Raw genomic sequence first — 40,812 nt, 5'->3', positions numbered from 1 at the left:
TGGAAGCAGATGAAATATTATTGGCGAGATTTTCAAGTCATGGCAGCTGACAAAATAGAGCAATGGGTTGAGAAAGTATCAAACCTATTCGGAAAAGAATACATGTTTACTTTTTAATGGAGACTTATTTAAACCAAATAAAACCTGTAACTTGCCTAATCTATCCCAGTACCACCAACTTTGAATAGGTTCCAATAAAACTGAAGCTTGCTCATAATCAAATACTGGTCCATTAACATATAAAGTTTTATCTTTCTCATTACCAATTAATGTTGCCAGTATTAATGGATCCCAAAAAGCTAGTATCATTTCAAGCCCACCTTCAAATTTAACCTCCAGGAAACTACGTAAATGATCATATAACTCCTCAAAAGAAAGTTTACTAATTATAATTGTCATTTTAGGAGTACCTGAAATATTTTTTGAAATCCAACTCCACTCTATACTTTCAAAGTCTTTTGGTAATGTAATTAAATGAGGAGAGATTTCTCGCGCTTTATCACCACTTGCTTCCTTTAATAAACATTTCATTCTTAAATTATTTAATTTAGTTAAAAACTTCTTGTCTTGTGCTGCATCTGCAAGTGCATATATATTTAACCCTATATCTTCTAAAGGATATTTTTCAAATGTCTTAAATAAAATATTAATTTGATTATCTATCATTTACAACCCGTCCCCTTTATTTACAAATGCACCTCTTTGAGAGGATCTACGAGCAAGACATTCCCAACAAATATTATTTGGAAAAATTGGCAATTTAGGAGTTACAGATACACCCGTTGTGAAAATATGTTGACTTGCTTTTGATGTAAATGTTTGAGGAGTAATAATAGTGACTCCATTACCATCAATTTTAATAGCACTGTTTTTTGCCTTCAAAACTATTTCATTTGGGCTGTTTATTTCCACTTTCCCTTCAGAAGATGTAATGGTTAAGTCCAACCTTGAGGATAAATCCATCGTATTATCTTGGACTTGTACATCCATCTTTCCTTTGGCTGTATAAACTTTTAAATCATCTTCACCAACAAAAAAACTAGCTTTCTTTTTAGCATTTAAAATAAGATTTTCACTACTACTTAAGTTTATTGATTTTCCGCTACCGATTGTTAAACTATCTAATGCATTTAGATGAATATTTTTCCCTGCAAGCATTCCTATACTTTCAGGTGAAGCTATCAACATAAAAGCTTCTTTCATTGCATTTAATTCAAGCCATTGCTCTTCAATTTTTTTTATATAAATTTCAATATTTTGAAGCATATCAGCAGGCTCAGCCTTTTGCTTTTCAGCATACTCAGAAAGTATTTGCATCTCTGATAAACTTTCAGAAAGTTGATCAATTGCATCTTTAATTTCTAATTGATTTTTTTCAGCTTTGGGTTGTTCATATGTAGATATATATAGCCCTTTACTGCGTATTGCACCAGCTAAATCACTCCTTAATTCAAACCCAGCGCCTCTACCTTCACTTGTATCGTTTTCTTTTGAGTGACTAAGGTTTCCTAAATTTAACTGGCTATTTCCATGACTACTCTGTAATTGGGTACTGATCTGCCCCGTCGTGTCATCAAAGCGTAGTTGGTTAAAGCCTGCTCCCGCAACTTCCTGCGAACGGATACCACTGAGCTTTTTGGTTTCAGGAAGCTGACCTTTGAGATCAAACATGGTCTGAGAGCGCTCAGCCTCATGTATTCGTCCTACTACAAAGGGTCGATCCACATCGCCCTCAAAAAAGTCGATGACCACGATCTCGCCAATACGAGGATGAAAACGTGCGCCATAACCTTCACCTGCCCATGGGGTCAGTACATCAACCCAAGCCGAGTCACTGTCATTATCATTACTCCCTGCTCCGCCATCATGACTGTGGTCATCGCTACGGGTAAACGTAAAACGAACTTTGATACGCCCCCAAGCATCGACATAAATACTTTCACCTTCTGGACCGACCACTTTAGCCCGCTGTGGAAACGCAGGTGGCCGGTGTAATAAAGGATCATATTCAGGCACCACGGAAATTTGCCGACGGACCACATACAACTCATTGGCCTGCCGTTCATCCCCTAAAGATAGCCAACGGCTCGCCGCAAGTAACTTTTCTAATTGAACCAAAATATCTTTGGGTAAATTATTCTGGTTATAAAATGCTTTGCCCAATATGAGAAATTCACGATCTGTCGTTTGATGTTGATCGATTTCAGGATGATTTTCTAATTCAAACCAATACCCAACTTGTGCATCCCTTACGCTACTGCTGGCGGTAAAATATTTGGCTTGTAATTCCTGATATTGATTGAGTTGCCGATTCAACTGATCCAATTGCTGTGTATTTGAAGTGGTCGCCTGATCTGCACCTTTAAGGTCAGTTGTCCAAGCCGAACTTACGGTCCACGCCTGCTCTAAACTTAAGGTTTCATTATGCTGTTGCTCACTCTGTGCATGGGCACTTAAGAGCGGATTACTTTGGTCTTGTGCCAATTGTTGAGCTTGCCAACGCTGCGTTTGAATCGTGGTCGATTGTAAAAAGCGTTCTGCCACAAAACTGGTAATCGTGTCCAAACGTTCCGTGGCATGACTCCGATGAAAGCGAATTTTTTTCCGCTCTAAAGCACTATAAGCCTGATTCGTATCAATTAAACGCAGCCTCTGTGCTTGCATCGGTGCAGCCGAAAATGCGACAAATAACTCCGCTTCATCAATTAACCAATTGATCCCTTCACTGCGCCACAGTCGAGTCAGAAATTCGTAGTCACTCTCATTGGCTTGCATAGTAAATGGTCGAACATCATAGTTTCGAGTCAATCCATCCATGTTGAGGCTCAAGCTCGCGGCAAATAATGTGCTTTTTTTCTGCCATTCACTAAAAATAATCTCGGTCATCTCCCGTACCGATTTATTCATAAAGACACGGCTGTTACGACGCTTATGCCAGAGCGCTGTGGCATCCTCAATCACCAGTTTATAAACGGTCAGTGCACCATCACTTTGACCTTGGCTAGCCCCCGTAATTACACCAGTCAGGCGACTGAGTTGTCCCAAATCTGTCACTTGATCGACAGCCACTCGGCCACCGATAAACTGCTTTAAAGCCAGATGAGCATTGGTCGAGAGACAAATAATTTCCGCACGAAAGCCTTGATTGATACGGTGTTGACCCTCAATCCGTTGAATAAAAACTTCTGTGTTTAATGATTCATTTGAAAAATGAATATGTAGCGCACGTTTCTGTACGCTAAAGCCAAAGTTTTCCACCATGGCGTGAATATTTTTAAGCATTGTTATAAGGAAAATATTTTTTATAAACTTCGTATTTTAGAAAATGATTATTTTTTCGTCCACCTTGTTTTGTAAGTAAATTGTTGAATTCTTCTTTTTGGCTTTTGCATCACTTTAGGATTCAAGAGAATAGGAACGTCAATACTGGATCAATTTTGCTGATCTAACTTTTCGCAGCCGCTGAGATGCTGCTACACTCAAAATGCAACCTATTAAAAATTTTAAGCTCCATGATCACAATTGAATCCAAACTGCCTGCACAAGGTGTGACTATTTTTAGCGTCATGAGCGCAATGGCGCAGCGTCTAAATGCACTGAATTTATCTCAAGGTTTTCCTGATTTTCCTGCACCTCCAGCGCTGTTAAATGCGCTAAGTGATGCGACGCAACAGGGTTTTAACCAATATGCACCCGGCGATGGACTGATGCATTTACGTGAGCAATTGGTCCAACTGTTTGCCCATCGAGACCAATTAAATATTGACCCTCACACCGAAGTGACCATTACCCCGGGTGCAACCATTGGTATTTTTAGTGCCATTCAAGCCGTGGTTCATGCGGGTGACGAAGTGATTATTTTTGATCCGAGCTATGACAGTTATGCGCCCAGTGTAAAATTGGTTGGGGCTCATCCCATTCACATTGCCTTAGAGACGCCCCATTTTACTGTGGATTGGAATCGTGTTGCCGCTGCGATTAACCATAAAACCCGGATGATTATTGTCAATACACCGCATAATCCAACAGGTGCTATTTGGGATCGTGAGGACTGGCTCAACTTGATCGAACTGATTCGAGATAAAAATATTATTGTGCTGTCGGATGAGGTCTATGAGCATTTAATTTTTGATGGTCGTCAGCATCTATCTGCTTTGTCATTTCCTGAGCTGCGTGAACGTAGTTTTGTCGTGGGTTCATTTGGTAAAACTTTTCATGTCACAGGGTGGAAAACTGGTTATTGCATTGCAGCGCCAGCCTTGATGCAAGTGTTTCGCCAAATCTATCAATTTGCAAATTTCTGCGGTGTTACGCCCGTACAAATGGCATTGGCTAACTTTATGGCAGAACATCCTGAGCACATTGCTGAATTGGCCGATTTTTACCAAGCCAAGCGTGACCGTTTCAATGCGGGCTTAAGCCACTCTAAATTTGAGTTGATTCCGTCCGCAGGTACCTATTTCCAAAACCTTGATTACAGTGCCATACGCCCAGATTTAAGCGATGTGGAAATGTGTCAGTTGTTGGCAGAGCAACATAAAATCGTGGCGATTCCTGTCTCAGTGTTCTATCAAAAACCGCCGGAAAATTTACGATTATTACGCTTCTGTTTTGCCAAACAAGATGCCACCTTAGATCAAGCTGCAGAGATTCTCTCCGCGGTTTAAAGCCGTATCTGCCCAAACGTTTTTTTAAAACAGACATGTAGAAATAATGAAGCCTTGGTTACTCAAAAACTAAGGCTTTTTTGAATGCCAACATGATAGTGTTATCAGTAACTTAAAATCATAAAAAGCCGCGTCTAGGACCTGAGCATGTCAAAACAACAGTCCCTCGTTACTCAGCAAAATTTATGGAAAACGTTTTTAGTTTTTCTGGTGCCTTTGATCGCCACCAATATTTTGCAGAATTTATCTGGGACCATTAACACCGTTTTTGTCGGTCAGATGCTTGGGGTGCATGCCATTGCAGCCGTTGCGGTATTTTTCCCGATCTTGTTCTGTTTAATGGCTTTTGTGATTGGACTCTCGGCAGGTGCAACCGTGTTGGTGGGGCAAGCTTGGGGCGCGCAGAATCTTGAAAAAGTTCGTACTGTGGTGGGTTCCACCCTTTTTATGACCTTGATTGGTGGCAGCATTATTGCCTTTTTAGGGGTTATATTTGCCAAGCCCATTTTATTGGCCTTAGGCACAGCCCCTGACGTGATGCATTTATCTTTGCCTTATGTGCAATGGATGCTTGCGGGTAGTCCACTACTCTTTATTTATATTATTTACACCTCGATTTTGCGTGGGGTCGGTGACAGTACAACACCGCTGATTGCGTCAGGTATGACCATTGGTTCAGGGCTGATCATTACACCCGTGCTGATTGCCGGAAAATTTGGATTTCCAAGTTTAGGTATTATTGCCCCTGCCATTGCCAGTCATATCGGCTTTTTAATTGCCTTGGTATTTTTATATTTCTATTTAAAAAAGAAAGATCACCCGCTCAAACTCGACTTCGAGTTGATTCGTCATATTCGCCATCAACATGATCTCAGCAAAATTATCTTAAAACTAGGCATTCCTACGGGTATACAGATGGTCACGACCTCTGTGGCCGGTCTCGTGATTGTCGGTTTAGTTAACCGCCATGGTGCTGATGCCACTGCTGCATATGGCGCGGTCAATCAGGTTTTGAACTATATCCAATTCCCGGCCTTGTCCATCGCGATTGCAGCTTCTATTTTTGCCGCGCAAGCCATCGGTTCGGGTCAATCTGAACTAATTAATCGCGTGAAACGTACGGCCATCGGGATGAATTTCATTATTACTGGCATCTTGGTGGCATTGGGCTATTTATTCTCTAAATATTTAATGGCGCTATTTATTACAGACCCTGAAGTTGTGGTTCTCGGTCAAGAATTACTGTTCATTGTGCTTTGGTCGATTTTATTTTTTGGTGCCAGTGCTATTTTTGCTTCCATTATGCGGGCTAGCGGAACGGTGACCGTGCCGATGATTATTAATATTATGGCCATTATTTGCATTGAAGTGCCGTGTGCCTACCTATTCAGTGAATGGTGGGGCTTAAAAGGTATTTGGTATGCCTATGCCTTGGCCTTTGTTAGCTTATGTATTTTACAAGGACTGTATTACCAACTGGTATGGAGACGAAAAGCCATCAAAGTATTGCTATAAAGTTTGCTAATAGCGTTCAATGCCAATACACGCTTTAAGTTTACATATGGAAAATCTTGTACAGATCCATGCATAAAGTTTGTCGTTAAACTGCTGTTTATTTTTCAACATTTGGTTTTATATCCTGTTGATTTATCTACACCTTGAACCAAAAAAAATTAAAACCCTCTTATTTTCAAACAATTATGGTTTGGCATAGATTTTGTTCTTATTCCTTTTATCTTTTAAGAATAATTGGGATGAGAAATTTTTTATGTCTAAACGTCAAATAAAGCTTGGGGCTTTTATTCCAACCACCTCACAGCATGTCGCAGGTTGGCGTCATCCTGAATCTCGCCCACAAGATCATCTCAATATTGATTATGCAATTGAACTGGCAAAAACCGCAGAACGTGGTTTATTCGATGCTTACTTTCTTGCCGATGGTCTGTCTGTCCGTTGGAGTTCTGCTGTCGAAGGTGAGAAAGGTTTGGGCGATAAAGGCGTTGGCTTTGAACCTGTTACATTGTTTGCTGCACTGTCGGCTGTGACGCAAAATATAGGCTTTATTGCCACAGCATCCACGACTTATGAAGACCCTTACATTTTGGCGCGTAAATTTGCTTCTTTAGATCATATTTCTAAAGGTCGTGCTGCGTGGAATGTAGTAACGACAGCCTCTGCCGATGCCGCAAAAAACTTTAACATTCAGCAGCACCCTGAACCCAAAGAGCGTTACGAACGTGCCGATGAATTTATTGAGGTGACTCAAAAACTATGGGACTCATGGGAGGATGATACCTTCCATTACAACAAAGAAACTGGGCAATTTTTTGATGCCCGAAAACAACATCAGCCCAATCATCAGGGCCAATACTATCAGGTACTGGGTGCTCTCAACGTCTCTCGCCCACCGCAAGGCTATCCGGTGATTGTTCAAGCTGGGCAATCTGAAGATGGTCGTGAACTAGCCGGTAAATATGCCGAAGTGATTTTTACAGCACAGCAGAACTTAGCAGATGCGCAAGCCTTTTATCGTGATGTCAAAAACCGCTTAGTGAAATATGGCCGCCATGCGGATGACTTGAAAATTATGCCGGGGGTTTCGATTTTTGTTGCCAAGACAGAGCAAGAAGCCCAAGAAAAATATGACTTTTTAAATAACTTAATTCACCCAGAAGTGGGTTTAAGTTTATTGTCTGCTTTGGCAGGCGGCATTAATCTGGCCAAATTTGATCTAGATGCCCCTTTCCCGAAAATAGAAGATGCAGACATTAATTTCTCCAGTCGTCAGCAAATGATGATTGATATTGCCCGTAAGCACAATTTTAGTATTCGTCAGCTCTATCAATATATCGCTTCAGCCCGTGGACATTGGACCTTGATTGGCACGCCTGAACAAGTCGTAGATCAACTGCAAGAATGGTTTGAGAATGACGCTGCCGATGGTTTTAATGTCCTACCGCCAACAACACCTGCGGGGTTAAATGATTTTGTCGATCTCATCGTTCCTGAACTGCAACGTCGCGGTCTATTCCGAACGGCTTATGAAGGCAAGACCTTACGAGAAAACTTAGGTTTAAAACGACCTGAAAACCAATATGTTTTAGAAAAAAGACATACCTCCCAAGCCTCATAAACCAACGTTTAATAAAACTCAAAAACAAATGCCCCAACTGGGGCATTTTTATGGACTGATATTAATCCAACTTAAGCGATGATCATACTGACCTATATTTGATAAGCCTAAAAAAAGCCCTGAATTCAGGGCTTTTACATTGTCTAGGTGATGGTCAATTCAGACTTACCATGCAAATTTATAATCGGCAAATCGGTGAGATAAAGGTTCAAGCAACTGATCTTTTACTGGATCACTAAAGTCAGTCAAAATGTCATTTTTAATATTGATCAGACGGACATCTTCGCGTTTACGCGGATGGGCTAAATGAATATCTACAATACGTTTAATTCGTCCCGGATGTGGCTGCATGACCACTACCCGATCACCCAAAAATACCGCTTCTTCGACATCATGGGTGACAATAATCATGGTGATTTTTTCACTTTGCCAAATTCGCTGCAATTCATCCTGTAGATTTTGACGGGTCAATGCATCGAGTGCGCCAAAGGGTTCATCGAGTAATAAAATCTGTGGTCGATTCACCAAACTCCGGGCAATCGCCACACGTTGATTCATCCCACCAGACAACTGCGAAGGATAAGCATCTTTAAATTGGGTTAATTTGACCAACTCTAAATGTTCATCAATCAATACATCTTCTTCTGCACGGCTAAACTGACTTTTATGCAATGCAATCCGTACATTTTCTCTTACCGTCAACCATGGAAACAGGCGATGATCTTGAAACACGATACCACGTTCCAAACTCGTGCCCTGTATAGGCTGACCATCAACCAAAATCTGGCCCTGAAACTGACGCTCTAGACCAACCAACAACCGTAATAATGTGGATTTTCCGCAGCCACTACTTCCCACAATACTGATGAACTCACCCGGCTGAATATTCAGGTTAATGTCCTCAAGTACGGTTAAGTCTTCTTGCTTTTGTGTGGGATAATGTTTCGTTAGCTGCTGAATAGAAACCGAACCAGCTTGTTCTACGCTCATATCATTATTCTCTATTTGTGCTGACAAACTTTGCTGGACTAAACCTTAGAGTTTAGCCAGTGACACTTCCGTCGATTTAATTAACACCACTACCTCTGAACCTACTTTTAAGTCTAAATCCTTCACCGAACGCGTCGTGATCACGGACGTAAAAAAGCCCGCTTTGGTTTCCACATCAATTTCTGAAACCACAGGACCCTCTACGATTTCATTAATCACGCCTTTGAATTGGTTTCGCACATTTACTGAAGTAATCGCCATTTTAATTATGCCTTTTGTTATTAAGAGAGCTTTACTATAAAACAGTTCAATCACTTGCTATATCTTGATTTATCCTTTAGTTATCCCGATTTTATTTATCTTAAAATCAGATAAATAATCCACGCATGAATTTATCGGTGAAACTGATATTTAAATATCGAATTATTATTTATCTTTTATTTTTAAATCTTTCATCATGATCTGTATTTTCAACAACTATAAGAAACGATATGTCTATTTTGACCCACCCTGCAGTGCCCTCTGCACTGAAACATAAACGGGCAACAGCGACCGTCTTTGCAGACCCGTTATCGCAAGCGTTGTTGTCTCGAATTGAACAAATTGCACCAAGTGAGGCAAATGCACTCATCATTGGTGATACAGGCACAGGTAAAGAATTGGTTGCACGCCAAATCCACCAATTAAGCCATCGTGCCAAAGGTCCATTTATCGCAGTGAACTGTGGTGCCTTTACCGAGTCATTAGTCGAAAGCGAACTATTTGGACATGAAAAAGGAGCCTTTACAGGGGCAATTAATAGCCGTGTCGGTTGGTTTGAAGCAGCCCATAATGGCACCTTATTTTTAGATGAAATTGGTGATCTGTCCTTACAAATGCAAGTCAAATTACTCCGTGTTTTACAAGAAAGAGAGATCGTTCGAGTCGGCTCACTCAAATCCATTCCAATTAATGTCCGAATCATAGCCGCAACCAATGTCGATTTAGAGCATGCCGTACAGGACGGGCGTTTCAGGGAAGATTTATTCTACCGCTTACATGTGGCGTTGCTACGCATTCCACGTCTCTCAGAGCGTCGTGGTGACATTTTGCCTTTGGTTAAACACTTCATTCAGGTCTATCAAACCAACCCACATGACACACCATTACGCCTCAGCCCATTGGCGCTCAAGAAACTCCATTTACATAGCTGGCCGGGAAATATTCGCGAATTAGAAAATACCATTCAACATGCGATTTTAGTCAGTGAAAAAGGTGTGATTGAACCAGAAGATATTAGTTTTTCGAGTATTCAAAGTGCATCGTCGTTTTCGCGTGCAGAACCTTTTAACTTACAAAATGCCACCTCTGCTGTAGCCAACATCAAAGATATTCAAGATGCTGGACAGTTACTTGAGCAGACCTTTTTACAAATTTTTCAAGCCGCAAATCAACTTAAGCATGACAATATTAATGAGCTGATTGAAGAAAAATTTATCCGAAGTGCGTATCAGCACTGTCAATACAATCAAGTGCATACGGCTCGTTTGCTTGGAGTGACACGCAACGTCATTCGCACTCGCCTAATTAAATATGGCTTATTATAAATAAGTCATATTTTTATTTTCTCCACATTAAAATAATAATCCATACAAAACTGATAAATAAATAGTCATCTACATTATTCTTTATTCATTGCATTATTTAAAATATAAAAAATCAGTAATAAAAAACCTCGGTATATCCCGAGGTTTTTTATTTATTTTTCTATTGCATTTAGATTATTCCACAGGGTTGCGTTTCCACGCTGTGAAGTATTTTTCTAGTCCAATCAAGAAATAGTTGAAGGATAAACCCACGAGGGTAATGACTAAAATACCCACAAACATTTGTGGAATTTCAAAGCTAAATTGCGAATAAATAATCAGATATCCCAGACCTGCTTTGGCACCAAACATTTCTACTGCCACTAAGGCCAAAATCGAAATCGCCCCTGCCAGACGGATACCGACAAAAATCGTGGGTACGGATGCAGGCAGAATCACTTTTCGGAACAATTGATAGGGTTTTAGGCCCATGGTTCGTGCCGATTTAATCAGTAAAGGATCGACTGTTTGTACGCCTGTAATGGTGTTCAATAAAATCGGCCATGTGCATGCATACACTAACAGACTGATTTTTGAGGTTTCACCAATGCCTAAAAATAAGATGAACAGCGGCATTAATGCTAGTGCTGTGGTATTTCGAAACAGTTCTAACAATGGATTTAAGGTTTCAGCCACGAGCTTGTACCAACCGATGATGAGACCCAAAGGAATAGCGATCGCTAGGGCCAAAATGAAACCAATAATTGAACGCTTTATACTGGCCAAGAAATGGATGCCTAATTGACCGCTTTGATATAGCTGCCATGTGGTTTCCAATACTACAGATAACGGCGGTAAAAAAGCCGGATTGACCACACCACTCCGCGGCAGAATCTCCCACAGCAAGAAAAAAGCTACAATGGCAATGGTGCGTTTAAAGACCGTGTTTAACCAAGTGAATTGTAGTCTGGGTTTAATGTCGTTATACGATTGCGTATAACTGATGGCTTGTTTAGTCGATGACATAAATAAATCCTCTGAATATTTTAGTTATGTGCAAGCTGTTTATGTTTTTCGAGGGCTTGCGCTTTAATCACTTCTTCACTGAGCAATGACCAAATTTTATGGCGAATTCGGCCATATTCAGGCAATGAACGGACATCTTCACTGGAGCTGCGCAGGCTTTGAGGAATTTCAATCACTTCCTTAATTCGCCCCGGTCTTGAGGTCATAATCGCCACGCGCTGACTCAGATAAATTGCTTCATCAATACTGTGAGTAATAAAAACAATGGTTTTTTTCGAGCTTTTCCAGATATTGATCAGCTCGGCTTGTAAGGTTTCTCGGGTTTGCGCATCTAGGGCAGCAAAGGGCTCATCCATTAATAAAATTTCTGGTTCATAAGCCAAACTTCGGGCAATCGCAACCCGCTGTTTCATCCCGCCGGAAAGCTCATTCGGATAATGCTTTTCAAAGCCACTGAGACCCACAAGCTGCAAATAGTATTCGGCTTTTTCACGGCGTTCTTTTTTTGCTACGCCTTTGGCTTCTAGACCAAATTCGATATTTTCCAGTGCGGTTAACCATGGATAGAGCGCATATTGCTGAAACACAATGCCACGGTCTAAACCCGGTTGAGTAATCTGCTTGCCACTCAGTAAAATCTGCCCTGCAGACGGTTTGGTTAAACCCGCAATTAAGTCTAATAATGTAGATTTTCCACAGCCACTTGGCCCCACGATTGAAACAAATTCACCCGGCTGAATATCCAAAGTGACATTTTCTACGGCAACAAATTCAGGCTTATAGTTTTTACTGCCGACATGGTTTTGTGCAGGAAATACCTTACGCACGTGATCTAAATGTAATGCACTGGTCATTGTTATATTCCTTTTGATTTTTGGTCTTTCGCATAGGGATTAAATTCATTGCTATAGATGCGACTGACCTCAATTTGATTTGGTTTTAATTTGTGTTCTTTTTCTAAGGCACTCACCCATGGGGCAAAATCCTGATCTTTTTGCACACCACCCACTTCGTGGACACCTGTGCCTGTGTAATATGGAATAAGTGCTGTATTTTCATTGCGTTGACGTTTTTCAATAATGCTTTCCATACGGGCAATGATTTGCTCTTTCGGCGTGTTGTGTAGCCATTCCTGAGCTTTGGCCACGCCACTGACAAAAGTACGAGCCAACTCAGGATGCGCTTGAATAAACTCTCCACGCATCGAAAAACTGCCTGCGGTAAAGGGCCCGTATAAATCAATATCTTTAAAGATGCTACGTACACCACCATGTTTTAAGGCCCGTTTTTCCAAAATGCCTGAGAACACCGCAATATCAATTTGACCATTCCGTAGAGCTTGTTCTGAGCTCACTGGTGGCAACATAATCAGCTCAACTTGACGGATTTCATCATCGGTTAATCCATGGCGAGCCAAATAATCTTTCACCACAAAATCATAATGCGCCCCATAGGCATTCACTGCGACTTTCTTGCCAATAAAATCTCGTGGGCTACGAATAGGACTATTTTCTAGCACATAAAAACCCACGTTTTGTTCAGCATCACTGCCATAAGATGCGACGACTGGGACCACATCTAGACCCGCGGCAATAACTTTCACCACAGCGCCATTAAAGGCTCCAGCGAAATCAACATCTCCTGCCACCAAGGTGAGTAAATCTTGTGGCCCACCTTGTACTGTGCCGACATAACTGAGTTTAATGTCGCCTAAATAGCCCAAGTCTTGTGCCAACTCAGGCAAAGACACCAGTCCCGGATAGCTTTGATAGCGTAGTTCTTTTAAAGCCATTTGCTGAGGTTCATCCACTTGCTGCGTGCTGCAACCAACCAAGGCTGTGCCACCGACCAAGGCAGCTAAAAATAGGCTACGCCAGAGTTGAGGAATGTTATGGATTGTCATTTTTTTCATTGTTATGTTCTCCTATCCAACCTGCTGCCAAGCTAAAACTTTACGTTCAACCCAAGTCAGTACCGTATTGAGCAACACCCCCACAGCACCAATCAGCAACATGCCAAAAATAATCAGTTCGACATCAAAAGCCTGACGCCCTTGAATCACGATATTGCCCAGACCATTGCCATAGTTCGCCAATAAAAATTCAGAGCCAATAGTGGCAAGCCATGCGAAAATCAGCCCAAGTTGTAAACCGACAAAAATCTGCGCCGAAGCACCGGGTAATATCAATTTACGAAACGCGTATGTCTTTGGAAATTGGTAGACTTCGGCCACTTCACGATATTTATGCGAAATACTGCTCACACCTTCAAAGGTGTGTAGCGCCACGGGATAAAACACAGATAAGGTAATAAACAGCACTTTGGCGCCGTGTCCCTCACCTAAAAAGGTCGAAATTAGTGGCAACCATGCAAACAGCGAAATTTGACGCAATACATGAAAGCTCGGTGCAAATAACCAATTCGAAAGGCGTGAACTCGCGATCAAGATCCCAAACAACACACCTGCTATCGCACCTATGCCATAGCCAATAAAATTTCGTGCCAAACTTTCGCCGAAGCCTGTCAAAAAGCTCGGTTGTTGGAGCACGGTTACTGCTTTTTGCAGCACGAGCCATGGACTAGGAATCAACTTTGGATCGACCCAATTTTGCTGTGAGGCTACTGCCCACAGTGCGATAAATGCCACAGGTAGAACGAGTGCTTTTGCTGCTTTAACTAAGACTTGGCGCGCTGCCCCGTTTAATGAAAGGATGCTCATGAGTTCCCTCCTACTCGGGTTGCGTGAAAGCGTGCCGTTTTTTCTAACCAAGCCAGAAAGGTATCTAAGACATAGCCCGTAATACCAATCAGAATGATCGCCATGAAGATCAAGTCCATCTGCATTAGCTGACGTCCCCACACCATGAGATAACCAATCCCTTCACTACTTGCTAATAACTCGACAAAAACCAATGCCAACCACGCCTGCATAATGCCTTGACGTAAACCACTGATCACACTAGGTAGTGCAGCTGGGAAAATCACCTCTTTGAGTTTCTGCCAATTGCTGTATTGGTAAACCTCTGCCACTTCCATCAAACTATTCGGCACATGAGTAATGCCCTTATAGGTTGCAATCAACAGCGGCGGTAACACAGCCAATGAAATAGCGGCAATCTTCAAAGCCTCATCGATGCCTAAGAAAATCATCAATAATGGAATCCAGCCAACTATGGGAAATTGCGCAACAAGATTCACCGTCGGAAAAATAAAGTCCCGACTACGTTTGGCCAATCCCAACACAGTACCAAGCAAAATCCCGACACTGGCACCAAGTAAGACACTCCATAAAATACGTTTGGCACTGATGGCAAAATGAAAACTCAATTCACCGCTTTGCCATAATTCAACTGTGCTTTGCCACACCAAACTCGGTGCAGGTAAAATTTGCTCTGGCAACCAATGTTTGAGTGTTGCCACATACCATAGACCGAACAACAAAACTGGCATCAGGAGTCCACACGCCACTTGCAAAGTTAGTTTTAAATAGGTCTTAAAAAAATCCAACGCACTTCGGTCACTTTGCAAGGGAACCGAATGTGCAGATACATCCGTAAGGCTCATAATTCTTGTCCTTTTACGCTCTGTTCTGAGACATCAGGTTTTAAAAATTGAATAAATTCCTGATCTTTGCTGATCAAAATAATCAGACCAATAAACACCAACCCGATCGGTAAAAATAAATTTTGTAGTCCAACCTGTGCGCCAAATACGGCGCCTATCAAGCCACCCAACAGTCCACCCGAAGGTCCGACGAGGGCTAAAATTGGAGAAATCTTAGCCATCGCGGTTTGCTCACCCACTCGGGCGAAAGACATAAAATTGGCGATATGCAACATACCGAGTCCAAGTCCAAACATGACCGAAGCAGGCCACATCAACAGCGTGATTTTGGTTAAGGCTAAAATCAGTAATGCCGTTGCCATCAGGCTTAGGCCAATCAAATAAAACTTTTGATAACCCATCAGCTCAGCCAAACCGCCCATGCTAAATAGCGATCCCACAAAGACAATGCCTTGTACGGTCAGCAGCATCACTGCCATTGGCTCTGAAAGTGCAAAACTTTGGATAGCAATCACCACAATGAAAAAGCCAAAGTAGTTATTTGCCACGCTGCTCAAAAATTCCAATATGCAAACAATCCGCAGCGAGGCATGGGTTTTGATGAGTGCCAAAGGCGCCACAATATCTCGCCATTGAAAATGCGGGCGATTCGTCGCTTGCGGAGTGCTACGTTGAAAGCACCACGGAGCCAACAGCAAGGTGCCTAAAAAAAGCAAAGACACCACATAAAAACTTCCGCCATAGCCGAAATGTTCGATCAACAACACGCTCAATGCAGGCGCAATCAGGAAATATCCCATCATGTGCGAACCGCGAAACCAACCCGCACGGGCTGGACCTAAACGCTTTAAATTGCTCAGGAAAACGGTATTGATCGAAACAAAACGCATGGGTAAGACAAAACTTACTAAGGCTGTCACCGCAAAGAGGTACCATGCACCAGCTTTGAGTGGCGTTAAGCTATAGACCAAAGCGCCCAACACACTGCCGATGCAGAATATTTTCAAAGACCCAAAGCGCTGTACCAACACGCCAATCGGCAATGCCATGATCAAAATGCCAATATTTTGCGCTGCAGAAATTAGCCCTAATTGCAATTCGGTGGCTTCTAAATGCACGGCATACAAGGAAATTAAAACTCGTGCGACACCTACACCCAGTCCAGCCAAAATCGTGAGCAGCACAAAACTGCTCATAAATTTGGTGGTTAATGGACTGGCAATTACATTGCTTTCAATCGGACGACTCATGGCTGTGACTTACTTCGGTTGACCTTGAGCATTAAATTGGCGCCAGTAACCCTCTAACTTCAGCTCTTTCAAGGCATTATTTAGATACTTCGGTTCATACCACGTTTTGGTATCCACATCACGACGGATTAAGCGTGCGTCTTTGGCAATTTTTAAAGCACTATCAATTTGTGAACGATGAAACTCGTCTAGTAGCGGTGTAGTGCGGTCTTTTAAATTCCAACCATCCCATGTTTTTTGATAATCCACCAATGGAATGCCACTTTGAGCCCAGAGTTTATATTGCGCACTACGGTTGGCTTCTTGAGAACTCCACTGCGCTTGTTTAATCAGTGTCGTCACGACACGTTGCACCACCTCTGGATATTGTTTTTCAAAACTTTCTGTCACCCAAAAGTGCGCAATCGGTGCAACTTTCGGATCTTTAATTTCTAGTAATGTTTTCGCCACACCACGCGCTTGCAAACTAAACGGTGAAGTAATCGTGGCATCAATATCACCTGTCGCTAACGCAGTACGCGCCGAATAGGCATCTTGCGAAATCACTCGTAAATCGCGCTCAGTTAAATTGTATTTTGCTAATACACGGTTAAAGACGATCTGACCATTGGTGCCTTTAAAGACGGAGAATTTTTTGCCTTTGAGATCTGCAAAGGATTTGGCATTAGAGCCGGCAGGCACCACCACATAAGTTGGGCCAAAACGCCCTGTTGAAAACAACACTTTGGTTTTTAATCCCGTCGAACGTCCAACCAATGAGGGCAAATCGCCATGCAATGCAAAGTCAACTTTGCCATTGGCTAAAGCTTCGTTAGTTGCAGGTCCAGCCCCGGGGAAAAAGAGCCAATTCACCTTAATGCCATCTTTTTTAAATTCTTGTTCGAGCACACCTCGTAAATGTGCTGTAGCTACAAAACTACCGCCCACTTTGGGTTTACCCCCCTCACCCGCAGCTGATACAGAAATGCGAATTTCTTTGGGATTGGCAGCATGCAATTGAACGCTTAGACCAAGTGCTGAAAGTGCCAAGAATGTGGCTGCGATTTTTTTAGAGATAATTTTCATTTTAAATGTTCCTTAATGATTTAAATTTTTGAATTAAAAGGTGTACTGAACTTGAGCTTGCAGCTCATTGGTGTCTTTTTGATTTGCCGTTTCGACATCAAACAGGTAGTGATTCAGCTGTAATTGGAATTTTGTGGTTTGCGCAAAAAATAGGTTTAAACCCAAAGAGTGAATGTCATATTCACCAATACGACCGCTCGCGGTATCGAGATAGCTTGCGTTGTTTCTATTCGGGTTATAGCGGTCAAAACGGTAATAGCCTTGGACTGACTTCGGCCAGAAATCATCAAATTTGGCATTGGATTTAATACTGTTGTAGAACTGATCACCCAAGGTGTAAAAAGCGGTAAAAGTATGCCCTTCCGCTTTGGCTTCTTTGATGTCTTGGGCTACGGTGTCGACATAATCGGTCTTGCCTTGCACATATTCATAAGTCACACCAAATGGGGCGTGGTTATAATAAATATCGAAACCCAAACGATCACGTTTTGCAGCATCGTCAGTGATTCCGCCGGCTGAAATTTTCGATTCGCCTTTGATATAAGAGGCACCGAACTTCAACTCACGGAAAATGCTGGCGTAGTCCACTGGCAAGGTAAAAGCCACACGACCGATATAATCTTTGCCATTGTTGTCATCTGCCTTATTGCTGGCGTTCCCATTGGTTACCCCTAAGGCATACTCAAATAGCGGCGCACGGTAGTTCGATGCAAAGTCGACAAAAGGTTTGGCATCTCCACGGACGATAAAGCCATTTTGACGGTTAAACAGTCCTAGAAAGGTCGAAGCTGCAGCGGTATTAATGGTCGGACGCAAATCTTCAGGAGACTGCACATCTAGACCAAAGGGCAATAACTGCTGACCGAGCGTAAAGTTGAGTTTGGCAGTTTCAGGGCCCGCATTGGTGGCAAAAGCGTTATAGCGAACAAAGGCATCTAGTAAGTTAAAGTTACTGTTATTGGTGCCATCATTGCGTTTGCCATAACCAAAGGACAATTGATAGTCGAGGTTTTTGCCTTCGTTATAATCACGGAATAAATTCCCGCGTACACCGATCAGCGCAGTCCCAATATCAAATGTCGATTTGGTTGAACCCAACACACCCGTTTCATCGAGCGCACTGGCACGTAGTTGAACTGTGCCATACAGGGTTGTATCACGAGTCGATTTGGTGGTTTGACGTTCATATTGACGTGACTGATCGTACTTATAGTTTTCAATATCTGCACGTAAGCCGTCGATATCTTCGGATGTTGCTGCGGTCACTTCTGAAACCTGCGTTTCACCTTCAACATCAGCGGCGTTGCTCGGATCTTCTGTCGTCAACGCGGCCGTTTCTACGACTTTACTTTTGGTCGTACCAGATTCCACTGCATTTAAGCGTTTTTGCAAACTCTCAATTTGTTGTTTTAAGCTGCTCAGTTCTTGCTGAAGTGCTTCATCCGATGCAAAACTCAGCGGACTGGTTGCGGATAAAATCAGTCCGACCGCAACGGTTAATGTGGTTTTTTTCATGATTTGGTTTCACTAACATTTTTCCCAAAGCGCAAAATCCCCCAACCCCATGCAAGGTGCATGAAGTGAATGTACTGCGTGGGTTTTTAAAAATTAATCTGAGTGGTCGTAGGTTTTATTCAACTTATGCACGACCGAAACTCGAAGACAGCTTTTAGAATTTAAGCGCGCATCATCGCGAGTGTCATAGCACAACAACATGCCTGTTGCAGGACACGAAAAACAGAAAGATATCGATGCGTAAAAGTACTCATAAATGTTCCATACAGTGGTGAGTTTTGTTCACTCTAATATGGCAACAACTGTGCCAACATTTTAAGTATTTATTTTTTAAAGTTTTATTATTCAAACCCGATAGATTCTGTTGGTTTTGACGCCAAAAAACTGTTGGTTATTCAACAGTTGCTTATTTCAAATCATCAGATATCTCCATTTTTATATCTCATTTTATGAAATAAGCAATACGCCTTGGGCTTTCCTTTGGGCATAAAAAAAACCCACTGACGTGGGCTTTCAATCGATTTTAATTACCGCTTATTGACCAAATTTAGTCGCCATGGCAGTTAATTTTTGATAACCCGTCGGAAGCAAACGTTGAATTAAATCAATCGCTTTTGCATCATTACCAATCAATAAACGACGCTTATCTTTTTGTACTGCTTCAATGATTTGACGAGCCGCTTCTTCAGGTGGACAGCGCAAGAATTTATTAAAGGACTGTGCCGATTTTTGCGGGTTCATGCCTAAACTTTTCAGGCTATCATTCATTTTTGCGGCATTGGCAATATTGGTACGAATCCCGCCCGGATGTACACATAGCGCACTCACGCCACAGTTTTCAATATCCAATTCTTGGCGTAAAGATTCGGTAAAGCCACGTACTGCAAATTTAGTGGCATTATATGCCGACTGTGTTGGCTGTGCCGTTAAGCCAAACAAGCTGGAAATATTGATGATATGACCTTCACCACTTTGCTTAATATACGGTAAAAACTCCTTGGTGCCATAAACCACACCCCAGAAGTTAATATTAACAATCCACTCCAGCTCTTCGTAGCTTGCCCCTTCAACGGTCGTGCCCAATGCCACACCCGCATTGTTAAAAATCATATTCACCGAACCATGATCTTTAACGGTCTGTGCTGCCCATGCTTTCATTGCCGCAAGGTCTGACACATCGAGTTTTTGCGTCGTTACACGTACATTGCTGGCTTTAACCAATTCAACGGTTGCCGCTAGCCCCTGTTCATTCACATCGCTTAAAGACAGATGGCAGCCTTGTTTAGCCAAAAGCACAGCCAATTGCTGACCAATACCTGAACCTGCACCTGTAATGGCAGCCACTTTATTTTTGAAGTTTTTCATTGTGATTCCTTATTCCTTTATGCTGCCGCTTGGCTTTATCACAGCGTGATCTCATTTGCCAATGTGTGCAGTTCGTCGACTTAATATAGGTTTGACAATACATATTGTCAATGTCATCTTAGGACGTGCTAAGCTGTTGAAATCGCCAATGCTTAAACATAGGTTTAAACTGAAATTATTGCTAAAATAAGACAAAATTCTGCTTTAATTCAGCGTATATTTTCATGACAGATGCAACAAATCACACAGAACAACAACAGGCAAAAAATGTGAAGGAACGTCAATTTAAAGGGCTTTCTCTCAGTGAACGTAAGCAAGCGCGACGTGAAAAACTGATTGAAGCCGGTATAGAAGCCTATGGTACACATGGCTTTTTTTCCGTGACCGTGAAAGATATTTGTTTGGAAGCCAAGCTGACCGAACGCTATTTTTACGAATCATTTAAGAAAAGTGAGCAACTGTTCCAGACCATCTTTTTAAAATTAATCGATGAACTGCAACAAAATGTGATGCAAGCCATCATGCAAGCATCTACCGATTCTAAAAAAATGATTGAAGCGGGCTTAACCGCCCTACTGTTAACTTTAAAAAATAATCCCCGTATGGCGCGCATCATTTACATCGATGCTATGTTGGTACAAGAGCTACATAACCAAGCCACGATTCATGAAACCATGATGCGCTTTGACCGTATGATTCATGCCTTTGTCATGCTCATGATGCCGAATATTGATCGTTCAGAACGTGAAATTTCGATGGTCGCAACTGGTCTCAATGGTTATGTCACTCAAATCGCGATTCGTTGGGTCATGAGTGGTTATAAACAGCCGATTGATGAGGTTTTATCGTCATGTAGCGTGGTCTTTTTGGCCTTGTTGGATGCTTTTTCTGAAAAACCCAGTAAATAAATTTTGGCCTCAACACTGATCTTTACAATTTTTTGAATGATTTTTTTGTGACAACAGCATGATGCAAAGCCCATGTTGTTGAATATTTCAGGATTTAAATTGTCACAATTTCTTTCTAAACCCCAATGAAAGATCATTTTTGCAATGATACTGTCATAATTAATCTTTGTAATAAGCCTGTCATAAATATAAAACGGTCTACCGTTTACATAAAATAGGGTATTGCGCTGTGAAAGATGACTATATTTTAATCGTCGACGACGAACTCCCGATTCGGGAAATGATCCATACTTCACTGGATATGGCTGGTTTTCAATGTCAGCAAGCTGAAGATGCCAAACAAGCGCACCAAATGATTGTGGATCAGCGTCCTGCACTGATTTTATTAGATTGGATGATGCCTGGCGGCGTGAGTGGTGTAGACCTATGTCGTCGTTTAAAACGCGATGAAAATTTGTCAGAGATTCCAGTCATCATGCTCACTGCACGCGGTGAAGAAGACCATAAAGTCCAAGGTCTAGACGCGGGCGCAGATGACTACATGACCAAACCATTTTCCACCCGTGAGTTGGTGTCACGCATTAAAGCGGTGCTACGTCGCTCAAATGCATTGGGGGGTGAAAAAACCATTGATGCCAATGGCTTAATCCTCGATCCAGTCAGCCAACGTGTCAGCTTTGGCAACACCATTTTAGATATGGGACCAACTGAATATCGTCTATTGGCCTTTTTCATGACTCATCCTGAACGTGCCTATACCCGTGCTCAATTATTAGATCAGGTTTGGGGTGGAAACGTGTATATTGAGGACCGTACCATTGACGTTCATATTCGTCGTTTGCGTAAAGTTCTTGAACCTTTCCAAGCCGATCGTTATGTGCAAACTGTTCGTGGTACAGGTTACCGTTTCTCTACCCGTGCAGACGCTGTGATGGGTTAGTCATTTTAGGTCTTTAATTTTCTATGTACGAACCGTATCCCGTCCCTGAACTTGCCAGTGAACATAAAAAATTCCGTTACAGCAGTTTATGGACTTTTGCCAAGCAGGATTTGAGACTTCTGGCATTTTTCCTGCTCATTGCTGCACTCATCGGCTTTGGTATCGGGTACTTATGGATCTGCATCTTAATTGCCTTTGCAGTGTTCTTTGCATTGCAAATGCGTTCGCTGTACTTGGTCAACGAATGGATTTCAAACCGTCCCTATGATGTCCCGCCGAATTTAGACGGTATTTGGGGGGCTTTGCTCTTTAATGTATACCGTGCCCAGCGCCAAGAACGCATTGTACAAGCTGAAATGGTCGGCCTAATTGACCGCGCTCAATCTTCCTTAGTGGCACTTGCTGAAGCTGTGGTATTGATTGATGAATTACACCAAATCGAATGGTGGAACCCTGCCGCAGAAAAGCTTTTGGGGATTCAACAGCTCGATCAAGGGCGCAATATTTTAAGCATTTTAAGACAGCCCAGTTTTATCGAATACTTTACCAATATCGATTTAGCCCCCGATGGTTTGAAAATGAAATCATCAGTGCTCGAAGACCATTATGTGCAAGTCAAATTGACCCGTTTTGGTCGCGAAAGTCGTTTATTGGTGGCCTATGACGTCACACGTATGCATAACCTTGAGCAGATGCGTAAAGACTTTGTTGATAATATTTCACATGAGTTACGCACACCGCTCACGGTTTTAAGTGGTTATATCGAAACCTTTACCGATCAGGAAGATTTAAATCCACGCTGGAAACGCGCATTCGATCAAATGCAGTCTCAAACCCGCCGTATGAATGCTTTGGTTAATGACTTGTTATTATTATCTCGTCTGGAAAATGATAAAAAAGTTGCTAAAAATCAAATCATTGAAATGCCCAGCCTAATGAACCAACTGTATGACGATGCACATGCTTACAATGTGGATTATGGACATACACTGAATCTCGAGATTGATAGTCACTGTGACCTGATCGGATCAGATATGGAATTGGCGAGTGCCTTTAGTAACCTCATCACCAATGCAATTAAATACACCCCGAAAGGCGGTACTGTGACCATTGGTTGGCATGATGATGGTACGCATGGTTATTTTACCGTTGAAGATACGGGTATCGGGATTGACCCGAAACACTTACCCCGTTTAACGGAACGGTTTTACCGTGTGGACAGCGCACGTAGTCGCCAAACGGGAGGAACAGGTTTAGGTCTTGCCATCGTGAAACACGTTTTGATGCAACATCAGGCACACCTTGAAATTGAATCCAAAGAAAACCGTGGTTCGCTGTTTAAAGTCGTCTTCCCTAAAGAACGCTTGTATCATGTGAGCTAAGCAGAATCATCCTGCCGGTCTTGCTGTGCTTCCAACTGTTCTTCTTGTTGTTTGGCACGGCGATATGCAGGACGCTGTTGCATCCGTTGTAAGAAAGCCTGAATTTGTGGATATCGCCCTTGAGTTCTGGTCATGACGGCTTCTAATGGAAACGTCATCTGAATATCCGCAAAGCTAAACGGTCCCGCAAAATATTCATTTTCCGCTAAGTGATTTTCTAAAAACTCGATATGTTCTTTTAAACGCGGTCGTACAAAACCTTTTTTGACCCCATCACAAATGCGGCTAGCTACGGGTTTGATGACCCAAGGTACATGGCGTGGCACATTGCTCATGACCAACTGCATCACCAATAATGGCATCAGAGAACCTTCGGCATAATGCATCCAAAAGCGATATTGTTGTTTTGAATGTTCCGCCTTGGCTGCAAAAAAATCATGCCGATCATACTTCTCTTGTAAATACTCCAAGATCGCTGCAGATTCTACCAAGACCAGTCCATCATCCTGCAATATGGGCGACTTCCCTAAAGGATGGATGACTTTAAGCTCAGGGGGAGCAGACAAATTTGGCTGGCGCAGATAAAACTGAACCTGATAATCCAGTCCTAATTCCTGCATTGCCCATAAAATACGAAATGAACGAGATTTTTCTAGATGATGTAGCACCCGCATGGGTTCATCTCCTATATGAAGTCTAAAATTTTCTTATTTCTAGCAAGCCATTATTATTTTGAAGTACTTAAATCATAAAAAGTGTCAGATCACTGCTTAGGGCTATATCAAAACTAAATTTTGCACAGTACAGCAGCGACCTGCTTTTAAATTAAACTAGAGTGGTTTTAATGTCTACACTGCGCAATAAAGTTTTTGTCACTGGGGTTTTTTCACAAATGGACAAGATTTTTTGCTCTAATTCTGCATCCAAGGACGTTTGAAAATGCAGGCGTCGCTCAACCCATTCAGCTCCTTCACGGTTCGCACAAAAGTCTGCCTCGACACGAAACTCACCCAATTGGATTTGTTTATGTGCTGCATACATGCGCAAGGTAATCATTGTGCATGAGATTAAGGATGCGCACAGTAAATCATACGGTGCTAAACCCAAGTCCCCGCCGCCAAATGATTCGGGCTTATCAGTAATAAGTTGATGTTTTCCACTCTGAATTTCACCTGACCATGGTGCTTCTAAGGTGTTTACTGTTGCCGTTGCGACGATACCCATAATGACTCCCTCATGGTTATGCCGCACCATTTTCACCACAGGTACGGCTGTTCATTTTTATTTTTAAGTTAACGTGATGGACGCATTTTATCAGGGAAAGCCGGTGCTTCTAGTCGTGGACCATCATAGTCAGGAATAGAGCCAAAGCGTTCGTCCTGATTAATCCACTGCTCACGGGCAATATTCAATTTTTCTTGTGTGCGCCCCACAAAATTCCACCACAGCAGAATCGGTGATTCAAAAGGTTCACCCCCTAATAATAAAACACGGCCACCTGCGTGCAGATCAATTTTGACTTGGGTTAAGCCCGGCTCAAGTACCACCATATTGTCTTCATTGAGCTCGTGACCATTGACACTGGCAGTCCCTTCGAGGGCCATAAAGCCATATTCAAATTTTGGATTGAGCGGCAAGACGGTACTTTGACTTTCCGAACTACGCAGATCGACACCTAATAATTCACTATGTACTTTTACCGGCGATTTAGTCTGCAAAAATTCACCGACCAAGACCGTCAATTCAATCCCGTCTTGTGTCACCACTGGCAACTCTGGGTAATGGTCAAACTGGGGCGCCATATTGATTTTGTCATCTGGCAATGCAATCCAAAGCTGCGCAGCATGCATTTGCGTTTCAGATTCTGGAGCAACTTCAGTATGCGAAATACCATAACCTGCCGTCATGAGATTGACTTGTTTGGGCTGAATTAACTGATGTGTGCCCAAACTGTCGGTATGCATCATGGTGCCATCAATCATCCAGGTAAACGTTTGCAAACCAATATGTGGATGCGGCCCAACATCTAAGCCATCACCTTGCGGAAAATGCACTGGACCGGCATGGTCAAGGAAACACCATGCACCAATCATCCGTTTATGCCGACTCGGTAAAGCACGTTTAATCACTGTGCCTTGACCAATTTCAGCACGGCGCAGTGGAAATTCTTGAATGAACTGATTGACGTATTTTTCACAATCGTCGGAATGAGATATTTCTGTGTAATTGGTATTGGTCATATTCTTACCCTAAATTTGGCTAAGCCGATGCAAGGACTATCGGCTAGAGCTATGCATTTTTTTCCATTATATCTGCATTAACTCAATCTTCTTCAGCTGTCATTAATACGCTGAATCACAGAGATAGGACAATCGTTTTTTTGTTGCCTAATATGACATACAGCATAACAGTTATTGATGCTTATTTAGACAATACCCAATGCAAAATTACTTGTTCAAATCACGTGAAATGTTAATTTAAGCAACACAAATTAACACTCATTTTTGACCAAACAATACCAAATAATTCACAAATCATTGAAATAACGTGTTTAATTTTAAATAAAAATGATATGAATTATTTGAGTTACATAAATTTACATACAAACCATGCTCACCCGTCGGTAATTTTGCATGATCAATGAGTATAAGAAAGAATCACGTGCACTGATCCAAAATGCCTTGAAAGGAACCTTTATTCGCGTTCCTGCTCAATTTCGTCAAGAATTTTTCCACTACCATCGTCGTCAACTTTTTAAATTCTTTTTCCAAGTCAACATCGTGGCACAATTGGCCTATCTCTCTTATGCCATAGCGGATTGGTTTATGTTGCCCGATGTGGGCTTGCTCGCGATAGGCTTAAAAACGGCCTATACCTTACTGATGATGGGCATCACATGGGTCATTTATACATATAGCAAGAGCATTTTACTCTTTGACTTGATGCTTCCCCTATCGATCGTTGGCGCTTCTGCCCTGTGGTTTAGTCTACTCAATTTATCCAATAGCCCTGATGTGCCGATTTATTTATATGCATCCTTGGTTTTTATCGTGTTAGCCAATTTATGTGTGCAAATCCGCTTTAAAGCTGCTGTGCTCATTTCTCTGTGTATCAGTCTAATCTTGCTGATTGGGGTGTATTTCGCCGTTTCTGGCAATATCCATCAACTGCAACTGTTTATCTTGATCTATTCCCCTGTGTTGTTATTTAGTTTGTATATCAGTTGGAATTCAACGCAAAAATCCAGAATTGTTTTTTTACACAGTAAACTCGATCAGTTGAACCGTGAAGCGCTCAATATTATGGCGCATACCGATGTGCTGACTGGCTTAAACAATCGACGTCAATTTATTCAACTTGCCAATTATCATATTCATCATCAGTCCAAATCGTTACAGCCGCTTTCATTACTGATTTTTGATGTCGACAAATTTAAAAATATTAATGATCAGTTTGGGCACTATATTGGTGATCATGTTTTACAACAAATTGCCGAAACGTGCCGACATACTTTACGTAGCCAAGACATCATTGCCCGCTTCGGCGGTGAAGAGTTTATAATTCTTTTACCGCAGACACACCTGCGTCAGGCTCAAGACATTGCCGAACGTCTGCGACGGGCAATAGCCGATGATTATTTAGAACTTGATACACTACAAAAACTTAAATTTACCGTTTCAATTGGTGTTGCCGAATTTGGTCAAAAAAACCGAGATTTACAAAGTGTAATTCGCATGGCCGATCAGGCACTTTATCAAGCAAAATTTGCAGGACGCAATCAAATTTCAACTTATAAAACAGCAATTTAATAATATATTTTGTAACATTCATCAGACGATTTCTTATCATTCATTCGAAAAATCCCTAGTTTCAGGTAGATATTTTTGTGTGTTTTTTGTTCATAATTTGTCCTAAGCCATTTATGGAGAAGGGACATGTCTGTTGATGTACGAATGAGTTCTCGGACTAATTCGTCTGCTCAGGAAGTTCGTAAAAATCATAATCATACTTTGAAACTTTCTGAGTGTGATCTTGCCAATCGTGCCGAGATTGAACAAGCCATTGCAGATCCTTTTGCACGTATTCCTACGCAGTTTAGAAACTATTTTCTACAACATCAGTATGCCCATCAGTTACCTTATTTACGTCAAGTGAATTACATGGCGCAGATTACATTTCTTCTTTATTTCTTTGCTGACATTTTTATTATCCCTGACATGTTCTTTTGGTCAGGTCTTTCTCGAGTGGCCATGATTATTGCTGCCCTATTGGTCAGCTTTTATCTGTTTAAATACAAAAAAGATATTCGTGTGCTCGACATGATCTTACCGATTGGGACGGTCTGTAGCACCGCGATTTGGATTGGCTTATTACTGGCTTCAAATAGCCCAATGGTCTCGTCCTATATCTATGGTGCAGCGATCTTTATCTTGATTGCCAATGTCTGCGTACAAACACAATTTAAGCCAGCCTTGTATTGTTCAGGCCTCATTTCGCTATTGGTATATTTTGCGGTGAGTCAGCTTTTATCATGGCAAGAAGCACTGATTTTTGTGGTGGTGTCTATTCCTGTTTGGATGATCAGCCTGCATATGAGTTGGAACAATACACTCAATGCACGTCGTCATTTTTTACGTACCCTGCTTGATGACTGGAATATGCATACGCTGAAAAATCTAGCCCACACAGATGAGCTCACCCAGTTATATAACCGTCGTCAGTTTGTTCAGTTGGCTGAGCATCGCATCCATGAATGGCCAACGCCTGCAAGTACTTGCTTATTGATGTTTGATGTCGATCATTTTAAACATATTAATGATAATTACGGTCATGATGTTGGTGATCAGGTACTGCAATGTATCGCTGAAACCACCCGCAAAGAAATGCGCCAAAAAGATGTCTTGGCTCGCTTTGGTGGCGAAGAATTTATTGTGCTGCTGTCGGAAACGCAAATACAGGATGCAATGTTAATCGCAGAACGTATTCGTCTAACGCTTCAAAATCAATCATTGCTGAATGTCGCAAATCACCCGATCCAATTTACCGTTTCCATTGGTGTTTCACAGCTTAAATCACATAAGCAAAATTTAACTGAACTGATTAAGCAAGCGGATATTGCGCTGTATCAGGCAAAAGAAAATGGCCGTAACCGTGTAGAGCGCTATGATTCAAGCATGAAACCCGAACGTAAATCGACGAAGTCTTGGCAAAGCTTTACCCATAAAGCGAAGCCTAAAGCTGAACCGAATAATGAAAGCGATAGTAGTTGGTCAATTGTTTATAAATAGAATGTTGAGATATAAAAAAAGGACGCCGAGGCGTCATTTAAGTTTATTTAAAAACTATCTTCATCAAAACGGTCTTGATCTATTTTATAAATATGGAAACTTCTTTCAATTTGAATACCCAAGCCAAATTCAATCATGAGAGATGTAAGCTTGTCACCATCAATTAAAACAATGCCTGATTTCTTTGCTGACTCAATTGCTTCTTTACTAAAACAAGAAGTAGTAATAAATACGCCCTTTTTCGCCACTTGATCAGCCAAAGCTCCCTTAAACTGTTGAATGTCAGGGCGCCCCACCGTATTTTCCCAACGTTTAGCTTGAATATATATTTTATCTAAACCTAAACGATCTTCACTGATAATACCGTCAATGCCGCCATCACTGGTTTTACCTATTGCTTGGGCTGCGTCTTGATGTGAACCGCCATAACCCATTATTACCAACAAATCGACAACTAATTGCTCAAAGAATTTGGGTGAATTACTTTTAATTTTATTTAATAGCTCATCTTTAATTGTTTGATTAAGCTCCTTTGATGATTGTTCGATTATTTCTGCAGGCGTCAAATGTTCTGTTTGAATAGATGTAGCATGCTCTTCTCTTAGAACTAGATTTTGAATATTTTTATTATGGTTAGAACCAATTTTATAATCAGAAAACCCTTCAAACTGCATCAAATACTGATTAGTTATATTGGATAAGCTGGACAAATCAATAGACCAACCTAACGTACTTAATTCGCAAAGACCACGTGATGGTTGTTGTATCAAACCTGCTTTAACCAAATATGTTTTCGCCCAGCCAACACGATCATAAAATACTGTTTTTGTACCACTAGATAGCCTTAAATTTAAATCAGCTTCAGATAACCCAGATCTTTCAGCTAAAATTTTTGTGGCAGAACTTAATTTTATTGCCTCTTTTTGTTCTGCTAAAAGTTTCATTAATGGAAGCATCAACTGATCGTATGTAGGCAATGACATTTAACTTGCTCTTTTTAAAATAGTATTTTTCATAATTATAAACAAAAAAAAGGACGCTGAAGCGTCCTTTTTTTATTGGATATATCTTAAATGAGATACTGCCACAGGCATCTTGCACAAGATTTAAAGCAGTGCTTTAAATCTTGTTCATGGCGTAAAACTGGCACGAAGCAGTACTTCGTGAAACTCCAGTCTGGCGCAGGCATAGCCTTTGCCGTAATTTAGGCAAGAAACGTTGTTTCTTGAAATCCCTCACTGCCGCGAGCGTAGCTCTTGGCGTAAAACTGGCACGAAGCAGTGCTTCGTGAAACCCCAGTCTGGCGCAGGCATAGCCTTTGCCGTAATTTAGGCAAGAAACGTTGTTTCTTGAAATCCCTAAATTACTCCCATTCAATCGTAGCAGGTGGTTTAGACGATACGTCATAAACAACACGAGAAACTTCAGCAATCTCGTTCATGATACGTGTAGAAATCTTGTCTACAAGATCATAAGGAAGGTGTGCAAAACGTGCAGTCATAAAGTCCACAGTTTCTACAGCACGAAGCGCGATTACCCATGCATAACGACGGCCATCACCCACCACACCAACAGATTTCACAGGTTGGAATACAGCAAATGCTTGTGCAGTTTTATCATACCAACCGCTTGCACGAAGTTCTTGCATGAAGATGTCATCTGCTAGACGAAGGATGTCAGCATATTCTTTTTTCACTTCACCAAGGATACGCACACCTAGACCTGGGCCTGGGAATGGATGACGGTAAAGCATTTCAAATGGAAGACCAAGAGTTGTACCTAAACGGCGTACTTCGTCTTTGAACAAATCACGGATTGGCTCAACCAATTCGAATGCTAAATCTTCAGGTAAACCACCCACGTTGTGATGTGATTTAATCACGTGTGCTTTACCTTGTTTGCTTGCCGCAGATTCAATTACGTCTGGGTAAATAGTACCTTGAGCAAGGAAGTTCACACCGTCAAGCTTACGTGCTTCTTCAGCAAAAACTTCAATGAATTCACGACCGATGATTTTACGTTTTTTCTCTGGATCAACTTCACCAGCAAGTGCTGTTAAAAAGCGATTTTCAGCGTCGGCACGAATCACGCGGATACCCATGTTTTTCGCAAACATGTCCATCACTTGCTCGCCTTCGTTCAAACGAAGTAGACCGTTATCTACGAATACACAAGTCAATTGGTCGCCAATCGCACGGTGTAAAAGTGCAGCTACAACAGATGAATCGACGCCGCCTGAAAGACCCAATAGAACTTTTTGATCACCAATTTGCTCACGAAGTTGTTCTACGCGAAGATCGATGATGTTTTCTGAGTTCCACAAGTTACGGCAACCACATACGCCATGTACGAAGTTAGACAATAACTCAGCACCTTTCGCAGTATGAGTTACTTCTGGGTGGAATTGGATACCGTAGAAACGACGTTTTTCATCAGAAACCATCGCCACTGGGCAGCTTGGTGTGCTTGCAGTGATTTGGAAACCTTCAGGAATTTGAGTCACTTTATCGCCATGACTCATCCATACTTTTAATTGGTCTTTGGTATCTTCAAGATCACCAATTAAAGCATCACGGACTTTAATATCAACTTCTGCATAACCGAATTCATGTACAGTACCTGGCTCAACTTTACCGCCAAGCTGTTCTGACATGGTTTGTAGACCATAGCAAATACCTAAAACAGGTACACCAAGTTCAAATACAACTTGTGGTGCGCGCGGACTACCTTCTTCATGAACACTTTCTGGACCACCTGAAAGAATGATCCCGTTTGGGTTAAATGCACGAATGTCTTCTTCAGACATATCAAATGCGTACATTTCTGAATAAACACCAGCTTCACGTACACGACGTGCAATAAGCTGACTATATTGAGAACCGAAATCCAAAATCAGGATACGGTCTTCAGTAATTTGGGTATTGGTAGTCATGGCAAACAACTATGCAGGCAACGAATATAAGCGCCGTATTCTAACATTTTTCTTGGACTTTCGCACACTATTCGGACAGGGGCAAAAACCCCAAGCTAAACGGTGTTTTTTACAACACATTTCAGGACTTTACCCATCCGCTTTCAATCAGCGGTAGACTTGAAAAAAGCGGCAGAACGCCGCTTTGATGGATGCTAGGACTCATGATCATTTTATTTTGATTTTTCAATCCAATGATCAAAACTGAATTTACCTGCACCATGTAACATGAGAAATAATAAGCCGCCAGACATCGCCAAATTTTTCATAAAGTTAATACCATCTTCTGCACCGCCATGGAATAAAAATGCAGTGATTAAACTAAATACGGTTAGACCTAGCGCTGCAAAACGCGCTTGAAAACCAAACAATAAAGCTAAGCCACCACCCAACTCGACTAAAATGGTGATTGGAAGTAGCCCTGCCGGTACACCCATTGACTCCATATAACCTGCGGTTGCAGTGTAAGCGGTAATTTTGCCCCAACCTGCCACAATAAAAATATAAGCCATCAAAATACGTGCAACGAGACTGATTACCGCATTGATTTGCGGCTGTTGACTCAGATTTTTCACCACTAGATTTGGATTAAACATACTGAAACCTATTTTTAATACTGTTCAAAAGATGTGCTTAGATTAGGTCGTTTCTTATTCTCTTTAAATATGCTTTTATAATACTCATCATTCCATATATAGAACGATTTTACTGATAATTAATTACGTTTTAATACTGACTTTGCTGCCCCAGACTGATAGCATCAGACCACTATTTTACGCATATAAGCCCCATGGAACTGATTGATTTTATACTACATGTTGATGACCATTTACTCGAGTTCATTACCAATTATGGCGTATGGATTTATGCAATTCTGTTCCTGATTATTTTTGTTGAAACCGGTTTAGTGGTCATGCCCTTTTTACCGGGTGACAGTCTTCTGTTTGCAGCAGGCGCGCTCGCTGCGTCAACAGGTGCCATGGATCCATGGGTTTTGGTGATTTTGCTGTTTATCGCTGCGGTCTTGGGCGACACGCTGAATTACCATATTGGTAAATATATTGGCCCACGTGTCTTTGAAATTGAATCACGCTTCATTAACCGCCAACATTTGGTCAATACGCAAAAATTCTTTGAAAAACACGGTGGTAAAACCATTATTTTTGCCCGCTTTATTCCTTTTGCACGAACCTTCGCGCCTTTTGTCGCAGGTGCAGGCAGCATGAACTACAAGTACTTCCTGACTTTTAACATGATTGGTGCGATTTGTTGGGTCGGTTCATTTATCACTTTGGGCTATTTATTTGGCAATATGCCCATCGTGAAAGATAACTTCACCCATCTGATCTTTGGCATCATTATTATTAGTGTTTTACCGGGTGTAATTGGTTTTATTCGAGCAAAATTAAAGAAATAAACCGATGTGGTGAACACCTTTAAGCAAAAAAGCGCAAAACCACGGGAAACATACATAAAATCAGCATCAGGGCCGATCCTTTATACAGAAGATCGGCCTTAATTTTTTGGGTCTTACCGGCCAAAATCGTCCGTCCAAATGACATCCAAAACAACGCAACAGGCAACAAAACTACACTAAATACAGCGAAAACCAAAATAAAATTTAATGGGCTTGCCCAAGTTTCTATCGGGAAAATACCTGCAGCAAAAAGCAAGGCTTTCGGATTTTTTAATGAGGAAATGAATAATTCACGTGGTTGAATTGAAGGATGTTTTTGATTGTACTGGTGTAAATGCGTCGATTTCCACAAATGAAAAGCCAACCATAAAACATAGGCAATACTGAGAAAATGTAGTAAGTGAATTAAATTCGGCCACACTGGAGCGCTTAAATGAATAATCAACGCCCACAAATTTATGGCATAGAAATAGCCCAATAATTCTGCTGGAATCAGCATGCACGTCTTTGCAATACCTTGTTGATGTGCAGAGCTTGCCATTAGTGCATTGCTTGGTCCCGGCGTCATCATCACCGCAATCATTGCAAATACAAAAAGCCAACTCTCAATCATAAATATCCAGACAATGTTTCAAAGCGCACACCTTAGCCGAAATGAATTTAAAAAAACAAGTACGCGCTAGGTCAGTTTTATCCTTGTACAAGTCAAAGTGATCACGCTGAATATTCAAGATCAGAAGGAGGCATTAAAATTTACGAATAATATTTAATTTAATTTTTTCATAGATTTAAATATTTTATTTGCTCTAAATAGTGCAGTTTATTTGACTCAAAAAAAATGCCAGTAGACGCCTCGCCTACTGACAAATTTTATTACACTTTTCTCATAGCACAGGCCTAAGCCTCAGCTCATGATCCGCTTATGATTTTGCTGCGGTAGCCGAATTTACGCGAACGATAATCGGACAACCTTTAAATTTTGCTGCCTGTACAATCGCTTCTTGCTCACCTAGAACGCGTGAAAGTTCGGTACGTTTGGTATTTGAAGATTGTCCCATATTGACCGAAATACTCGGACCAATCCCCCAACCTCCACGGCTGCCCCAACCTCCACCGAGGCCAACACCGACACCAACGCCTGTGCGCTTCGGTGTTTCTACACCATTTTGAATATAGTCGTGGATTCGGTTGTATTCGCTTTGCAATTGTTGGCAACTCAAAGACTGATACTGTGTAGGTGAAACATAGCTTGGTTTTGGCGTACTTGCACATGCACCCAATACAACAGCAGTGAAAGCAACTAGACCACATTTAAGTGCATTCATACTTTTCTCGATACTACTTTTGCTCAATTTCATTGAACAATGATTGATAGGCTTGCGTCAATTTATGATCTGCAGCCAAATGGATTAAAGGTTGATTTTTATGATGAGATTCTTTCATCAGCACCGAAGGCGGTAACATGCTGTCCAATACAGGAAGTCCTTCATCTTTGAGTTGTTGTACAACTTCGCGCGGCAACTTCGCCTGTGCTTGAAATTGGTTGACCACAATGCCTTCAATTTCCAAATGATCATTATGATCATCCTGCGTTTCTAACACATTTTCGATCAGGGTCTGTAAGGCACGTTTTGAAAACACATCGCAGTCAAATGGAATCAGCACGCGATCTGCCGCAATCAACGCAGATAAGGTAAAAAAGTTAAAGGCCGGCGGTGTATCAATAAACACTCGATCATATTGACCGCTCATCTGCTGCAAAGCATCGCGGAGTTTGTAAATTTTATGCTTAGATTCTAAGGCATGTGCCAACGCGCCTAAATTTGGACTAGCAGGAATCACATCTAAGCGTGGATAAGGTGATGCATGCACATAGCTTTCCAAACCTTTGGCACGACCTTTCAAAATCGAACCGATGGCATTTCCCAACAAACCTTTACTTTGTTGTGTCCCCAAGACTTCTTCAAAATAATTTTCAATATTTGGCTCTAAGGCAGGTTTATCTGCTGAGTAGGTCGCATCATCCCCCAACAAATATTGACTTGAATTGGCTTGAGGGTCGAGGTCAATCACCAAAGTTTTTAAACCTTGGTGCGCGCTTATCGCAGCTAAATTGACCGTAATACTCGATTTCCCCACACCACCTTTTTGGTTAAATACCACACGCGTACGCATTCAAAACCCTCTAATCTTTGTTTTTTTACTCAAGCCTTGAAATCGGCCATGTGGATAAGCCATTTATCCAAAAACTGGTTTAATTATAACCAATGTAATGATGAAAATAAGTGCAACAGCTGCAATAAATAAGCCCGCACGGCGCTGAACCAATAAAACACTGTCATCTTTCTTATACGCTTTAGATAAAGAAGACAGCAGCGCCAAAAACAGTACAACTTTGGCATAGAACCATGGCTGCACATCAAAGTTCTTCATAAACAATAAGATAATTCCAGTCACGGCAATTAATGTCATTGAGCCATGTTGCAAAGCAACAAAAAACTTCCGCCCTGCCGGATTGGGTAAATTGCCCTGCGTCCCTTTAAACAGCGTAAAAGCACGAATGAAAATGGCAGCACAGCCTAAAGCCACGCCACACATATGAATGATTTTAATGATTAATTGCGTTTCCATGGCTCACCTTAAGATGACTTAGGTGCATGCGCACATTCAGGGCTAGTGGTGTCTTGACCTTTCCATTCTTCGGGTAAAAAAGCATGAATGGCCAAGGCATGAATTTGCCCCGGACTAAGTAAATCACCTGCTGCGGCATAGACTTTTTGATGACGTTGCACCAAACGTAAGCCTGCAAAAGCCTCACTCACAATCACCGCTTTAAAATGCGACTCTTTACCTGGGAAATAACCACCATGACCTGCGGACTCATTCACCACTTCAAGATGTGTAGGCGCTAATGTCTGTAGACGCTCAATTAATTGCTGTTCTAAACTCAAAACGGCTCTCCCAAATTCAAAAAAGGTTCAACTGGTCTTAGTATAGCCTGTATTTGTTCAAGTTCTTGTGTCGCAAAGTTGCTGAAACCGCCTGAATTGCATGATTTCATCAAAATGGAAGCCTTTGACCTGCAAAAATATTCCAATTTTCAAACAAATTGTTTTTATTTTATGCAAACGATGCACAGTTTTTCATAAAGTTATTGACCTGAAAAATCCTTAATGTATTATACGTGGCTATGCGGGAATAGCTCAGTTGGTAGAGCATAACCTTGCCAAGGTTGGGGTCGGGAGTTCGAGTCTCCTTTCCCGCTCAAAATTTTTTCATTCGGTTTTTTATTTAAAAAATTGGATAGACTCCGCGGGAATAGCTCAGTTGGTAGAGCATAACCTTGCCAAGGTTGGGGTCGGGAGTTCGAGTCTCCTTTCCCGCTCCAAATTTTTTTTCGATTCAGTTTTTTAGTAAAAAAACAGGATAGACTCCGCGGGAATAGCTCAGTTGGTAGAGCATAACCTTGCCAAGGTTGGGGTCGGGAGTTCGAGTCTCCTTTCCCGCTCCAAATTCAAAAAGCCCTCATCGAAAGATGGGGGCTTTTTTATTGTTGATTTAATTAATGTTTTTTAATCTAATTAGAATTATTTACTAAAGCCTACTTATAAGTTTTATTAGTCGTCCCTATCTTCGGTGACCAAGATGTGACCATTTTGTGCCACCACATTATAAATAACTTTAAATAACCTCAAATTTCACCAAATTATATGTACTTTATAACTCATCCAAAACCAAAAACTGGACCTAGAAAATAGAATTTTAGTTCAAGGTTTGAACTAATTTTCTTAAATTTGTGACCAATCAATTTTTTCATGTGACCATCGGTGACCAAAAAATTACAATAAAAAAGTGAGTTCTTTCACCATCGAAGTAATTATTCAAAAATATAATCGACCCCTTAATAAAAAATTTTAACGATCATCCTAATCATAGACTGAATTTGTGACCAACTGACATTTTGATGTGACCATCTGTGACCAAAATACAATATATATTATTGATTATTTTCATTTTGTTTAAAAATTAATAAATCACCAACTTCTACATTTAAAGCCACACAAATCTTATCAATTGTCTCAAAATCAATTCTGACTGATTCATCGTTATAGAGCTTATGCAATGTAGATTTATTTATTCCTGTACTTCTAACTAAATCAGCTACTTTTAACTTTCGCTCAGCTAGTAAAACTGCCAAGTTTGAAATAATCATAAAATCTCCTACTTAAATGGTAAAAAGTACTTGTAAAGTCATAAAAATATGATAAATTACGCCTAAGGAATAATTTTTCCTAGTTACCTAGTAAAAATCAGAGGCTTTATTATGTCATATACCTATCTTACAGCCCAACAACTGGCTGAAAAAATTCAGTACGACGCTCGTACTATTCGCAACCAACTGAAGGATAGTGTCTTTATTGAAGGTGTGCACTACATCCGTCCTTTCGGTGGTCGTAAAATTCTTTTTGTTTGGGAACGCATTGAAACTGAAATGCTTAAATTTACTGGTTTAAGCATGGATGCTTTGCAATAAGTTTCAGGAGGTCTAACTGATGGCTACCATCCGAGAACGAAGCGGCAAACTGATTGCCGATTTCCGCTACATGGGCATTCGTTGCAGAGAAACAACCAATCTTGAAGACAACGCCTATAATCGTCGCATTTTGAAAAAACGTCTCGAGCAGCTTGAAGCTGAAATTACTTTGGGAACTTTCGAATATGAAAAGTACTTCCCCAAAAGTAAACGTGTCGAGCAGTTTAAGGAAAAAAGAAGTCAGCAAATCGCTGTACAAACTAAAGTTCCTCTTTTTAAAGAGTTTACTGAATTATGGTTTAAACAAAAACAGATTGAGTGGAGAACATCTTATCAACATAAGGTTTCAATCATTATTAAAAATTATTTGATTCCTGCTTTTGGTAATCAGGTTCTCTCGAAAATCAAGAAGTCAGACTTGCTGAACTTCCGTGCTTCCCTCGCCAAAGTGACTCACGGAAAAGATCAGACAAGTCTGAAAGCATCGAGAATCAATCAAATCATGACGCCTTTACGTATGATACTCAATGATGCGGCTGAACGATACGAGTTTGAGTCGCCTTATAAAAATATTAACAATCTGAAGGAAAGCAAGATTGAAGTCACACCTTTTTCTCTGGAAGAGGTGCATAAAATTCTTACCACAGTGCGTGAAGACTTCCGCCCCTATTACACCATTCGCTTTTTTACGGGTATGCGTACCAGTGAAATCGATGGTCTGCAATGGAAAAATATCGACTTACAACGTCGTGAAATCCATATCAGAGAAGCGTTAGTGAATGGTGTGCTTGGTGGAACCAAAACTTATGGTTCTGACCGCACGATCCAGATGAATGACCGCGTTTACCAAGCCTTTCTCCAACAGAAAAGCTTAAATAATGGCAAATCAGAGTTTGTATTCTGCAATCGTGACGGTGGACCTCTCGATTACCGTCTGGTGAATAAACGTGTCTGGCATCCGATCTTGCGCTTTCTAGGATTGAAGCCTAGAAGAGCCTATCAAACACGTCATACCGCAGCAACACTCTGGCTGTCGGCGGGAGAGAATCCGGAATGGATCGCACGTCAATTGGGGCATTCAACGACTGAAATGCTATTCCGGGTCTATAGCCGTTACATCCCCAATGTTACGCGTCGCGATGGCAGTGCTTTTGAAGCCATGCTGGAAAAACTAAATACAGAGGAGCTTGCACATGAATAGTAAAGCTTTCTTTGGTGGTGTGGTCGTCAGTCCTGAAGCAGATATGGTCGCTCGTGAATTAATCCATGAGCTACACATTCCCAAACTGCACAATCTGGCATTTTTGCTGGAGATCAACAAATGCTTCGATGACCACCAAGCATTGAGACTCTGGTTACAGCGAATGCTGGATGAAGGGCAAGCCCATTACGACGACCTGGCCCAACAGGCCCGCATCCGGTTAATGAGCCTGGCTCCCTGATCAAATAAATATACAAGGTTATCTAATTGATGACCTTAGCCCCTCTATACCTATAAAAAAGGTGAACACATGCATAAAGATATTTCAATTTGGATGCCACTCTATATTGGCGACCTACAGGCAAAATTTGCACGAATGACAGCAGAACAAATTGGTGCGGCACTGCTGTTAATGATGGATTTCTGGAAAAATGGTGCCATTCCTCATGACCTAGCTACTGTATGTAGCATCACGAAATTACCGCAGCACACCAAGGCTAAAACTTTGTTAAATACGCTGATGGCCCTAGAATTGTTTGAAGTCGAGTCTGAGCAGATTCATTCAAATTTCTTAAGCAGTTTAAAAAGCCAAGCATTGCAAAATCAGCAAATGAAATCTGATAAAGCTAAAAATGCAGCTCAAGCACGTTGGGGGAAATCCGCTAGTAATGCTCAAGCATCAACCAAGCAACGAAAAGTAAATGCTCAAGCAGCTCCTGAGAAGAGCTCGAGTATTACTCAAGCCATGCTTGAATCATGCCCTTCATCTTCATCTTCATCTTCATCTTCATCTTCATCTTCATCTTCATCTTCAAATTTTGAAGAAAAAAATGAGAGTTTTTTAGAAAATTCAAAGTGGATTTAGGAGATTAGTCATGAATACCATGCTTAAAACACTCCAGTTTCGCGCAGAAACAACGGAAACACTTTGCGCTACCCATCATATACCCCTGATGGAAATTGCTGGTCACAGGCTCTGTAAATTGTGTGCCAAAGAAACTGTTCATCACTCACATGCAGCCTATGAGAATGAACTGCAACAGCGATTGCTACAACAGAAAATTAAAAATTCAGGGCTCAATAAACGCTACCTAGATCGTGGCTTCAAGAATTATGTAGTTGCATGCCCTGCACAAGACAATGCCATCAAACTATGTCAGGCCTTTGCACAGCAGATTATTTCTGACCACAACCCGAACATGTTGATGATTGGTACGCCGGGTACAGGTAAAACCCATCTGAGTGCATCAATTATTCGCAACATTCTGCATAACAGTACAAAATCTGCACGCTACTATACCAGTGCAGAAATTGCTCAAAAAATGATGGATACCTGGTCAGATGCTTCACGCTCTGAAAAGGAAGTTATCGAGCATTTTTCCAGTTTTGATTTATTAGTGATTGATGAATATGGCTTGCATGACCGGCATGAGAAACGTCTGGAAATGGTACATAAGGTTCTGTATAGCCGTTATGACAATATGAAATCTACCCTGCTGATTTCCAATTTCACAGTCCAAAATATGCAGCAGGATTTAGGTGTCCGATTATGGTCACGATTACATGAAAACAATTTGATTGTAGTACCGTGTTATTGGGATGATCGACGAATAAGCGGATAGCCAAACTCTTTGCTCAAGCCAATTATCTTCCGAGATAATTGGTTTTTTACATATAAAAATTTAATAATTTGATAAATCCAAGTAGAACCTAAATTAAATTAATTTGAAGGTCTAATAAAAAAATCAAAACTAGTACCATAATATATCTTTGTCAGAGCATAATCAGTTCATGTTAATTCTCAATAAGCTCAGGTATATACTGGTTAATTTGCATTAATTCTTTACTTACATCTGTTTTTGGTTTCAACAGGCTTTGTTGCACAAAGATTTGAAATACAAAGCCCCCCTAATTGAGCCAAATTTAAGGCGTAACTTGGGTAAGTGGTCGACCTAATTCCGTAAATCTGTTGAGGACTGCTACACGTGCATGAATTTCATTGACTTGGCTATCAAATTTTCTTGCACTGAG

The 40,812-nt window shown here is 41.3% G+C and carries 39 protein-coding genes, 3 tRNA genes and 3 pseudogenes; 19 read left to right on the top strand and 26 right to left on the bottom strand.

Annotation, left to right across the window (positions count from 1 at the left end):
• A pseudogene (locus tag FTT85_RS12130) lies at positions 1–117 on the top strand (transposase); the annotation flags it as partial.
• Positions 118–123: 6 nt separating this feature from the next.
• Here FTT85_RS12130 and FTT85_RS12125 read toward each other — a convergent pair.
• Positions 124–666, bottom strand: a pseudogene (locus FTT85_RS12125) (DUF4123 domain-containing protein); the annotation flags it as partial.
• Positions 667–3,282, bottom strand: a complete 2,616-nt coding sequence (locus FTT85_RS12120) for a type VI secretion system Vgr family protein (protein ID WP_180039772.1) — start codon at positions 3,280–3,282, stop codon at positions 667–669. It abuts the pseudogene before it with no gap.
• Between the two features lie 230 nt (positions 3,283–3,512).
• Here FTT85_RS12120 and FTT85_RS12115 point away from each other — a divergent pair, with 230 nt between their 5' ends.
• From FTT85_RS12115 to FTT85_RS12105, 3 genes are all read left to right on the top strand, one after another.
• Positions 3,513–4,667, top strand: a complete 1,155-nt coding sequence (locus tag FTT85_RS12115; RefSeq protein WP_180039774.1) for a methionine aminotransferase — start codon at positions 3,513–3,515, stop codon at positions 4,665–4,667.
• Between the two features lie 147 nt (positions 4,668–4,814).
• Positions 4,815–6,182 (top strand): MATE family efflux transporter, encoded by a 1,368-nt coding sequence (locus tag FTT85_RS12110; protein ID WP_180035133.1) that lies wholly within the window; start codon positions 4,815–4,817, stop codon positions 6,180–6,182.
• Positions 6,183–6,435: 253 nt separating this feature from the next.
• Complete coding sequence (locus FTT85_RS12105) at positions 6,436–7,800, top strand: LLM class flavin-dependent oxidoreductase (protein WP_180122450.1); 1,365 nt, start codon at positions 6,436–6,438, stop codon at positions 7,798–7,800.
• Positions 7,801–7,965: 165 nt separating this feature from the next.
• On the opposite strand, the gene FTT85_RS12100 is transcribed toward FTT85_RS12105, so the two are convergent.
• Positions 7,966–8,790, bottom strand: coding sequence for an ABC transporter ATP-binding protein (locus FTT85_RS12100; protein WP_180035131.1), 825 nt, complete (start codon positions 8,788–8,790; stop codon positions 7,966–7,968).
• A gap of 45 nt (positions 8,791–8,835) precedes the next feature.
• On the bottom strand, positions 8,836–9,051 hold the full coding sequence (locus FTT85_RS12095) for a molybdopterin-binding protein (RefSeq protein ID WP_067765474.1): 216 nt from the start codon (positions 9,049–9,051) through the stop codon (positions 8,836–8,838).
• A gap of 230 nt (positions 9,052–9,281) precedes the next feature.
• Here FTT85_RS12095 and FTT85_RS12090 point away from each other — a divergent pair, with 230 nt between their 5' ends.
• Positions 9,282–10,376 carry a sigma-54-dependent Fis family transcriptional regulator gene (locus FTT85_RS12090; protein ID WP_180160185.1) on the top strand — a complete coding sequence of 365 codons (1,095 nt, stop codon included), beginning with the start codon at positions 9,282–9,284 and terminating at the stop codon, positions 10,374–10,376.
• Positions 10,377–10,550: 174 nt separating this feature from the next.
• Here FTT85_RS12090 and FTT85_RS12085 read toward each other — a convergent pair whose 3' ends face one another.
• The 9 genes from FTT85_RS12085 to FTT85_RS12045 form a co-directional block, all read right to left on the bottom strand.
• Entirely contained in the window at positions 10,551–11,381 is an 831-nt protein-coding gene (locus tag FTT85_RS12085) for an ABC transporter permease (protein WP_078194039.1), read from the bottom strand.
• 20 nt (positions 11,382–11,401) lie between these two features.
• A complete protein-coding gene (locus FTT85_RS12080; protein WP_078191496.1) occupies positions 11,402–12,235 on the bottom strand; it encodes an ABC transporter ATP-binding protein in 834 nt (277 codons plus the stop codon).
• Positions 12,236–12,237: 2 nt separating this feature from the next.
• Positions 12,238–13,293: an ABC transporter substrate-binding protein gene (locus FTT85_RS12075; protein ID WP_257223990.1), complete on the bottom strand. Its 1,056-nt coding sequence runs from the start codon at positions 13,291–13,293 to the stop codon at positions 12,238–12,240.
• Between the two features lie 12 nt (positions 13,294–13,305).
• Positions 13,306–14,100, bottom strand: coding sequence for an ABC transporter permease (locus FTT85_RS12070; RefSeq protein ID WP_180003524.1), 795 nt, complete (start codon positions 14,098–14,100; stop codon positions 13,306–13,308).
• Positions 14,097–14,945, bottom strand: a complete 849-nt coding sequence (locus FTT85_RS12065) for an ABC transporter permease (protein WP_180026153.1) — start codon at positions 14,943–14,945, stop codon at positions 14,097–14,099. Before FTT85_RS12065 ends, FTT85_RS12070 begins: the two co-directional genes overlap by 4 nt.
• Positions 14,942–16,195, bottom strand: a complete 1,254-nt coding sequence (locus FTT85_RS12060; RefSeq protein ID WP_180026154.1) for an MFS transporter — start codon at positions 16,193–16,195, stop codon at positions 14,942–14,944. The genes FTT85_RS12065 and FTT85_RS12060 overlap by 4 nt, the downstream gene beginning before the upstream one ends.
• Positions 16,196–16,204: 9 nt before the next feature.
• Positions 16,205–17,260, bottom strand: coding sequence for an ABC transporter substrate-binding protein (locus tag FTT85_RS12055; protein ID WP_180022184.1), 1,056 nt, complete (start codon positions 17,258–17,260; stop codon positions 16,205–16,207).
• Positions 17,261–17,293: 33 nt separating this feature from the next.
• On the bottom strand, positions 17,294–18,775 hold the full coding sequence (locus tag FTT85_RS12050) for a carbohydrate porin (RefSeq protein ID WP_180183625.1): 1,482 nt from the start codon (positions 18,773–18,775) through the stop codon (positions 17,294–17,296).
• A gap of 534 nt (positions 18,776–19,309) precedes the next feature.
• Positions 19,310–20,140, bottom strand: a complete 831-nt coding sequence (locus FTT85_RS12045; protein WP_078194047.1) for an SDR family oxidoreductase — start codon at positions 20,138–20,140, stop codon at positions 19,310–19,312.
• A gap of 224 nt (positions 20,141–20,364) precedes the next feature.
• Here FTT85_RS12045 and FTT85_RS12040 point away from each other — a divergent pair, with 224 nt between their 5' ends.
• The 3 genes from FTT85_RS12040 (at position 20,365) to phoR (ending at position 23,370) form a co-directional block, all read left to right on the top strand.
• Positions 20,365–21,048: a TetR/AcrR family transcriptional regulator gene (locus FTT85_RS12040; RefSeq protein WP_078191503.1), complete on the top strand. Its 684-nt coding sequence runs from the start codon at positions 20,365–20,367 to the stop codon at positions 21,046–21,048.
• Positions 21,049–21,277: 229 nt separating this feature from the next.
• On the top strand, positions 21,278–21,988 hold the full coding sequence (gene phoB / locus FTT85_RS12035; RefSeq protein ID WP_078194048.1) for a phosphate regulon transcriptional regulator PhoB: 711 nt from the start codon (positions 21,278–21,280) through the stop codon (positions 21,986–21,988).
• A 23-nt stretch (positions 21,989–22,011) separates the two neighbouring features.
• Positions 22,012–23,370, top strand: coding sequence for a phosphate regulon sensor histidine kinase PhoR (phoR, locus tag FTT85_RS12030; protein WP_078191505.1), 1,359 nt, complete (start codon positions 22,012–22,014; stop codon positions 23,368–23,370).
• Here the strand turns inward: phoR and FTT85_RS12025 are convergent.
• The 3 genes from FTT85_RS12025 to FTT85_RS12015 form a co-directional block, all read right to left on the bottom strand.
• The gene (locus FTT85_RS12025; protein WP_180183624.1) at positions 23,367–24,044 is read right to left on the bottom strand and encodes a glutathione S-transferase family protein; all 678 of its coding nucleotides are present in this window, start codon (positions 24,042–24,044) and stop codon (positions 23,367–23,369) included. The genes phoR and FTT85_RS12025 overlap by 4 nt on opposite strands.
• A gap of 151 nt (positions 24,045–24,195) precedes the next feature.
• Positions 24,196–24,594: an OsmC family protein gene (locus tag FTT85_RS12020; RefSeq protein ID WP_111885787.1), complete on the bottom strand. Its 399-nt coding sequence runs from the start codon at positions 24,592–24,594 to the stop codon at positions 24,196–24,198.
• Between the two features lie 68 nt (positions 24,595–24,662).
• On the bottom strand, positions 24,663–25,610 hold the full coding sequence (locus FTT85_RS12015) for a pirin family protein (protein ID WP_180183623.1): 948 nt from the start codon (positions 25,608–25,610) through the stop codon (positions 24,663–24,665).
• Positions 25,611–26,003: 393 nt separating this feature from the next.
• Here FTT85_RS12015 and FTT85_RS12010 point away from each other — a divergent pair, with 393 nt between their 5' ends.
• Both FTT85_RS12010 and FTT85_RS12005 read left to right on the top strand, forming a co-directional pair.
• Complete coding sequence (locus FTT85_RS12010) at positions 26,004–27,179, top strand: GGDEF domain-containing protein (protein ID WP_180183622.1); 1,176 nt, start codon at positions 26,004–26,006, stop codon at positions 27,177–27,179.
• Between the two features lie 144 nt (positions 27,180–27,323).
• Complete coding sequence (locus FTT85_RS12005) at positions 27,324–28,658, top strand: GGDEF domain-containing protein (RefSeq protein WP_228144790.1); 1,335 nt, start codon at positions 27,324–27,326, stop codon at positions 28,656–28,658.
• 47 nt (positions 28,659–28,705) lie between these two features.
• On the opposite strand, the gene FTT85_RS12000 is transcribed toward FTT85_RS12005, so the two are convergent.
• From FTT85_RS12000 to FTT85_RS11990, 3 genes are all read right to left on the bottom strand, one after another.
• Entirely contained in the window at positions 28,706–29,641 is a 936-nt protein-coding gene (locus FTT85_RS12000; protein WP_180183621.1) for a restriction endonuclease, read from the bottom strand.
• A gap of 380 nt (positions 29,642–30,021) precedes the next feature.
• On the bottom strand, positions 30,022–31,590 hold the full coding sequence (guaA, locus tag FTT85_RS11995; RefSeq protein WP_078194056.1) for a glutamine-hydrolyzing GMP synthase: 1,569 nt from the start codon (positions 31,588–31,590) through the stop codon (positions 30,022–30,024).
• 212 nt (positions 31,591–31,802) lie between these two features.
• Positions 31,803–32,225, bottom strand: a complete 423-nt coding sequence (locus FTT85_RS11990; protein WP_078191513.1) for a DoxX family protein — start codon at positions 32,223–32,225, stop codon at positions 31,803–31,805.
• Positions 32,226–32,419: 194 nt separating this feature from the next.
• On the opposite strand from FTT85_RS11990, the gene FTT85_RS11985 reads away from it, so the two are divergent.
• Positions 32,420–33,046 (top strand): DedA family protein, encoded by a 627-nt coding sequence (locus FTT85_RS11985; RefSeq protein WP_078191514.1) that lies wholly within the window; start codon positions 32,420–32,422, stop codon positions 33,044–33,046.
• A 19-nt stretch (positions 33,047–33,065) separates the two neighbouring features.
• Here FTT85_RS11985 and FTT85_RS11980 read toward each other — a convergent pair whose 3' ends face one another.
• From FTT85_RS11980 to FTT85_RS11960, 5 genes are all read right to left on the bottom strand, one after another.
• Positions 33,066–33,659, bottom strand: a complete 594-nt coding sequence (locus FTT85_RS11980) for a LysE family translocator (RefSeq protein WP_180035118.1) — start codon at positions 33,657–33,659, stop codon at positions 33,066–33,068.
• A gap of 307 nt (positions 33,660–33,966) precedes the next feature.
• Positions 33,967–34,371 (bottom strand): hypothetical protein, encoded by a 405-nt coding sequence (locus tag FTT85_RS11975; RefSeq protein WP_180003552.1) that lies wholly within the window; start codon positions 34,369–34,371, stop codon positions 33,967–33,969.
• A gap of 13 nt (positions 34,372–34,384) precedes the next feature.
• Complete coding sequence (locus tag FTT85_RS11970; RefSeq protein ID WP_180003554.1) at positions 34,385–35,221, bottom strand: ParA family protein; 837 nt, start codon at positions 35,219–35,221, stop codon at positions 34,385–34,387.
• A 63-nt stretch (positions 35,222–35,284) separates the two neighbouring features.
• A complete protein-coding gene (locus FTT85_RS11965) occupies positions 35,285–35,677 on the bottom strand; it encodes a SirB2 family protein (protein WP_180049492.1) in 393 nt (130 codons plus the stop codon).
• 8 nt (positions 35,678–35,685) lie between these two features.
• Complete coding sequence (locus FTT85_RS11960) at positions 35,686–35,997, bottom strand: BolA family transcriptional regulator (RefSeq protein WP_078191519.1); 312 nt, start codon at positions 35,995–35,997, stop codon at positions 35,686–35,688.
• A 241-nt stretch (positions 35,998–36,238) separates the two neighbouring features.
• On the opposite strand from FTT85_RS11960, the gene FTT85_RS11955 reads away from it, so the two are divergent.
• The 3 genes from FTT85_RS11955 to FTT85_RS11945 all read left to right on the top strand — a co-directional run bounded on the left by FTT85_RS11955 (position 36,239) and on the right by FTT85_RS11945 (position 36,557).
• Positions 36,239–36,311: transfer RNA gene (locus FTT85_RS11955), tRNA-Gly, on the top strand.
• Between the two features lie 47 nt (positions 36,312–36,358).
• Positions 36,359–36,434, top strand: a tRNA-Gly gene (locus tag FTT85_RS11950).
• Positions 36,435–36,481: 47 nt separating this feature from the next.
• Positions 36,482–36,557 (top strand) — tRNA-Gly (locus FTT85_RS11945).
• Between the two features lie 486 nt (positions 36,558–37,043).
• Here FTT85_RS11945 and FTT85_RS11940 read toward each other — a convergent pair.
• The gene (locus FTT85_RS11940; protein WP_106985268.1) at positions 37,044–37,259 is read right to left on the bottom strand and encodes a helix-turn-helix transcriptional regulator; all 216 of its coding nucleotides are present in this window, start codon (positions 37,257–37,259) and stop codon (positions 37,044–37,046) included.
• Between the two features lie 111 nt (positions 37,260–37,370).
• On the opposite strand from FTT85_RS11940, the gene FTT85_RS11935 reads away from it, so the two are divergent.
• The 5 genes from FTT85_RS11935 to FTT85_RS11915 all read left to right on the top strand — a co-directional run bounded on the left by FTT85_RS11935 (position 37,371) and on the right by FTT85_RS11915 (position 40,403).
• Positions 37,371–37,580: a hypothetical protein gene (locus FTT85_RS11935; protein ID WP_000122748.1), complete on the top strand. Its 210-nt coding sequence runs from the start codon at positions 37,371–37,373 to the stop codon at positions 37,578–37,580.
• Between the two features lie 19 nt (positions 37,581–37,599).
• Positions 37,600–38,781, top strand: a complete 1,182-nt coding sequence (locus tag FTT85_RS11930; protein ID WP_180183620.1) for a site-specific integrase — start codon at positions 37,600–37,602, stop codon at positions 38,779–38,781.
• Positions 38,774–39,022 carry a hypothetical protein gene (locus FTT85_RS11925; protein WP_130130609.1) on the top strand — a complete coding sequence of 83 codons (249 nt, stop codon included), beginning with the start codon at positions 38,774–38,776 and terminating at the stop codon, positions 39,020–39,022. Before FTT85_RS11930 ends, FTT85_RS11925 begins: the two co-directional genes overlap by 8 nt.
• A gap of 69 nt (positions 39,023–39,091) precedes the next feature.
• Positions 39,092–39,646, top strand: a complete 555-nt coding sequence (locus FTT85_RS11920; protein WP_180183619.1) for a DUF1376 domain-containing protein — start codon at positions 39,092–39,094, stop codon at positions 39,644–39,646.
• 10 nt (positions 39,647–39,656) lie between these two features.
• Complete coding sequence (locus FTT85_RS11915; protein ID WP_180073550.1) at positions 39,657–40,403, top strand: ATP-binding protein; 747 nt, start codon at positions 39,657–39,659, stop codon at positions 40,401–40,403.
• A 301-nt stretch (positions 40,404–40,704) separates the two neighbouring features.
• Here FTT85_RS11915 and FTT85_RS11910 read toward each other — a convergent pair.
• Positions 40,705–40,812, bottom strand: a pseudogene (locus FTT85_RS11910) (IS5/IS1182 family transposase); the annotation flags it as partial.

The organism is Acinetobacter sp. YH01020, from assembly GCF_013420275.1.
Classification (GTDB): domain Bacteria; phylum Pseudomonadota; class Gammaproteobacteria; order Pseudomonadales; family Moraxellaceae; genus Acinetobacter; species Acinetobacter amyesii.
The sequence above is the reverse complement of the archived record's forward strand: the minus strand, read 5'-3'. Positions and strand labels throughout refer to the sequence as shown.

Coding starts and splice junctions, on each gene's coding strand:
- FTT85_RS11985 (WP_078191514.1), top strand. CDS start 32,420: ATGGAACTGATTGATTTTATACTACATGTTGATGACCATTTACTCGAG.
- FTT85_RS12060 (WP_180026154.1), bottom strand. CDS start 16,195: ATGAGTCGTCCGATTGAAAGCAATGTAATTGCCAGTCCATTAACCACC.
- FTT85_RS12005 (WP_228144790.1), top strand. CDS start 27,324: ATGAGTTCTCGGACTAATTCGTCTGCTCAGGAAGTTCGTAAAAATCAT.
- FTT85_RS12075 (WP_257223990.1), bottom strand. CDS start 13,293: ATGAAAAAAATGACAATCCATAACATTCCTCAACTCTGGCGTAGCCTA.
- FTT85_RS12015 (WP_180183623.1), bottom strand. CDS start 25,610: ATGACCAATACCAATTACACAGAAATATCTCATTCCGACGATTGTGAA.
- FTT85_RS12100 (WP_180035131.1), bottom strand. CDS start 8,790: ATGAGCGTAGAACAAGCTGGTTCGGTTTCTATTCAGCAGCTAACGAAA.
- FTT85_RS11915 (WP_180073550.1), top strand. CDS start 39,657: ATGAATACCATGCTTAAAACACTCCAGTTTCGCGCAGAAACAACGGAA.
- FTT85_RS12050 (WP_180183625.1), bottom strand. CDS start 18,775: ATGAAAAAAACCACATTAACCGTTGCGGTCGGACTGATTTTATCCGCA.
- phoR (WP_078191505.1), top strand. CDS start 22,012: ATGTACGAACCGTATCCCGTCCCTGAACTTGCCAGTGAACATAAAAAA.
- FTT85_RS11920 (WP_180183619.1), top strand. CDS start 39,092: ATGCATAAAGATATTTCAATTTGGATGCCACTCTATATTGGCGACCTA.
- FTT85_RS12095 (WP_067765474.1), bottom strand. CDS start 9,051: ATGGCGATTACTTCAGTAAATGTGCGAAACCAATTCAAAGGCGTGATT.
- FTT85_RS12020 (WP_111885787.1), bottom strand. CDS start 24,594: ATGGGTATCGTCGCAACGGCAACAGTAAACACCTTAGAAGCACCATGG.
- FTT85_RS11975 (WP_180003552.1), bottom strand. CDS start 34,371: ATGAATGCACTTAAATGTGGTCTAGTTGCTTTCACTGCTGTTGTATTG.
- FTT85_RS11970 (WP_180003554.1), bottom strand. CDS start 35,221: ATGCGTACGCGTGTGGTATTTAACCAAAAAGGTGGTGTGGGGAAATCG.
- FTT85_RS12090 (WP_180160185.1), top strand. CDS start 9,282: ATGTCTATTTTGACCCACCCTGCAGTGCCCTCTGCACTGAAACATAAA.
- FTT85_RS12105 (WP_180122450.1), top strand. CDS start 6,436: ATGTCTAAACGTCAAATAAAGCTTGGGGCTTTTATTCCAACCACCTCA.
- FTT85_RS12080 (WP_078191496.1), bottom strand. CDS start 12,235: ATGACCAGTGCATTACATTTAGATCACGTGCGTAAGGTATTTCCTGCA.
- FTT85_RS12045 (WP_078194047.1), bottom strand. CDS start 20,140: ATGAAAAACTTCAAAAATAAAGTGGCTGCCATTACAGGTGCAGGTTCA.
- FTT85_RS12025 (WP_180183624.1), bottom strand. CDS start 24,044: ATGCGGGTGCTACATCATCTAGAAAAATCTCGTTCATTTCGTATTTTA.
- FTT85_RS12110 (WP_180035133.1), top strand. CDS start 4,815: ATGTCAAAACAACAGTCCCTCGTTACTCAGCAAAATTTATGGAAAACG.
- FTT85_RS12040 (WP_078191503.1), top strand. CDS start 20,365: ATGACAGATGCAACAAATCACACAGAACAACAACAGGCAAAAAATGTG.
- guaA (WP_078194056.1), bottom strand. CDS start 31,590: ATGACTACCAATACCCAAATTACTGAAGACCGTATCCTGATTTTGGAT.
- FTT85_RS12085 (WP_078194039.1), bottom strand. CDS start 11,381: ATGTCATCGACTAAACAAGCCATCAGTTATACGCAATCGTATAACGAC.
- FTT85_RS12120 (WP_180039772.1), bottom strand. CDS start 3,282: ATGCTTAAAAATATTCACGCCATGGTGGAAAACTTTGGCTTTAGCGTA.
- FTT85_RS12070 (WP_180003524.1), bottom strand. CDS start 14,100: ATGAGCATCCTTTCATTAAACGGGGCAGCGCGCCAAGTCTTAGTTAAA.
- FTT85_RS11980 (WP_180035118.1), bottom strand. CDS start 33,659: ATGATTGAGAGTTGGCTTTTTGTATTTGCAATGATTGCGGTGATGATG.
- FTT85_RS11940 (WP_106985268.1), bottom strand. CDS start 37,259: ATGATTATTTCAAACTTGGCAGTTTTACTAGCTGAGCGAAAGTTAAAA.
- FTT85_RS12055 (WP_180022184.1), bottom strand. CDS start 17,260: ATGAAAATTATCTCTAAAAAAATCGCAGCCACATTCTTGGCACTTTCA.
- FTT85_RS11925 (WP_130130609.1), top strand. CDS start 38,774: ATGAATAGTAAAGCTTTCTTTGGTGGTGTGGTCGTCAGTCCTGAAGCA.
- FTT85_RS11935 (WP_000122748.1), top strand. CDS start 37,371: ATGTCATATACCTATCTTACAGCCCAACAACTGGCTGAAAAAATTCAG.
- FTT85_RS11990 (WP_078191513.1), bottom strand. CDS start 32,225: ATGTTTAATCCAAATCTAGTGGTGAAAAATCTGAGTCAACAGCCGCAA.
- FTT85_RS12065 (WP_180026153.1), bottom strand. CDS start 14,945: ATGAGCCTTACGGATGTATCTGCACATTCGGTTCCCTTGCAAAGTGAC.
- FTT85_RS12000 (WP_180183621.1), bottom strand. CDS start 29,641: ATGTCATTGCCTACATACGATCAGTTGATGCTTCCATTAATGAAACTT.
- FTT85_RS12115 (WP_180039774.1), top strand. CDS start 3,513: ATGATCACAATTGAATCCAAACTGCCTGCACAAGGTGTGACTATTTTT.
- FTT85_RS11965 (WP_180049492.1), bottom strand. CDS start 35,677: ATGGAAACGCAATTAATCATTAAAATCATTCATATGTGTGGCGTGGCT.
- FTT85_RS12010 (WP_180183622.1), top strand. CDS start 26,004: ATGATCAATGAGTATAAGAAAGAATCACGTGCACTGATCCAAAATGCC.
- FTT85_RS11930 (WP_180183620.1), top strand. CDS start 37,600: ATGGCTACCATCCGAGAACGAAGCGGCAAACTGATTGCCGATTTCCGC.